Below are 57,188 nucleotides of genomic sequence, written 5' to 3'. Positions count from 1 at the left end.
GTCGCTGGACTGGTCGCGCGAGTTCGCTACCTGCGACGTCGACTATTACCACCGCCAACAGATGCTGTTCCTCGATTTCGTCGCGAAGGGGCTGGTGACGCGCAAATCCTCCAAGGTCAATTGGGACCCGGAGGACATGACGGTGCTCGCCAACGAGCAGGTCATCGAGGGGCGCGGCTGGCGCTCGGGCGCGCTGGTCGAACAGCGCGAGCTGACGCAGTGGTTCTTCAAGATCACCGACTACGCGCAGGACCTGCTGGATTCGCTGAACGGTCTCGGCGAGTGGCCGGAGAAGGTCAAGCTGATGCAGCAGAACTGGATCGGCCGCTCGGAAGGGCTGCTGATCCGCTGGCCGCTGGCAACACCCGTTGGCGATGCGCACGAACTGGAAGTCTACACGACCCGGCCCGACACCATTTTCGGCGCGTCGTTCATGGCGGTTGCCGCCGACCATCCGCTGGCCAGGAAGGCTGCCGAGACCAATGTCGAGCTGGCCAAGTTCATCGACGAGGTCCGCCATATGGGCACGTCGGTGGCCGCACTGGAGACGGCCGAGAAGAAGGGCTTCGACACCGGCATCCGCGTCGTCCATCCCTTCGACGATTCGTGGACGCTGCCGGTCTATGTCGCTAATTTCGTTTTGATGGAATACGGCACCGGCGCCATTTTCGGCTGCCCGTCGGGCGACCAGCGCGACCTCGACTTCGCCAACAAATACGGCCTGCCGGTCATCCCGGTGGTGATGCCGGAGGATGCCGATGCAAAGACCTTCCAGATCACGGAAGAGGCCTATGTCGACGATGGCGTGATGATCAATTCGCGCTTCCTCGACGGCATGAAGCCGGAGCAGGCCTTCGGCGAAGTCGCGAAGCTTTTGGAGCAGAAAAGCATCGGCGGCCGGCCGATGGCCGAGCGCAAGGTGAACTTCCGCCTGCGCGACTGGGGCATTTCGCGCCAGCGCTATTGGGGCTGCCCGATCCCGATGATCCATTGCGAGGATTGCGGCGTGGTTCCGGTGCCGAAGGCCGACCTGCCGGTCAAGCTGCCCGACGACATCGAGTTCGACCGTCCCGGCAACCCGCTCGACCGTCACCCGACCTGGCGGCATGTCAAATGCCCGCAATGCGGCAAGGATGCGCGCCGCGAGACCGACACGATGGACACGTTCGTCGATTCGTCCTGGTATTTCGCGCGCTTCACCGCGCCCTGGGCCAATGAGCCGACCGAGCCGAAGGCTGCCGATGACTGGCTGGCGGTCGACCAGTATATTGGCGGCATCGAGCACGCGATCCTGCATCTGCTCTATTCGCGCTTCTTCACCCGCGCCATGCGCGAGACCGGGCATCTGGACCTGGCCGAGCCGTTCAAGGGCCTGTTCACGCAAGGCATGGTGGTGCACGAGACCTACCGTGTCGGCGGCGCCTCGACCAATGGCCGCTGGCTGTCGCCGGCTGAGGTCAGGATCGAGGATGCCGGCGGCAAGCGCCGCGCCATCGAAATCGCCACCGGCGAAGAGGCGGCGATCGGCTCGCTCGAAAAGATGTCGAAGTCGAAGAAGAACACGGTGAGCCCGGAAGACATCACCGACGGCTACGGCGCCGACACCGCGCGCTGGTTCATGCTGTCGGACTCACCGCCCGAGCGCGACGTCGAATGGACCGACGATGGCGCCGCCGGTGCGCATCGCTTCATCCAGCGCATCTGGCGCCTGGTGTCGATCGCCGCCGAGACGCTGGACGACGTCAAGCCGCAAGCGGCGAAGGAGGGCGAGGCCGGTGTCGTTTCCAAGGCCGCGCACAAGATCCTGAAGGCCATCGGCGAGGACATCGAAAAGCTCGGCTTCAACCGCGCCATCGCCCGCATCTACGAGCTGGCCAATGCCTTGACCACGCCGCTCAACGACGTTGCCGAAGGCAAGGCCGATGCGGCGCTGAAAGGCGCCTGCCGCGAGGCGGTGGAAATCCTGGTGCATGTGGTCGCGCCGGTCATGCCGCATCTGGCGGAAGAGTGCTGGCACACGCTGGGCGGCGCCGATCTGGTCGCCGAACGGCCGTGGCCGGTCTACGATCCGGCGCTAGTCGTCGACAACGAGGTTGTGCTGCCGGTCCAGGTCAACGGCAAGATGCGCGGCTATTTGACAATTGCCCGCGACGCGGACCAAGGTGCGGTCGAAAAAGCGGTTCTGGCTCTCGACTTCGTGCAGAAAGCGCTGGAAGGTAAGGCGCCCCGCAAGGTGATCATCGTGCCGCAGAGGATCGTCAATGTCGTTACCTGATCTGGAAAAGACGACGCGTTTGCTGCGCCGCGCCGCGCTTTACAGCATGGTCGCCTCGATGGCGCTGGTTTCAGCCTGCACCGTGCGTCCGCTCTATTCGAGCGCGCCGCTGACGTCCGGCTCGACGCTCAGCGCGTCGGCGGAACTCGCCTCGATCGCGATCAAGCCGGTCAAGACCCGCTACGCCCAGCAGGTCCGCAACAATCTGATCTTTGCCTTTGGCCAGGGCGCCGGCGAGCCGCCGGCACCGGTCTACATGCTCGATCTCGGCGTCACGGAGTTGGTGGAATCAGCGGCGCAAGTGCAGATCCAGACCGACGAGGACGAGCCGACCGCAGGCACGGTGACGCTGACCGCAAACTATGTGCTGATCGACGCCAAGACCGGCGCCGTCATCGCCACCGGCAAACGTTCGATTCCGTCATCCTTCGACAAGCCGACGCAGGAGTTCGCCTCCTACCGGGCGCAGATCGACGCCGAGAACCGCGCTGCGCGCGAACTGGCTGAAATGGTGAGCCTGTCGGTCGCCCAGGATCTGGTCAAGCACGGCAAAAAGGCTGGCTAGCGCCGCTTTCGGTTCACGGGAAACGCCATCTCGATTTTAAAGCGCGTCGCGCTGAAACGGATTCATGCGACGCGCTTTAAGTCTTTGTTTGATGCATGTCGTTCTCTAAAAACCGGAACCACTTTTGAGCGACATGCATTAGAGCATTTCACCGTTTCACAGAAACGGCGAACTACTCTAACTCTTTGTTTTTTCGCAATTCCGGACGGAAAACCGCAGACACTTTTCCTGGAATTGCTTTAGTGCCCGGCCCGCTTCGCGATGGCCGAGGGTTCTTCCTTTTGACCCGACGCATGTGGATGAGAGGATGATCGTGGGATGACGATCGTCGGCTCGAATCCGACCCGCGCACCGTCGCCGTGAAAGATATATTTCGGCCGCTCCAAAAGCGCTGACGGGAAGCAACTGTTAACCACTCGCTCCCTATTGCTCAGCAGACATTTCAGAGTGAGTCTTGAGAATGGAATCCAAGCGTTTTCCTCGGGTCAATTCATTGAAGCCAGCTTCGCCCGATGGCCCCGAGGGGAAGCGTTCAAACGGCATCAGCGGCAAGGTGGATGGCCGGCATGCCGGCCCGAGCAGGGCCGGCAATCTTCCGCCACCTGTTGATCTCGGCGGCAATGAAAGCCCTGCCTGGCAGGATTATTTCTTCCTGGCGCCCAATGTGCGGTTCACGCGCACGCCGGACTATGAAGCCAGCACACGCCGCCACACCTCGCGCGAGCAGGGGGATGCCGGGCAGAACGAGCAACCGACGCAGCCGGTGCCGCAAGCAACCGCATGGTCGATCGCGCCGTCGCATCCGGCTTTGCCCGCGCCGACGAGCGATCGCAATCCTGCCCTGGACGCCGCTCGGCCACCCGCCGGCAGCGCGGCCCATGCCCATGGCAACTCAAGGCAGCCTGCCTCGCCCGGTCATCCCGGTGACAAGGCAAGGGCGGGGACGGCCGCCGCGGCACGCACATCTGCAGCGCCTGCCCAGGGAACGGCGGCATCGGTCCCCTCACAAAGCCGCGGGAATGCGCGCTGGCCCTATCTGTCGGATCACGTCTTCTTCGAACTCATGGCGCCCTACATGATCGAGAGCCCGTTGCCGGCACCGCAGGCGGTTCCGCGTCCGGCCGCACCCGTTGCCGGCCCACGGGTCGACAGCCTTGCCGTGACGGCGGCCGATCCCACCGCATTGTTCCGTGTCATTGACTGCCTTCCGGGCCTGCAGGCTCCGTCTGCTGCGCCGGAGGTCCGTCCGGCCAACTCGAACCAAGCCGCGGCTCAGCCCGCGGCGAGCAGCACGCCGCAGCGCGCCCGGGCGGCGGTCGCGGTTCCCACCGCTCCGGCGCGGGTCGCGCAAGGCGCGGAAGAGACCGTACAGGCTCCGGCCATGCGCGTGTCGGCGCCGCTGTCCATGGCGGGCAAGATCGTGCCCGCCACGGCCGATGGGGCATACGAACTCCCCCCGGAAGAGTTGCTGCAGCAGCCGCCGGAAGGGCAAGGCTTCTACATGTCGCAGGAGCGGCTCGAGCAGAATGCCGACCTCCTGGAAAGTGTGCTCGAGGATTTCGGCGTGCGCGGCGAAATCATCCATGTTCGTCCAGGTCCGGTCGTCACCCTCTATGAATTCGAGCCGGCGCCGGGCGTCAAATCGTCCCGCGTCATCGGGCTTGCCGACGATATAGCGCGTTCCATGTCGGCGGTTTCGGCACGCGTCGCCGTCGTGCCCGGCCGAAACGTCATCGGCATCGAGCTTCCGAACGAGACTCGCGAGACCGTCTATTTCCGCGAGCTGATCGAATCGCAGGGTTTTCGCAAGACCAGTTGCAAGCTGGCGCTTTGCCTCGGCAAGACGATCGGCGGCGAACCCGTCATCGCCGAACTGGCGAAAATGCCGCATCTGCTGGTCGCCGGTACCACCGGCTCCGGCAAGTCGGTCGCCATCAACACCATGATCCTGTCGCTGCTCTACCGGCTGAAGCCAGAAGAATGCCGGCTGATCATGGTCGATCCCAAGATGCTCGAGCTCTCCGTCTATGACGGCATCCCGCATCTTCTGACCCCCGTCGTCACCGACCCCAAGAAGGCGGTCACCGCGCTCAAATGGGCGGTGCGCGAGATGGAGGACCGCTATCGCAAGATGGCACGGCTCGGCGTGCGCAATATCGACGGCTACAATGAGCGCGCCGCCCAAGCCCGCGACAAGGGTGAGGCGGTCGTCATGACGGTGCAGGCGGGCTTCGAAAAGGGCACTGGGGAGCCGTTGTTCGAGCAGCAGGAAATCGACCTTGCGCCGATGCCCTACATCGTCGTCATCGTCGACGAGATGGCCGACCTGATGATGGTCGCGGGCAAGGAGATCGAAGGCGCGATCCAGCGCCTGGCACAGATGGCCCGCGCCGCCGGCATCCATCTGATCATGGCCACGCAACGTCCCTCGGTCGATGTCATCACCGGCACGATCAAGGCGAACTTCCCGACCCGCATCTCCTTCCAGGTCACGTCCAAGATCGACAGCCGCACTATTCTGGGCGAGCAGGGTGCCGAGCAACTGCTCGGCCAGGGCGACATGCTGCACATGATGGGCGGCGGGCGTATTTCGCGTGTTCACGGCCCCTTTGTCTCCGACGCGGAGGTCGAACATGTCGTGGCGCATCTGAAGGCGCAGGGCCGCCCCGAATATCTGGAAACCGTGACGGCGGACGAGGATGAGGAAGAAATCGAAGACGACGAGGGCGCGGTCTTCGACAAGGGATCCATCGCGGCCGAGGACGGCGATTCCAGTTATGACGAAGCGGTCAAGGTGGTGGTGCGCGACAAGAAGTGCTCGACATCATACATCCAGCGCCGCCTTGGCATCGGCTACAACCGCGCCGCTTCCCTGGTCGAGCGTATGGAAAAGGAAGGCCTGGTCGGCGCACCCAACCATGTCGGCAAACGCGAGATAATCATGGGGCGGCGCCCGCCGGCGGCCGCGCCTGACGATAAGGGGACGGACTGATCGGCGAAGGGGCTCCTTCTGAAGCACAACAAAAAAAGCCGGTTTCCCGGCCTTTTTTATTGATATCCAAACCCGATCTCAGCCGATCTTCTGGCCGGTCTTGGCCCAGTCGGCGGCGAACTGATCCAGACCCTTGTCGGTCAGGGGGTGCTTGACCAGCGCCTTCAGCGTTGCCGCCGGCGCGGTCACGACATCGGCGCCGATCAGGGCTGCCTGTTTGACATGGTTCACGGTGCGAACCGAAGCGACGAGGATCTCGGTGTCGAAATCATAATTGTCGTAGATCTGCCGGATCTCCTGGATCAGCTCCATGCCGTCGGCACCGGTATCGTCGACACGGCCAACGAAGGGCGAGATGAAGGAGGCGCCGGCCTTGGCTGCCAGCAGCGCCTGGTTGGCCGAGAAGCACAGCGTCACATTGACCAAGCGGTTCATCTCGGTGCGGATCGTCCGGCAGGCGCGCAGGCCGTCGAGCGTCAGCGGCACCTTGATGCAGATATTGTCGGCGATCTTGGCCAGAATCTTGGCCTCGGCCATCATGTCCTTGTACTCGGACGCGACGACCTCGGCCGAAACCGGGCCCTTGACGATGTCACAGATCTGCTTGGTGACTTCAGCGATCTTGCCGCCGGATTTCAGGATCAGCGAGGGATTGGTGGTGACGCCGTCGAGCAGCCCCAGGTCGTTCAGTTCCTTGATGTCCTTGATGTCAGCGGTGTCGACAAAAAATTTCATGGGGGGTCTCCTGAAAGATTTCCATGTGCATGCCATGCACATTCGGGGTTGCCCTTTGATCTAGACCAAAGTCGGGGCAAGGTCACGCCCGATGATCGAAGATTCGCCCTTTGTCGCAGCCGCGCCGGTGCTGGTGCCGATGCCGGCCGAACGGCCCTACACCTATGCGGTGCCCGCCGGCATGCGCGTGGTGCCGGGCTCGATCGTGCGCGTGCCGCTGGGTCCGCGCCAGGTTGCCGGCATCGTCTGGGACGGCGTGACCGAAAAGGTCGATGCCAAGAAATTGCGGCCGATCGAGCAGGTTTTCGACTGTCCGCCGATCGATCGCGGCATGCGCCGCTTCGTCGACTGGATCGCGCAATACACGCTGTCGCCGCCCGGCATGGTGGCGCGCATGCTGCTCCGCGCGCCGGAGGCGTTCGATCCCGAACCATGGATCGAGGGCCTGCAGCGAACCCTTCTCATGCCCGACCGGATGACGGATGCGAGGACACGCGTGCTGGAGACGGCCGAAGGTGGCCTCGCCTGGACGCGCTCCGGGCTGGCGCATGCTGCCGGCGTGTCGTCGACGGTGATCGAGGGGCTCAAGGCGCAAGGCGTGTTCGAGACGGTGATGATCCCGCCGCGTCCGGTGGTCGCCGCGCCCGATCCCTCCTACGCCCTGCCGGAGCTGATGCCCGACCAGGCCGATGCCGCCGCCATGCTGCGCGGCAATGTTGCGGCGGGCGCTTTCAACGTAACGCTGCTCGACGGCGTCACCGGATCGGGCAAGACGGAAGTCTATTTCGAAGCGGTGGCGGCGGCTCTCGACCAGGGCAAACAGGTGCTCATCCTTTTGCCGGAAATCGCGTTGACCCACGCTTTCCTCGAACGCTTCCAGCAGCGTTTCGGCGCCAAGCCGGCCGAATGGCATTCCGATCTGCCGCCCAGGATGCGCGAAAAGGTCTGGCGGCAAGTGGCGGAAGGCGGCATTCGCGTCGTCGCCGGCGCGCGCTCGGCGCTGTTCCTGCCGTTCCGGGAGCTCGGCCTGATCGTCGTCGACGAAGAACACGACCCCGCCTACAAGCAGGAGGACCGCGTCTTCTACAATGCGCGCGATATGGCGGTGGTGCGCGGCCATATCAGCAGCTTTCCGGTGGTGCTGGCATCGGCGACGCCATCGGTCGAAAGCCGGGTCAATGCACAACAGGGCCGTTACAGCAGGGCGGTGCTTTCGGCGCGCTTTGCCGAGGCCGCCCTTCCCGATCTGAAGACAATCGACATGCGGCGCGCACCGCCGGCGCGCGGCGGCTTCCTGTCGCCGCTGCTGATTGACCAGATGCGACGCACGCTGGAGAGACAAGAACAGTCGCTGCTGTTCCTCAACCGGCGCGGCTATGCGCCGCTGACGCTGTGCCGGGTCTGCGGCCACCGCTTTGGCTGTCCGGTCTGCTCGGCCTGGCTGGTCGAGCACCGCTTTCGCGGCCAGCTCGTCTGTCATCATTGCGGGCACAATGAGAAACGGCCGGAGGCCTGTCCGGAATGCGGCACGCTCGACCATCTGGTGGCGTGCGGGCCGGGCGTCGAGCGCATCGCCGAAGAGGTCGTGGTGCATTTCCCCGATGCCCGCACCATCGTCTTGTCATCAGACTTGATGGGTGGCGTGCGGCGGCTGCGGCTGGAGCTGGAGGCCATCGCCAATGGCGAGGCCGACATCGTCATCGGCACGCAGCTGGTGGCCAAGGGCCATAACTTCCCCAACATGACGCTGGTCGGCGTCGTCGATGCCGATCTCGGTCTCGCCAATGGCGATCCGCGCGCCGCCGAGCGCACTTTTCAGCTGCTAAGCCAGGTGACCGGGCGTGCCGGGCGCACCGGCAAGAAGAGCCTAGGCCTGCTGCAGACGTTCCAGCCGGATCATCCGGTGATGCGGGCAATCGTCTCAGGAGACGCCGAGGCGTTCTACGAGCGCGAGATCGCCGAGCGTGAGCGGGCGGCCCTGCCACCCTTCGGTCGGCTCGCCGGCGTCATCGTCAGCGCGGTGACCCGGGCCGAGGCCGAGGGCCATGCGCGCGGCCTGCGCCGCGCAGCACCCCAGGCCAGCGACCTGTTCGTGCTTGGCCCGGCCGAGGCGCCGCTGTCGCTGCTTGGCGGGCGTCACCGTTTCCGCCTGCTGATCCAGGGCGAGCGGCGGGCCGACATGCAAGGCTTCATCCGCACCATGCTGGCCGAAGGACCAAAGCAGCGCGGCTCTGTCCGCGTGCAGGTCGACATCGATCCCCAGAGCTTTTTGTAAGCTCAACGGCTAGTGCCGACGGCGGCGCCCCGAAGGCGTTTTGTCAAGAAAGCTCAGTGCCTTAGCATCCGCTAAAACGCTCGCGGCTGATGTATCCAACTCCCGTTTCGTCTGCTGACTAATCTTGATCAAAAAACTCATAAAATAAATGTTGACTCGTTTTATCATGAATTATAACTGGGCCTTTCCGCTCTGGCACTGGGGACCAGGGCATGGATGGGGGCAGCATGCGCAAATTTTACGTTTCACTTCTTTGGTCATCGGCTTTGGGTTCGTCGATCCTGGCAGGCACGGCCTTTGCCCAGGAAGCCACCGCGACAGACAAGCAGGGAGCCACCGTGCTCGACCAGATCCTGGTCACCGGCCGCAACGAACGGTCCATTTCCAGCGTTGCCCAGTCTGTCCAGGTCGTGGAACGGGAACAGGTCGAGGAAGCCGCGCAGGAGAATATCGACGCCGCGACCCTGATCAGCCGCATCGTGCCCGGCTATGCGCCGCGCAACCAGACCATTTCGGGCGCCTCGGAAACCTTCCGCGGCCGCAGCGTTCTCATCATGGTCGACGGCGTGCCGCGCAACACGCCGCTGCGTGACGTGTCACGCATCCTGTCGATGATCGACCTGAATTCGGTCGAGCGCATCGAGGTCATCAACGGCGCTTCCAGCCTCTACGGCGCCGGCGCCACCGGCGGCACGATCAACTTCATCACCAAGCGCGGCGACAGCGACAAGCCGAAGGTGACGGTGCGCACCGGCGTCACCGCTTTCACCGAGAATCCCGGCAAATCGGCCGGGCCTAGCACCAGCGTCTCGGTCGAGGGCAAGAAGGGCGACTTCGACTATTTCTTCTCCGCCTCCGGCGATCTGTCGCGCCGCACCTATGACGGCCACGGCAACGAGATGGCTTCGGACGCCATGCTTGGGCAAGGCGGCGGCGACCGCACCGGCACGGGCAATCTGTTCGGCGTGGCCGGCTACCAGTTCGATGCCAGGCGCTTCGAGGTCAGCGTCGACTGGACCTATGCCAACCAGAAGCCGGACTGGTTCACCGATTACACGACCAATCCCGTCTCCCCGGATTTCGGCGATCCCTATGAAGGCAAGCCGCTGAAGGAAGATTCGAAATACCTGACCGCCAAATACACCGACAGCGACTTCGCGCTCGGAAACCTCGAGGTCAAGGCGTTCTACAACGACATCTTCAAGCAGTCGCCCTTCACCAAATTCTCGGCCGTCAACAGCCAGGTGTATTTGCCGTTCAATCCGACGCGGCCGGTGATCCTGCCGCCGGGCAGCGACCCGACGGCAGACTTCAACCAGACGGCGCTGCAGTCGCGGCGCAGCGGCGTCAACCTGACCGTCAACACGCCGATGGACTTTATCACCCAGGGCAGCACGCTGACCTGGGGCGCCGACTATGTCTTCGACACCACCGATCAGCAACTGACCAACGGCCAGGACGCCATCTCGCCCACGACCCAAAACTCGGTCGCCTTGTTTGCGCAGGGCGAAATTCCGGTGACGGATCGTTTCCGCATCAGCGGCGGCGCGCGCTACGACCAGTTCTACCTCAATGTCGAGGACTTCACCCGGCCTGCTGCCGCGGTCCTGCTTGGCCGCAACATTATCGGCCTGCCGGCGATCCGGGTGACCGGCGGCTCGTTCGACTACGACGCCGTCACCTTCAATGCCGGCGCCGTCTACGATGTGACCGAGAGGATGCAGCTCTTCGGCAATTTCTCGCAAGGCTACAGCCTGACCGACATTGGCGGCTTCACCCGCCGTGCAGGGTTGAACTCGAACGCCGAAACCTGCGACGCCTATGGCACGGCGATCCGGCCGCTGCTGCCCTGCACCAACGCGCCGGACTATGCGATCAGCTATGCCGATATCGCGCCCGAGCCGCAGCTGGTGAACACCTGGGAGGCCGGCCTGCGCGGTGACTGGGGCGACTATCGCGGCGGCGTCAGCACCTATCTGTCGACCTCCGACAACGGCGTCAGCTACGACATTGTCAACAACCGCGTGTCGCAGCAGAAGGAACGCATCTGGGGCGTCGAAGCCAATCTCGAGGCGGACCTCAACAGCATGTTCACGCTGGGTGGGTCGGTCGGCTATGTCGAAGGCAAATACGATGCGGATCGCGACGGCCACATCGAAGCCAACGAATATCTGCCCAACAACCGCATCCCTTCGACCTACAAGGGCCTGGTCTATCTCATGACCCATTTCGAGAACGAGTTGACGCTGCGCAGCGAACTGGAGCTTTTCTCGGGGCGCGACCGCATCGCCACCCAGGAACTGGACGGTGCCGCGCTGGTCAATCTCGCGGTCTCGAAGAAGTTCGCCAATGAGAGCGTGCTGAACCTTGCCGTGCGCAATTTGTTCGACACCTACTACATCAACCCTTCCGCATCGGCGACACGCGGTGCCGACGTTCCCGGTCTGGGGCGTTCCGTCGCGCTGTCCTACCAGATCACCTTCTGAGGGGCGGCGATGACGGTGTCCCTCCAACGAAACGGTGCACTGGTCTCGCTGCTGGCGGAAGCGCCCGCCGATCCGGCGGATGGCGGCGCCTATGTCGAGGCGCTCAGCTGCCTTTCGCTGGAACAAGAGCCGTTCGTGCTGCTGGTGGATATCGGCATCGAACTCGATTTGAGCGACGCCCAGCGCAAGGCGCAAAACCTCTGGTACAAGGCGGAGCGAGAGCAGCTCGAAAAGGTCTGCCGCGCCTGCGCGCTGGTGCGCTCGGCCGTCGACGAGAACATGCAGCGCGTCTGGCAAAGCCTGTTCGGCTTTCCGGTGCTCGTCACCCGCAGCCGGGCGGAGGCCGACGCCTTCCTGAGCGGTTACGCACCGAAGGAATATGCCAAATGAGCGGCGACGCGGACCGGCCGGCGCCCGCCGGGCTTTCGCGCCTGCGGCTTTTCGTCGTCCTGGCCTGCCTTTATCTGGCGCAGGCCATCCCGAGCTATCTGTTTGCCGCGGCGATCCCGCCGATCCTGCGCGAGCAGGGTGTGTCGCGCACCGCCATCGGCATGATGGCGCTGCTGATGCTGCCGCTGGTGCTGAAATTCCTGTGGGCGCCGCTGGTCGACCGCTTCCGGCCGCTGGCCCGCGCGCATCGCGCCGGCTGGGTCATCATCACCCAGATCGGCGTCATCGCCGTCATCGCCGCCATGCTGTGGATCGAGCCGACCGATGTCGCCGGCATCTTTGCCGTCGGCCTCACCGTCAGCCTGCTGATGTCGACGCAGGATATCGCCACCGACGGCTATGCAGCCAAATATCTCGACCCGAAGGACAGACCGATCGGCAATGCGATCCAGGGTGGCGCCGTCGCGCTCGGCGTCGTTCTCGGCGGCACGCTCGGCCTGCTGGCCTATCATCATGCCGGCTGGCAGACCATGGTGGCCATGGTGGCCGCGCTGTCCGTCATCCCGCTGTTTGCCGCCTTCGCCATGCGCGAAAGCGATCCTGTCGCCAGCGGCCCGCAGGCGGCCATCGACCGCCCCTCCATCCTGCGTTTCGTGCGCCGGCCCGAGGCGCGCCAGATCCTGTGGATCGCGCTCATCTACCGCGCCAGCGAAGGGCTGGTGAAATCGATGGAAGGCTCCTATCTCGTCGATGCCGGCGTGCCGCTCGACGTCATCGGTTACCTCTCGGGTGGTGCCGCGCTTACCGTCGGGCTCGGCGGCTCGGCGCTGGCGGCATGGCTGCTGCACAAAAGGGGCGCCGCTTCGGTGCTCGGCCTGCTCGGCGCGCTGCGCACCATCTGCTTCCTGATCTTCGCGCTGCATGCTTTCGGCGCAATCGCCGGCTTCTGGCCGATCTTCGGCGCCTCGTTCCTGCAGACGCTGGTGCGCTATATGGAGATCGTGGCGCTCTACAGCCTGTTCATGGCCGTCACCTCGTCGGACCAGCCGGGCACCGATTTCACCATCCTGTCCTGCGCCCAGCTCATCGTCTACCTCGTCGGGTCCATGCTTGCCGGGCGCCTCGCCGACCTGCTCGGCTACGCCGCGCTGTTCACCCTGGCGACCGCGCTGTCGGGCATCGCCGTGGTGGCGACCTATCGCATGCTGAATGCCCATTTTGCCGATGCCGCAAAAGCCCGGCCGGGCCCTTCTATGCAGTCGCTGCCGGAGGTCGCCGAATGAGCGCGGTTTGGCTAGCGCTTCCGAACCATGGCTGCGAGACAGGCAGCGGCCAGCGCCAGCGCCGCGCAGCCGGCCAGCGGCGCAAAGGGCCAGAGCGTGAAGGCAAAACCGCCGGCCAATGCGCCGATGCTCTGGCCGAGCACATGGGTGCTGGTGAGCCAGCCGGCCGCCGCGCCCTGCTCGCCGGGTTGCAGGCGCTTCATCAGCCAGGCGGTGTAGCCGGGCGTCGCCAGCGCAATGCCGGCCGCCGCCACCACCAGGGCAGCAGCCGAGAAGACATGGCTGGCCGTGACGGCCAGCATCGTCATGCCTGCGCAGACCAGAAGGCAGCCGACGACAACGCTGTTGCGCTCAGCCAGCCGCAGGCGCGCCACGACCAATCCCTGAACCAGAACCATGACGACGGCCACCAGCACCAAAGCGAGGCCGGTCACCGTCGTCGCCTGCGTCGCCGCGAGGGCGAAGCGCTGCTGGATCATCGGACCGAGCATCATCTGCACCTGTCCGAAGCCCAGCGTCAGGCACAAGCCTATCACCAGGCAAGGCAGAGCGCGGCGGTCGAATGGCGATATTCCGCGGCCGGCATCGGCCACTTTCCCGTCGGTCTGTCCGCTGCTTTGCTCTCTACCCGGCGCCAACCACAGCAGCAGCGGGCTGAACAGGAACAGGATGGGCGGCAGCAGCGGCGACAGCACGGCGACCGCCGCCGGCAACGCGCCGGCCAGCCGTCCCATGCTGACGCCGGCGCCGAGCAGCCCCAGCGCGGCCTGGCGCCTGTCGTCGGCGACCGAGCGGCTGGCCCAGACTTGCGCCGTCGGCATGACGCCCGATGCGGCGAAGCCGTAGACGAAGCGCGAGAGCGTCAGCAGGGCGATGCCGAGCGCGGCGCTGGTCCTGGCTATCAGCAGCATGGCGAACACCGCCTGGCCGGCCAGCATGGCGAGGCCAAGCAGGCGCAACAGCCTGGCGTGACCAAGCCGCTCGCCCATGCGGCCCCACAGCGGCGAGCCGACCAGGAAGGCCGCCGCACCGATCGCGGTTGCCGCGCCGATGGCAAACGTGTCGAGCCGCAGCCGCTCTATCACCAGGGGAACGAGCGACACGAAGGCCGACTGGCCGAAGCCGATCGCGGAGACCGCGATTGCGAGGCGGCGAAGAAGGGAAGATCGATTTTTCATATTACTCATCACAACGAAAAGCCTATTTCTCGTTTTGTCTAAATAATCAATAGAAATATTTAAAGTATTAAAAGTATAATATCTTATATATACAGTATCGTATGGAATTAACGAGGACGGGTATGCAAAATGTAAAGCCAGAAACTTCCTCTGCGTTGAGTCCGTTCCTCAATGCGTTGCTGCGGGAATGGGATGGCTGGGAAATCATCGCCGGGAGCCAAGCCGGGCTGTTCCGACCGCAGGCGAATGTGCTGCGCCTGAACTTCGCTGCCTCGCACGCGGCCGTGCTCATCGAGGCGCGGCATCGCTCGAAGGTCGGCTACCACGATTTCGCGATGCCGCTGTGGCGGCTCGATGCCGATGGCGAAGCGACCGAGATCGACCTTTTCAGCCTCTTGGCGCTGATCCTGGCGGAGCCCGACATTGCCGGCAGGGCGACACCGAAAAGCCGGCTGACCTTCCTGCGCCGCAGCCTGGCCAGCATCGCCGCGATCACTGAGGTGACTGCGGCGCGCGGCTCATCGCGGCCCTTCTCCGAAAGCGATCCGGATTTCATCGAAGCCGAAAGCGCGCTGCGCTTCGGTCACGCCGTGCATCCGGCGCCGATGAGCCGCGAAGAATTCACGCAGACTGATTCCGAGCGCTTCGGGCATGAATACGGCAACGATTTCAGGCTGCGCTGGTGGGCCGTCGACCCGGCCATCCTTGCCGGCGGCAGCGTCGAACCGCTTGATATCACCGACATGGCCCGCGGGCTTGCCGCCAGCGACCGGGAGTTGCTCGCCCGTGCCGACCGGGAGCCGAGCAAGGTTCTCGTTCCGATGCATCCATGGCAGGCAGCGCGGCTGATGCTGGAAGATCGCGTCGAGAGCCTGTTCCGCGCCGGCCGCATTGTCGATCTAGGGCTCGGCGGGCCGGCGTGGCGGGCCACGACGTCGCTGCGTACGATTCATTCAGCTGAGGCCGCGTGGATGCTGAAATTCTCACTCAGCCTGCGGCTAACCAATTCCCGGCGCATCGTCGAGGAGCATGAATGCCGGCGCGGCCTTTCGGTCCATCGGCTGGTCAAGGGCAGCCTTGGCGACGCCTTGCAGAGCCGCTGTCCGACCATGACGGTGCTGGGCGAGCCGGCCTGGTTCGGCCTGCGCGACGAGGGCGGCCGGCTGATGACGGACACAATCGTCTCGTTCCGCGAAAATCCTTTCCGGGGCGCGGGCAGTCCGCGGGCTGCCGTTCTCGGCGCGCTTTGCGAGCGCCATCCCGGCCGTAGCGAGAGCCATCTGTCCGACCTGATCCGCCGCATCGCCCGCGACGAGAAAAGATCGGTCGAGGAGACGGCGCGTCTATGGTTCGAGCGTTTCCTCGCAACCGCCATCGAGCCGTTCATCATCGCCTTCTCGGAATTCGGCCTGCTGTTCGGCGCCCACCAGCAGAATCTCGTCGTCGGTCTTTCCGGAGGCTGGCCGAATGCACTCTATTTCCGCGACTGCCAGGGCACCGGCTATGTCAAGGAATTCCTGCCCAGGCTGCGCGAATTCCTGCCCGAGGCCGGTCAGGCGGGAGACCATGTCTTTCCGGCGGCGGCGGCCGCCAAGCTGTTCGGCTACTACCTGATCGTCAACGGCGCCTTCGCCGCCATCGCAGCCCTTGCCGCCGCTGGCCTCGCTGGGGAAGACGATCTGCTGGCGATATTCCGCCGCTCGCTCGAGCGGCTGGCCGCCACGCCGATGACCGACAGGTCCTGCGTCGACTATTTGCTCAACGCGCCGACGCTCTCTGCCAAGGGCAATTTCCTGATCGCACTGCGCGACATCAACGAGAACACCGAGGTGACCGACCCGCTGGCCGGTTACGTCGAGCTTCCCAACCCCCTGCATGTGAGAGAGTACGCATGAACATCGAGGCTGCGAAAAACTGGTCACCCGCCACCGCTGCCGGCAACGACGGATGGCAGCATCTTGCCTCTGCCGCGGAGCCGCTCGCCATCCGTGCCGGGGATGGGGATGTCAGCCTGGTCGGCGCTGACGGAACAGCGGTCGGACAGGCCCGCATCTCCATCGCCGATGGCCGCCTGCTTATCGATGACGTCGCCTTCGCCGCCGGTCGCCTCGACCAGCCGCAGATCCTGGCAGGTCTCGTCGATGCCGCGCTCCGACTGCATCCTTCCTTCGACCGCGCCTTCCTGCCGGCGGCCAAGGCGCTGTGGCCGGTTTCGACGCTGGCCACCGAGACGGAAGCGGGCGAGCCGGAACGCGCCATCATCCATCGCTCGGTTCTGCGCCAGCTGCCGCTGCTGTGGCGCAGCCAGGCCTCGCATGTGACCTATCCGGCGCTGACAACCGCGATCGGCCCGGAAGACCGGCTGCCGCCACTGCGGCAACCGCGGCCCTGCGGCCCGATGTACGAGCGTTGGATCCCGGAGATCGGCCTGACCGTGTCGCTGCGTCCGATCGACCGCCGGACCGATCTCGATCTCTTCCATCGCTGGATGAACGATGGCCGCGTCGCCTTCTTCTGGGAGCTTGCCCAGAGCCATGAGGAGCTCGACAAACATCTGGCCGAGCAGGAAAGCGATCCGCATATTTTCGGCGTTATCGCCAGCTTCGACGGCGAGCCGACCGGCTATTTCGAGTTCTACTGGGCCAAGGAGGATCGGCTCGGGCCTTATTACGAGCCGCTCGACTGGGACCGCGGCTGGCATGGGCTGATCGGCAATACGCGCCATCTCGGACGGCCGAAGACGCTGGCCCTGTTCCGTTCCGTCACCCACTATCTGTTCCTGGACGAGCCGCGCACGCAGCGCATCGTCGGCGAGCCGCGCGCCGCGCACCAGAAGATGCTGAGCTATTGCGTCGACGCAGCCTACGACAAGGTCAAGGAGTTCGACTTTCCGCACAAGCGCGCGGCGCTGGTCTGCTGCGAACGGGAGCGCTTCTTCCGCGAGGTTCCGCTGTGACGGTGCAGCAACCGATCGCCAAGGCGGGGACACGTTGGACCGCGATCAACCGCGAGGCGGTCGCCAAGGCCATTTCCGAGCTGACCTTCGAGGAGTGCCTGGCGCCGCGCGAGCTTTCGCCCGACCGATGGGAGCTGGCACCCGGCCCTGGCGTGACCTATTGCTTTGCCGCGACGCGGCGGCTGTGGGGCCAGATCGCCATCCGTCCGGAGACGCTGACCCGCGATGCCGGCGTCGAGCTGCCGGTCGACGATGCGGTCGCCTTCTTCGCCGACGCACGCGAGACGCTCGGCATGTCGCCGGCAACGTTCTGCACCTATGCGAAGGAACTCTACAACACGCTGATGGCCGACATGCGCATCGCCGAGGCGCGCGCCAACCGATCGGCCGCCGAACTCACTGATCTGCCCGATACCGAGTTGCAGGCATTGCTCGACGGCCATCCGAAGGCCCCAGCCAACAAAGGCCGGCTCGGCTGGGGACGGGATGACTTCGAGCGTTATGCGCCAGAATCGGCCACGGCGGTCCAGCTCTTCTGGCTTGCCGCTGCACGCGACCGTTGCCAACTGGCGCTTGACAGCGAGATTGACGAAGAGGCGCTGCTGCAGGCAGCGCTCGGCGATGAGGAGCGCGCGAGAGTCGAAGCGGCCTTCACCGCCGCCGGGGTCTCGCGGTCGACGCACAGGCTGCTGCCGGTTCACCCCTAGCAGTGGCAGGCGATGATAGCTTCACAATATGGCGGCGAGATTGCCGCCGGCCGGCTGGTGCCGCTTGGCCAGTTCGGCGACCCGTTCCTGCCCTTGCAGTCGCTGCGCACGCTTGCCAATGCGGCACGGCCCGAGGCGCTGCACGTCAAGCTGCCGCTGACCATTCTCAACACCTCGGCCTGGCGCGGCGTGCCGGGAAAATACATGGCGATCGGCGCCGATCTGTCGCGCTGGCTGGCCACGGTGGCGGCCGCGGACCCGGTGCTCAAGGACGTCAAGGTGCTGAGGGAAGTCGCCGGCGCCTTCTATCCGCATCCGCACTACACCGGCGTCGAAGGCGCGCCCTACCAGTTTTGCGAGATGCTGGGCGCCATCTGGCGCGAAAGCCCCGAAAAGGATTTGGCCCCTGGCCAACGCCCGATGATGATGGGCGCGCTGCCGCAACGCGACGCGCATGGCAGGCCGATCGCCAGCGCCCTGATCGAACAATCCGGCCTTGGTCCAGAGGCATGGCTGGACCGCCTGTTCTCCACGGTCTTCGTGCCGCTCTACCACTTCATGTGCCGCTACGGCGTCGGCTTCATCGCCCATGGCCAGAACGTCACCATCATCCTCGACGGCGCGACGCCCGTCGGCGTGGCGGTCAAGGATTTCCAGGGCGACCTCGATCTCGTCGACCAGCCGTTTCCCGAACTGGCCGGCCTCGATCCAAAAATCCTGTCGACGCTGAAGCGCCGGCCGCCGGCGCATCTTCTCCAGCATCTGCAGACCGGCCACATCGTCAGCGTCCTGCGCTTCATGTCCGAGGTGCTGGCCGCCTATGACCACTTCGACGAAAGGACTTTCTACGCCATCCTCGCCGGCGCCATCCGGCGCTACCAGGCACAGAACCCTGATCTGGCGGAACGGTTCGCGCTTTTCGATCTGTTTGCGCCGAAGATTCCACGCATTGCCATCAACAAGGTGCGGTTCGCGATCGGTTATGGCGATAGCGGCGAACGCCCTTTGCCCGACCTCGGCACACCGCTCGACAATCCGCTCAACCCGAGTCAGCCCGGCGACCTCCCATCAGCCCAGCCAGCTCCAGAAGGAGTTCGCCATGACCCACGCACTTGACCTCGCCGGCATCGGGATCGGGCCGTTCAACCTCAGCCTCGCCGCTCACCTCGATGCGGTGGACGGCGTCGAAGCGCGCTTCTTCGACCGGGCGACGCGGCTTGAATGGCACCCCGGCATGATGCTGCCGGGCGTCGAACTGCAGACGTCCTTCCTCAAGGACCTTGTCACCGCGACGCATCCGACCAGCCCATGGTCGTTCATGTCTTATCTGGTCGCGCAGAAGCGGTTCTACGAATTCCTGAACGCGGATTTCGCCGCCATCCCGCGGCCGGAATTCGCCCGCTACCTGGCATGGGTCGGGGAGAACCTGTCTTCGCTGCGCTTCGCCAGCGCCGTCGATCAGATCGACTTCGACGGGACGAATTTCAGGCTCCGCATCGGTCGTGAGGCGGTGAGCGCGCGCAATCTTGCCATTGCGGTCGGGCTGAAGCCCAACATCCCTGCCTGGGCGCGAGCGGCGGCCTCCGACCAATGCTTCCACAACGCCCAGGCGGCGAACCGTCTCGATCGCCTGACCGGGCAGCGCATTGCCGTCATCGGCGGCGGCCAGAGCGGCGCCGAAGTGCTGCTGCATCTGATCTCCTCCGACCGCTTCGCCGGCTGCGAGATCGAGTGGATCTCGATGCGGCCGAATTTCCTGCCGCTGGACGACTCGCCGTTCACCGACGAGCTGTTCACGCCGGGCTATGTGGAAAACTTCCATCGGCTGCCGCAAGGCCGGCGCGAGACCATCCTGGAACAGCAGCTGCTTGCCGGAGACGGCGCATCGACGAGCACGCTGAAGGCGATCTACCGCCAACTTTACACGCTGCGGCATCTCTCCGAGGAGACGACGGCGGTCAACATGGCGCCGCACCGCGAAGTGCTGAACGTGACGCGGGAAGGCAGCGAATACCGGCTGATCATGCGCAACGGCTTCGACGGCGCCATCGAGACGCGCACCGTCGATGCGGTGGTGCTGGCCACCGGCTATGCCTTCGCCATTCCCGATTGCATGGCGCCGCTGATGGACAGGATCGCGCTGGACGAGCGCGGCCACTACCGGCTCGACGCCAGCTTCGAGGTTGAATGGGACGGGCCCGATGACCGGCGCATCTACGCGCTCAATGCCGGCCGGCTGAGCCATGGCATAGCCGAGCCGCAGCTCAGCCTGATGGCCTGGCGCAGCGCCAAGATCGTCAATTCGCTGCTCGGGCGGGCACATTTCGATCTCGATCTGCCCGACCCACCGGTTGCCTGGAGTTCGAGGCACACGGCACAAAGCCTGCATCATCTCGGCGCTGGCGCAAGAATGACCGAATCGGGCGCGCGGTAGTCTGGGTGGTGGGCTGAAGCGCGCGGTTCGGTCCGCCTTGACATCGACCTGCAAAGCTTTTCTGTGAGAGAGATTGCTCGGTCCTGCTGGAGCCTCACCGCATGAAAACCCTTGGCCTGCTCGGTGGCATGAGCTGGGAATCAACCGCCATCTATTACCGCTTGCTCAACGAGATTGTGCGCGAGCGGTTGGGCGGGCTGCACTCGGCAAAGCTGTTGCTCCATTCCTTCGACTTCGCCGAGATCGCCGAGCGGCAGCATCACGGCGACTGGGACGGCGCGGGCGTGATTCTGGCGGATGCCGCGCGCAAGCTGGAGGCGGGTGGCGCTGAAGGGCTGCTGATCTGCACCAACACCATGCACAAGCTCGCCGACCAGGTGCAGGCAGCGGTGTCTATCCCGCTTATCCACATCGCCGACGCCACGGCGGTCGCGGTCAAGGGCGCCGGCGTCAGGCGGCCGGCGCTGCTGGCGACGCGCTTCACCATGGAGCAGGATTTTTACAAGGGCCGGCTGACGGAGAAATATGGGCTGCAGCCGGTGGTGCCGGACCAGGCCGGGCGCGACATGGTGCATCGGGTGATCTATGACGAGCTCTGCCGGGGCATCGTCAGCGCGCCGTCGAAGGCCGCCTATATCGATGAAGTCGCGCGCCTGCGGCGCGATGAAAAGATCGACGGCGTCATCATGGGCTGCACCGAGATCACCATGCTGATCGGCGCGCGCGATTTCGACATGCCGGTTTTCGACACCACGCGCATCCATGCCGAGGCAGCGGTGGAATTCATGCTGCCCTGACGCAGTTCCAGGGAAGCTTTTATCAGGGCGGCGCGGCGACGGCGACAGTTCCGCTGCCGACCACTTTCAGCTTCCATCCGTCGGCTTCCGTGCCGGCGAGATTGAGATGCCCGGTCAGGAAATAAAGGCGATCGGTGTCTGGTCCCTTGGCGGAGCAAAACCGGTCCTGCAAGAAGGACGGCGGCGTCGCCTGATAATAGAGGTTCGCCTCGACGCTGGCCGGATGCGCGCCCTTCGGCAGATCGGCAAGCGGTATCGAGTAGCTCAGTGTGTCGCTGCCGCTGCCATCGACATAGTCGGGATCGTCCTCGACGGCGGTGGTGCCGACATCGACGGCGAGCTCTTCATCCGCGCCAAGGGCCTTGGCGATCTCGAGGCGGCCTTCGAGCGGCAGGAAGCCCGCCGGCAGAATCCGGTTGTCCTTCACCTCGGTGCAGATCGACAGGAAGCTGGTCGTCAGCTCGCCTTGCGGTTTCGCGGCCGCGTCGCAGATCGGATTCGGCGTATTGGCGGGCGGTGTGGAAACCAGTTCCTGATAGATCTGAACCTGATCCTGCCGGGTGATCTTCTGGTAGTGCGGCTGGTGCGGCCGCTCGCCGGGATAGACCCGGCCGGAGCAGTCGTCCTTCCACCACAGCTCGCCATCGAGCGGCTTGCCGTCCGCGTCGGTGATCACGCCGGCGGCGTTGGTTCGGCCGGAGACCCACAGTTGCTCACCGTTCTGGTCGAGCACGCTGAAGGTGAGGAATGCACGCCGGAAACCCACGCCGGAGGGAAATTTGTGACCGGCCAGGTTTTTCACCGTCACTTTGGCATCAAGCGTATCGGCGGTCATGGCAATATCGCTGACGGCGACCGTGGCGGTTGTCTGCGACGCCATGTCCAGCATCGCCTGCTCGGTGACGACGAGAGGATCGAGAGCCTTCTTGCCCATCATCGGATCGCGCGTCCTGATGCCGAAGACGTCGGGAAACTGCTGCGCCATCTTGACCAGGAAGACATTGAGACCAACCAGCGTGTGGCGGGCAAAGCCCTCGCGGGCCACAAGGTCCGGCGCGTTGCTGGATTCTGTCTGCGGGAAATTGAGGTTCTCCTGGATGCTGGCGATCTTGCTCGTCGTTGGCGATCCGTCCTTTTCCGCCGACGGCATGTGGCAGTTCTGGCAGCTGCGCGGCGTGGCGCCGGGGCCAAGCGGCAGCGAACCGTCGGGGGTGCTACCGGTTCGATAAGCGCTGAATGCCCATTCCGGATAGGTGGTCTGCTCATAGATATGCGCCAGCGTGTCGGTGCCTTGAAGAACCGGCAAATGAACCGTGTGGCAGGTCCCGCAAACCTCGGAACTCATGATCGTGGCGTCGTGAACCGGCTTGATGCCGAGAGCGGTATGCATCGGCCCGACCTCCGGTTTCTCGAAGGGGCCGATGAGTGTATCGGGCGAACCGACCATGAAGCTGCCGGTGAAGGTCTTGGCAAAGCCGATAGCATGCGGATTGAGCAGCGCCTGACGCTCGTCGACGCAGGCGTTTTGCGACCGATCGCCGAGCGGTTCGCTGGCCTTGCTGTTGAGCACCATGCGGTGACAGGTCGTGCAGGTGATGCCGTCACGGGCAAGCATGCCGTAATTGGCATGCGCGGCGCTCGGATTGTCGGCGGGCCACGGCACCGCATCGACCATGTCGCGGGAGAACAGTTCGCATTTTCCCGTGCGCGCCTTCTCGTCGATATGAAACTGTCGCTCGCCCGCTATGCCGTGGCAGCCGAGGCAGACATCCTGCACGACGCCAGACATTTTGGGATGGAAGCTTTGCGTCTCGCTGGCCATCTGTGCGAAAAATATCGGGTCGCGGCCGCCCAGTCCCATCGGCGAGGTTCGCCAGGTCGCAAAGGGAGACAGGTTGATCAGGCCGTCGCCATGCGGGTTCGGCTTGGTCATGTCGAACTGCAACCCGGTGCTGCCGGCATCATGACAGCCGAGACACTGGCTGGAGGTCAGGAAGGTGTCGGATGGGTCAGGCCCCTTGGCCCCGACCCAGGTGTTGTCATAGGTTTCGGAAGGCATTCGCGAGACCGTGTCATAGGTCGGCATTTCGCGCACATAGGCTTGCAGCGCGGCGACGACATCGGCGTTCGGACTGTAGAGCGGTTGGCCAAGGCGTGGGCTGGCATTGACCGGCAAAACGACGGTCTGGTGCAAGGTCGGGGCCGGCTCGCTGGTGAAGAAATCCTGTGCGAGATAGTTGAGCGGCTTGCCCGGCTCTCCGGCGATGTTCTTGGGAGACGCGAAGGTCAGATTGTCGGTCGCCGAGGCATGACAGTTCATGCAGTACTGGGCAAAGCCCATGTTCGGCAGGCTGTTGTTGTCGGCCGGCAGCGCCGGCCAATCCGGAGTCCAGCCGCTCTGGCTGCCAAAGCCGTACCAACCCCAGAACCAGCCGTCATAAGAAGCGCCGGCATCGCGGATCATGATCGCAGCGCCGCTGGTAGGAAAAAGCCTGACGGGATCGACCGTCCGGCAATCGGATGCCGGTTCCGAGAACATCTCTTTCACCATGATGGCGCCGTCGGGCACCGGCGGCGGATGATCGACCTCGCCCTCGGCCGAACGATTCTTGCGAAGCCAGTCCGCCATTTCGGGCGAATACCAGATCATGACAGGCGCATGGGTTCCGAAATCCTTGCCCTGCCAGGCGCCGTTCACCAGGGTCGCGATGCGTGGTCCGGCCTGGCGCACGAATTTGTCGTGCACCCATCCGGCAGCCTCGTCGCGGTAGCAGTAGCTGCCCAGATATTGGTTGAGCTTGTTTTCGTAGTCTCCCAGGGACAGTGCCGAAGGTTTCCTGATCGTGGGCTCGAGCTGGCGGCAGATCAAGGGGTTGGCCGGAACCATGGCCGTCGGCCGTTCGGCGATGCAGTCGGCGCGCGCGCCTTGAGCGATCCCGGCAAGGGCTGCCGCGGCGACCCAGATTCTGGCCAGGTTCAAGGCCCGGAAAAGCACCGGCATGATCGTCTCCGCATCTGAGATTCTGCCTGCCGCACTCCGTCCATGCAGATTTCACAAGTCGTGAAACATGTGAAGATGCTAATATGAACAAGCGGTCGACGAAACAAATATCGATACGATAATACTTGGCTTCCCCAGCGGCAAGTCGGGTAATCTATACTGGTGAAGGAATTGCGCCGGGGATGCTTGCCTGCCTGGACTTGCTTACGCAACATAAATATCGGGCTGCGAAGACGGTCGTTCACAGGGGGCATTTTCCAGCAAGGCTTTGGTGAAACATCGATGTGCCGGCTGCGCGCTTGACTTCCGCGAGAGGTGACATTCAATTCCGCAATTGCTGCGAGGGGGGCGAGACACAATGGAATTTGCGTTTCCGTGGCCAACCAGCCAGGGCGAGTGGCTGGCGTGGTCGAGCGCCGTGGTCACCTTGGCGCTGGGCTTGCTGTTTTTCCTCATGCCCGGTCTCGCCTTCCGGATACTGCGCCTGCAGGTTCGACCGGAAAAGGCAGCGGCGATCGCCGAAGCGCGCGGCCGCATGTCGGGCTTCTATCTCGGCGTCAGCCTGTGCTGCATCCTTTTGGCGCAGCCATGGCTCTATATGGCGCTCGGCTTCTCCTGGCTGTTCACCGCTTTCGGCCGTTTGCTGTCGATGATGTCGGATGGCGCCAACACGCCTTTCAACTGGGCGTCGATTATTGTCGAGCTGGTGCTGGCCGCACTGCCGCTCGCCTTCGTCTTCGGCTTTCTGCCCTGAATCGGCGGCCGATTCGAAGGCTTTGGTTGAACTCTGCCGCCGGATGCGACAATAGTGCCCGAAAAGCATGCGGAACGACGCATTGCGGTCTTAAAATGCCTGTGCTAGACGGCAATCGACTTTCGGCCGGGGATAGCGGAAGCCGCGTCTCCGTGCTTGGAAAAACTTAGTAAGGTCAAAGATTTAGCCAGAGTTTTTGCTCGCGCCAACAATCTGCGGCCTGTCAGACAAGAGAAAAGACGGTCCGTGGCTCAATCGTCATCGCCAATCTCAGGTGTCGCAGAACGCTACGCGGGTTCGCTGTTCGAACTCGCACTGCAGTCCAATTCGGTGGCCAAGGTCGAGGCCGACCTCAACAGCTTCGCAACGATGCTGGATGGCAGCGCCGACCTGACCCGCCTCATCAACAGCCCGGTGTTCTCCAGCGAGGACCAGGCCAAGGCCATCGCGGCGATCGCTGACAAGGCCGGCATCACCGGCCTGACCGGAAATTTCCTGCGCGTCGTCGCCCGCAACCGTCGCCTGTTCGCCGTGCCCGGCATGATCAAGGCGTTCCGCCAGATCGCCGCCGAGCATCGCGGCGAGACCGCGGCCGAAGTCACCTCGGCGCATGAACTGACGGCGGCCCAGCAGACAGAACTCAAGGCCGCGCTGAAAAGCGTCGCCGGCAAGGACGTGGCCATCTCGGTCACCGTCGATCCGTCGCTGCTCGGCGGGCTGGTGGTCAAGATGGGCTCGCGCCAGATCGATACGTCGCTCAAAACCAAACTCAATTCGCTCAAGCTTGCACTGAAAGAGGTCGGCTGATGGACATCCGCGCCGCGGAAATTTCCGCAATTCTGAAAGACCAGATCAAGAATTTCGGCAAGGAGGCCGAGGTCTCCGAAGTTGGACAGGTGCTGTCCGTCGGTGACGGTATCGCCCGCGTCTACGGCCTCGACAATGTCCAGGCTGGTGAAATGGTCGAATTTCCCGGTGGCATCCGCGGCATGGCGCTCAACCTCGAAGCCGACAATGTCGGCGTCGTGATCTTCGGCGCCGACCGAGACATCAAGGAAGGCGACACCGTCAAGCGGACCGGCGCCATCGTCGATGCGCCTGTCGGCATGGGCCTGCTCGGCCGCGTCGTCGACGCGCTCGGCAACCCGATCGACGGCAAGGGCCCGATCAAGGCGACCGAACGCAAGCGCGTCGACGTCAAGGCGCCCGGCATCATCCCGCGCAAGTCGGTGAACGAGCCGATGTCGACCGGCCTCAAGGCCATCGATGCGCTGATCCCGGTCGGCCGCGGCCAGCGCGAACTGGTCATCGGCGACCGCCAGACCGGCAAGACCGCCATCATTCTCGACACGATGCTCAACCAGAAGGCGGTTCACGACAACGGACCGGAGAAGGAAAAGCTCTACTGCGTCTACGTCGCCATCGGCCAGAAGCGCTCGACCGTCGCGCAGTTCGTGAAGGTTCTCGAAGAGCGCGGCGCGCTTGAATATTCGATCATCGTCGCCGCCACCGCTTCCGATCCGGCGCCGATGCAGTTCCTGGCGCCGTTCACCGGCGCCACCATGGGCGAATATTTCCGCGACAACGGCATGCATGCGCTGATCAGCTATGACGATCTGTCGAAGCAGGCCGTCGCCTATCGCCAGATGTCGCTGCTTCTGCGCCGCCCGCCGGGCCGCGAAGCCTATCCGGGCGACGTGTTCTATCTGCACTCGCGCCTGCTCGAGCGCGCCGCCAAGCTCAATGACGATCTGGGCGGCGGTTCGCTGACGGCGCTGCCGATCATCGAGACGCAGGCCAACGACGTGTCGGCCTACATCCCGACCAACGTGATCTCGATCACCGACGGCCAGATCTTCCTCGAAACCAACCTGTTCTTCCAGGGCATCCGCCCGGCGGTCAACGTCGGCCTGTCGGTGTCGCGCGTCGGCTCGTCGGCGCAGATCAAGGCGATGAAGCAGGTTGCCGGCTCGATCAAGGGCGAGCTCGCGCAGTACCGCGAAATGGCTGCGTTCGCGCAGTTTGGCTCCGACCTCGATGCCGCCACCCAGCGCCTGCTCAACCGCGGCTCGCGCCTGACGGAACTCCTGAAGCAGCCGCAATTTTCGCCGCTCAAGGTCGAAGAGCAGGTTTCGGTGATCTTCGCCGGCGTCAACGGCTATCTCGACAAGCTGGCGATCAACCAGGTCGGCAAGTTCGAACATGGCCTGCTCAACCACATGCGCTCGGCTGGCAAGGACGTGCTGGACGGCATCCGCAAGGAAAAGGCGCTGTCGGACGATCTGCGCGCCAAGCTGAAGGCCGAGATCGACGCCTTCGCCAAGACCTTTGCTTGAGAAAAAGCCGGACGCACGGGATCAGGTTTGAAGCATGCCTTCGTTAAAAGACCTTCGTAACCGTATCGCCTCGGTCAAGGCGACGCAGAAGATCACCAAGGCGATGCAGATGGTCGCCGCGGCGAAACTGCGCCGCGCGCAGGAAGCCGCGGAAGCCGCGCGTCCCTATTCGGAGCGCATGGGGTCCGTGCTCGCCAACATCACCCAGGCGATCGGCGGCGGCGGCGATGCCCCGGCGCTGATGACCGGCACCGGCAAGGACGACGTGCATCTGCTCGTCGTCTGCACGGCCGAGCGCGGCCTGTGCGGCGGCTTCAATTCGCAGATTGCGCGTCTCGCCCGCGACCACATCCGCCGGCTTTTGGCCGATGGCAAGCAGGCCAAGATCATCTGCGTCGGCAAGAAGGGTTTCGATATCCTGCGCCGCGACTATGCTTCGATGATCCTCGAACGCGTCGATCTGCGCGAGGTCAAGACGCTCGGCTTCGTCAATGCCGACGCCATTGCCCGCAAGGTCATCCACCTCTTCAACGAGGGCGGTTTCGACATCTGCACGCTGTTTTATTCGCAGTTCAAGTCGGTGATCAGCCAGATCCCGACGACACAGCAGATCATCCCGGCCGGCATCGCTTCCGCCCCGGCCGAGGCCACCGCCGGCGGCAATGCCGTCTACGAATACGAGCCGGAGCCGGGCGAAATCCTGACCGACCTCATTCCACGCAACATCTCGGTCCAGGTCTTTCGCGCGCTGCTTGAAAACGCAGCCGGCGAGATGGGCGCCAAGATGAGCGCCATGGACAATGCCACGCGCAACGCCGGCGACATGATCAACAAGCTGTCGATCACCTACAACCGCCAGCGGCAAGCGCAGATCACCAAGGAACTGATCGAAATCATTTCGGGCGCCGAGGCGCTCTAGGCGCGACCGCCAGAGGGTTATCGACCTTCCGGTGGAGCGTGAGAAACAAAGGACGAAAAGGGTAAAGACGATGGCGAAAGCAGCGACCCCGAAGGCGGCAGCTCCCAAAGCGGCGGCAAAGGCTCCGGCAGCAGCGGCGAAGGCCGCTTCGGCCAAGACGGCGGCTGCGCCCGCCAAGGCAGCGGCCCCGGCCAAGGCTCCGGCAGCCAAGACGACGGCCGCCGTCGTCAAGAAGACCGGCGTTGTCGGCAAGGTCCGCCAGGTCATCGGCGCGGTCGTCGACGTCCAGTTCGGCGATCACCTGCCGGCCATTTTGAACGCCATCGAGACCACCAATGTCGGCAATCGCCTGGTGCTCGAAGTTGCCCAGCATCTCGGTGAAAACACCGTGCGCTGCATCGCCATGGACTCTACCGAAGGTCTGGTTCGCGGCCAGGACGTCTATGACACCGGCGCGCCGATCACCGTGCCGGTCGGCCCGGGCATGCTCGGCCGCATCATCAACGTCATCGGCGAGCCGGTCGACGAAGAAGGCCCGGTCGACGGCATCGAAATGCGCGCCATTCACCAGCCGGCGCCTTCCTATGTCGAACAGTCGACGGAAGCGCAGATCCTGATCACCGGCATCAAGGTTCTCGACCTGCTGGCGCCCTACGCCCGCGGCGGCAAGATCGGCCTGTTCGGCGGCGCCGGCGTCGGCAAGACCGTGCTGATCCAGGAACTGATCAACAACGTCGCCAAGGCGCATGGCGGCTTCTCGGTGTTCGCCGGCGTCGGCGAGCGCACCCGCGAAGGCAACGATCTCTATCACGAATTCATCGAGTCCGGCGTCAACAAGAAGGGCGGCGGCGAAGGCTCCAAGGCAGCGTTGGTCTATGGCCAGATGAACGAACCGCCGGGCGCGCGTGCCCGCGTCGGCCTGACCGGTCTGACGGTCGCTGAATATTTCCGCGACCAGGGCCAGGATGTGCTGTTCTTCGTCGACAACATCTTCCGCTTCACGCAGGCGGGTTCGGAAGTGTCGGCGCTGCTCGGCCGTATTCCTTCGGCCGTGGGTTATCAGCCGACGCTCGCCACCGACATGGGCGCGCTGCAGGAACGCATCACCACGACGACCAAGGGCTCGATCACCTCGGTGCAGGCGATCTACGTGCCCGCCGACGACTTGACCGATCCGGCGCCGGCGACCTCGTTCGCTCACCTTGACGCGACGACCGTGCTCAACCGCGCGATCTCGGAAAAGGGCATCTATCCGGCCGTCGATCCGCTCGATTCGACCTCGCGCATGCTCGACCCGATGGTTGTCGGCGAAGAGCACTATCAGGTCGCCCGCCAGGTGCAGTCGATCCTCCAGCGCTACAAGTCGCTGCAGGACATCATCGCCATCCTGGGCATGGACGAGCTGTCGGAAGAGGACAAGCAGACGGTGGCCCGCGCCCGCAAGATCGAGCGCTTCCTGTCGCAGCCGTTCTTCGTCGCTGAAGTGTTCACCGGTTCGCCGGGCAAGCTGGTCGACCTCGCCGACACCATCAAGGGCTTCAAGGGCCTCTGCAACGGCGACTACGATCACCTGCCGGAAGCTGCCTTCTACATGGTCGGCGGCATCGACGAAGCCGTCGAGAAGGCACAGCGTCTCGCGGCGGAAGCGGCATAATCAAGGCAATAGGGAGTAGTCAGTAGTCAGTAGTGAATAGCAGCTGGGTGATCGGATCGTTGTCCTCTCTCCCTACTCCCTACTCACTATTCCCTACTCGCTAAAATGATCATGGCTGAAGCTTTCCAATTCGAACTGGTCTCGCCGGAACGCCTCTTGGTTTCCGAGCAGGTCGAAGCCGTCGTCATTCCGGGCGCCGAGGGCGAGATGACCGTGATGGCGCATCACGCGCCGGTCATGACCACGATCAAGCCGGGCGTCGTCACGGTGAAGACCGCAGGCGGCAAGGAAGAGCGCTATGTGGTGTTCGGCGGCTTTGCCGATATCGTTCCGGCCGGCTGCACGCTGCTGGCCGAATCGGCGGTTGCCGTCGGCGACATTGACCGCGCCGACCTCGCCCGCCGTATCCAGGACGCAAGGGAAGACGCGGCCGACGCCAAGGACGATCAGTCCCGCAGCAAGGCCGAGCAGTTCCTCGCCCAACTCACCACGCTCGAAAGCGCACTGCTGGCAGCTTAAGCCGCGGAACGACTTGAAGACAAAGCCGGGCTCAGCCCGGCTTTTTTGTTGCGGCCTTCACCCCGGATCGCTTCGAGCACGGGCGCACGGCTGTGCCGGGACTTCAGTGCGGGCAGCACCAGCATCAGCAGCACGAACAGGCCGGTGGCCAGCTTCAGGTCGGGCGGCGGCATGCCGGCGGCCAGGCACAGCGAGATCAGTTGATAATAAGCGATGGCACCGGCGAAAGGCGCCAGCCGGAGACAATTCTTGGGTCGAGCGAAACCGCGATTTGGCTGTGGCGTTACAGTCGGGGCGGCACTTGCCTCAGGTTTTTGTTTGTTGGACAGTCCCGCTGCCTGACATTGAGGGGTGGCCGATGACGGAACAAGCAGCGCAACCGGAAACGGCCTCGCGATCCCTGTGGACGACGGCGCTGATAGCGGCGTTCGGCGGCCCGTTCGCCGGCTTCCTGTGGATCGGCGCCGGCGGCCTAGCCCTGATCAGCCTGCTGGTCATCACCGGCGCCGGCATCGCGGTCTGCTACATCGGGTTTCCGGTAATACCGGGCATGGACCTTGCTGCCGTGGGCACCTACTCAGGTTACGGCCTGATGGTCGTGTGGATAGCGATCGTTCTCCCCTTCGCAGGCCGGTTCAAGCCGGACAAATGGTACGCGGGAGGGGTTTCGGTGTTCGTGCTGGTGTTTTACGCCTCGGTCGTCGCTGCGCTCGTCACCCGCACGTTCCTGTTCCAGTCGTTTTCCATGCCGTCCGGCAGCATGGTGCCGACGCTTGTGGACGGCGACTATCTCTTTGCCTCCAAATTCGCCTATGGCTACAGCCGCTACACCGTGCCTCTTGGGCTGCTGCCTTTCGAGGGCAGGATCTTCGCCGCTGAACCCAGGCGCGGCGATATTGTGGTGTTCAAATTTCCGTCGGACCCGAGCTTTGACTACGTCAAGCGGGTTGTTGGCCTACCGGGTGAAAAAATCCAGATGGTCGATGGGGTCCTTCGCATCGACGGTGTGGCGGTCAAGCTCGAGGATGCTGGTCCATACACTTCCGAGGACTCTCCCCAAGGCGCCAGACTGCAACGTGAAACCCTCCCCAACGGCGTCTCCTATTCCGTCATCAGCCTCACGAATAATTCAGTAGCCGACAACACGCGCGTGTTCGAGGTGCCCGAAGGCCACTATTTCGTGCTTGGCGACAATAGGGACAATTCCTCCGACAGCCGGCTCAGTGTCGGCTACGTTCCCGCCGAAAATCTGGTCGGCAAAGCGGTGCGGCTGTACTGGAATTCGCAAGGGACGGAGTATTCATCGCGGCAGGTGCTGGACGATCCGGCAGGACAATAGGCTGAAGTGGCCGGAACCGGGTCAGCTGAACGCGGTCTTTCCCGGTATGCCGAGCGCGGCGAGCGCAAGCGCGATCCCGCCTTGCTGGATATGGACGCGATGGGCGGCGACCAAGTCGATCAGCGTCTGCTTCTCGAGCTTGCCGCTGGCGAAGCCGGCGAGGTCGAACACCGCCGCTACACGTTCCAGCGTTCGCCACTCTCCGAGCGCGGCCAGCGCGGCGTCGAGCGGATCGGTGAAGTGGGCTTCCGGCAGACTTTTGCCGCGCGCCTCGCAGGCTGCGATCCAGGCGGCGATGACCAGCGTCAGATGCTCCGGGACCATTCCGGCCTGGATACGCTCGATGGCGGAAGCGACAATGCGCTGCGGCAATTTCTGGCTGCCGTCATTGGCGATCTGCGCGGTGCGGTGGGCGAGCGCGGTGTTGGAGAACCGCTCTGCAAGTTCTGCCGTGTAGGCAGACGTGTCGAGCCCGGCATCCCCAGGCAAGGTGGGGATCGCCTCGGCCCAGAGCCGGTCGACGAATTCACGGATCGCGGGGGCGGCGAAGGCGCGGTCGACGGTGGCATGGCCGCTGAGCAGGCCGAGATAGGCGATGCCCGAATGGGCGCCGTTGAGCAGCCTGAGCTTCATGTCCTCGAACGGCCTGACATCCTCGACCATCGTGACGCCCAATTTTTCCCAGGCCGGTCGTCCCGCCGGAAAATGGTCCTCGATCACCCATTGCCGGAACGGTTCGGTCATCACCGGCCAGGCGTCCTCGACGCCGAGTTCGCTGGCGATGCGCGCCCGATCGGCGTCGGTGGTTGCCGGCACGATGCGGTCGACCATGCTTGATGGGAAAGCTACTTCATCGGCGATATGTCCGGCGAGCGGCGCATCACTTGAAGCGGCGGACCGGGCATCGCGCAATTTCGCGAACGCGATCAGCAGCCGGTGCAGCGTGGCGCCGTTGGCCGGCAAATTATCGCAGCAGAGCACGGTGAAGGGCGGCGTGCCGGCGGCACGGCGCTGCGCCAGCGACTCGGCCAGGAAGCCATGCGCGGTCTTTGGCGATCCGGCATTACCGAGATCGTGGACGATATCGGGATGTTTTTCGTCGAGGCTGCCGTCGGCTGCTCTCAAATAGGCCTTTTCGGTGATGGTCAGGGTCACGATGCGGGTGCGCGGATCGGTCAGCGCGGCCAGCACCGCGCCTGGATCTTCCGGCGCCACCAGCATCGACTGGATAGAGCCGATGATCTGGAGCTGTTCGCCGCCGCTATCCCTGACTGCCAGCGTGTAAAGCCCGTCCTGCGGCGCCAGCGCATCCCTGGTGTCGGGGCTGCGCAGCGACACGCCGATGATACCCCAGCCGGTCTCGCCGGCGGCCAAGCAGTCATCGACATAGGCGGCCTGATGGGCGCGGTGGAAGGCGCCGACGCCGAGATGAACGATGCCCGGCGTGATGGCGGCGCGGTCATAGGCCGGGATCGCGACCGAGGTCGGCAAGGACTGCACCGCGTCGTTGGAAAGGCGTCTGCTTGTCATGATTTTGCTTCGTCGGGCTTGGGTTGTTGGGCTCGGCTTCGGTCGGGAGGCTAGCGGCGTAACATCCGTTCTCCTGCCGCACAATGACCCGGCGTCGGCTAAAAGTCATCATACAACAATCCGATTTTTGTATGTTGACATTACTTCTTTCCAATCCTACCGATAGCGCCCTTGGGAGGATAGACGTGGCAGGATTGACCCATCCGGATCTGCTGTTTGCCGCCGAAGGCCGAGCGCTTTCGATCGCACGCGATCTCTATGCCGGGGTCAAGAACCTGCCCATCGTCAGCCCGCACGGCCATACCGATCCGCGCTGGTATGCGGAGAACGACCCGTTCCCCGACCCGGCGCAATTGCTGGTCGTGCCCGACCACTACATTTTCCGCATGCTGTTCAGCCAGGGCGTGCGGCTGGAAGATCTCGGCGTATCAGCCCTCGACGGCTCGGCTGTCGAGGCGGACGGCCGCGCCATCTGGCAGCGCTTTGCCGAGCATTATTACCTGTTTCGCGGTACGCCAACGCGGCTGTGGCTCGACCATGTGCTGGAGCATCTGTTCGGCATCGACGAGCCGCTCAACGCCACAACCGCCGACCGCCACTACGACACCATCGCCGGCCTGCTCAAACAGGACGACTATCGCCCGCGCGCCCTGTTCGAGCGCTTCAACATCGAAGTCATCGCCACGACCGAGGGCGCGCTCGACGATCTCAAATGGCACAAGGACATCCGCGACAGCGGCTGGCAGGGTCGCGTCGTCACCGCCTACCGGCCGGATGCGGTCGTCGATCCCGACTTCGAAGGATTTTCGGCCAATCTCGACCGTCTCAGCGAGATCAGCGGCTGCGACACCGGGACATGGGCCGGCTATCTCGACGCCCATCGCCAGCGGCGCGCCTTCTTCAAAAGTTTTGGCGCGACCTCGTCCGACCACGGCCATCCGACGGCCGAGACCGCCAATCTTTCCGATGCGGCGGCGGAAGAGCTGTTCAACCGCATCCGCCGCGGCTCCGACGACGAGCGCGAGCGCAAACTGTTTCGCGCCCAGATGCTGACCGAAATGGCCAAGATGAGCCGTGACGATGGGCTGGTAATGCAGATCCATCCCGGTTCCTGGCGCAACCATTCGCCCGGCATTTTCCAGAAATTCGGCCGCGACAAGGGCTTCGACATTCCGACCCGCACCGATTATGCGTCGGCGCTCAAACCTCTGCTCGACTGCGTCGGGCTGGAGCGTGACCTCTCCATCATCCTGTTCACGCTCGACGAGACGAGTTATGCGCGCGAACTCGCGCCGCTCGCCGGCGTCTATCCGGCGCTGAAGCTCGGGCCGGCTTGGTGGTTCCATGACAGCCCGGAAGGCATGCGCCGCTTCCGCGAGATGACCACCGAAACCGCCGGCTTCTACAACACCGTCGGCTTCAACGACGACACCCGTGCCTTTCCATCGATACCCGCCCGCCACGATGTGGCGCGCCGGGTCGACTGCGCGTTTCTCGCCCGCCTCGTCGCCGAGCACCGGTTGCGTGGGGACGAGGCGCATGAGCTGGCGCGGGACCTTGCCTACACGCTTGCCAGGAAGGCGTACCGGCTTTGAGCCGGGCGTCGCGAATTTTTAAAGGGAGGAAGACAGTCATGTTGCATTTTTCAAAACTGATGGCAGCCACATTCGCCTTCGGCTCGCTGATGATCGGCGCTGCCGGCGCCCAGACCGTGCTGCGCTCGGCCGACACCCATCCGGACGGCTATCCGACGGTCGAGGCGGTGAAATATATGGGCGAGCTGATCAAGGAGCGCACCGCCGGCCGCTATTCGGTCGAGGTCTATCATTCGGCGCAGCTCGGTGAGGAGAAGGACACGATCGAGCAGACGCAGACCGGCGTCATCGACCTGAACCGCGTTTCGATGGGCCCGTTCAACGGCATCGTGCCGGAAACCGCGGTGCCGTCTCTGCCTTACATGTTCCGCTCGGTCGACCAGATGCGCCATGTCATGGACGGGCCGATCGGCGACGAGATCCTGAAGGCCTTCGAGGCGCATGATCTGGTCGGTCTCGCCTTCTACGATTCCGGCGCGCGCTCCTTCTACAACACCAAGAAGGACATCACCTCGATCGCCGATCTCAAGGGCATGAAGTTCCGCGTCATCCAGTCCGACGTGTTCGTCGACATGGTCAATGCGCTCGGCGCCAACGCCACGCCGATGGCCTATGGCGAGGTCTATTCGGCGCTCGAAACCGGCGTCATCGACGGTGCCGAGAACAACTGGCCGAGCTTCGAATCCGCCAAGCACTATGAGGTCGCCAAGCACTACACCGTCGACCAGCATCAGATCGTGCCGGAAGTGCTGGTGATGGCGAAGCCGAGCTGGGACAAGCTGTCGCCGGAAGACCAGGCGATCGTCAAGCAGGCGGCCAAGGACAGCGTCGTCAAGATGCGCGAACTGTGGGACGCGCAGGAAAAGAAGTCGCGCGACATCGTCGAGAAGGCCGGCGTCAAGGTCAGCGAGATCGACAAGCAGCCGCTGATCGACGCGATGAAGCCGGTCTACGACAAGTACCTGTCGACGCCGGAACTCAAGGATCTCGCCGCGCGTATCCAGGCAACAAAGTAATCGCTTGGCGGGGCGGCAGAGCGCCGCCCGCCAATCATTTCAGGAACGGAAGGCCGGGAGGATCGGATGACTGGGGGAAATGCCAGGAGCGGCGCGCCGCCGCGCTTCAGCGCGGTGCTCTCGAAGATTTGCGATGGCGCGCTCTATCTCGCCTGTGTCGGGATGGTCGTCATGACCGCGCTCGTCGCCTACCAGGTGTTTTCCCGCTTCGTGCTCAACGCGTCGCCGAGCTGGACGGAAGTCACCGCCATCATGCTGATGAACTGGTTCATCTTCCTCGGGGCGGCGGTCGGCGTGCGCGAGAACTACCATATGGGCTTCGACGTGCTGCTCTACATCCTGCCGAAAGGCAGCAAATGGGCGCTGCGCACATTGTCCGACCTGATCGCGTTCGGCTTTGGCTTCGGCATGGTCTGGTATGGTTGCAAGCTGGTCGGGTTGACCTGGCACACCGTCATTCCGGCGCTCGAACTTCCCGGCGGTTTCGACTATCTGCCGCTGGTCGCCGGCGGCGTCCTGATCTGCCTGTTTTCGGCAGAACGCATCGTGCTGCGCTGGTCGGGCGTCGACATCGACAAGGACATCAATCTCGAAGACGTGCCGGAGATGCCGGCCGTGCAGGAGGCCTAGATGGAACTCTGGATCCTGTTCGGCGTCTTCACGCTGCTGATGTTTGCCGGCACGCCAATCGCGTTTTGCCTGGGTGCCGCATCTTTCGCCACCGTGCTTTATCTCGGCCTGCCGCCCCTGGTGGTCTTCCAGCAATTGAAATCAGGCATGTCGGCGTTCTCGCTGATGGCGATCCCGTTCTTCATCTTTGCCGGCGATCTGATGGTGCGCGGCGGCATCGCGCAGCGCATCGTCTCCTTTGCCGGCTCGCTGGTCGGCCATGTCAGGGGCGGGCTCGGCCAGGTCAACATCATCGCCGCGACATTGTTCGGCGGCATTTCCGGCTCGGCGGTGGCTGAAGCCGCTGCCGTCGGCGGGCTGATGATTCCGCAGATGAAAGCGCGCGGCTACGGCGCCGACTACGCCGTCAACGTGACGTCGATGGCGGCGCTGATCGCGCTGCTTTTGCCGCCGTCGCAGAACATGATCATCTATTCGATCGCCGGCGGCGGCAAGATTTCGATCGCCGACCTGTTCACCGCCGGCATCCTGCCCGGTCTGCTGTTCGCCGCGTCGCTGATGGTCACCGCTTATTTTGTCGCCCGCAGCCGCGGCTACCCGGTCGAGGCCTTCCCCGGCTTCTCGCGCGTCGGCCAGCTGGCTGTCATCGCCGTGCCCGGGCTGCTGCTCATCGGCATCATCTTCGGTGGCGTTCGCTCGGGCATTTTCACGGCGACGGAAAGCTCCTGCATCGCCATCATCTACGCCTTGCTGGTCACCGTCTTCGTCTATCGGTCGATGGCCTGGAGCGATTTCGTCCACGCCACCAAGGGCGCGGTGCGCACGACCTCGATGGTGCTTTTGATCATCGGCACGGCGGCTTCATTCAGCTGGCTGATGGCCTATCTCAAAGTGCCGGTGCTGCTGATTGCCGGCATGAACGCCATCTCCACCGATCCGCTGGTGGTGCTGCTTCTGCTCAACGTCCTGATGCTGCTGCTCGGCACCTTCATGGATATGGGGCCGATGATCATCATCTGCACGCCGATCTTCCTGCCGCTGGTCACGCATTACGGCGTCGACCCCGTCCATTTCGGCGTCATCACCATCCTCAATCTCGGCATAGGGCTCAACACGCCGCCGGTCGGCACCGTGCAGTTCGTCGCCTGCGCCGTGGGCAAGATCACGGTGTGGGAAGCGATGCGTTCGATCTGGCCGTTCTATGGCGCGGGTATCGTGGTCCTCGGATTGGTGACGTATATTCCGGCGATCTCGCTCTGGCTGCCGAGCGTTTTCAAATAGGGGTGCGACATGGCATCGGATAGCGCTGTTGATCTGAGGGTCGAGAGAAAACCCAAACTGTCGGAGACCGTCGTCGCGGCGATCCGCAAGCAGCTTCATGCCGGCGAGATCCTGCCCGGCCACAAACTGCCGACCGAGGGACAGTTGACCGAGACTTTCGGCGTCAGCCGCACCGTCATCCGCGAGGCGCTGGCCAAGCTTGCCGCCGACGGTCTGGTCGAGGCGCGCCAGGGCGCCGGCGTTTTCGTCACCGAACACATCTCCACAATGTTCGGGGCGCTCGCCGCCGACATGGGAGCCAAGGATTCGGTCGCGCTCAACGTGCTCGAGGTGCGCCTGGCCGTGGAAATCGAATCGGCCGGGCTCGCCGCCATCCGCCGCAACGCCGCGCAGGAGGCGGCGATCCAGGAAGCCTTCTTCGAGTTCGAACGCCTGCTGCTCAACAGCGAGCCGACCGGTCCGGCCGATCTCGCCTTCCACCGGGCGATCGCCAGCGCCACCAACAACCCGTTCTATGTCGAGATGCTGGATGTGCTGGGCCGCCGCGCCATTCCCTGCGACGTGACCTCGCCCTGGTCGACCGAACTGGTGCAGTCCGACAGCTATCAGCGCGGGCTGCAGCGCGAGCATCTGGTGATCCTCAATGCGATCACATCGGGCGACGCCGAAGCCGCGCGCGAGGCGATGCGCGCCCATCTCACCGCCAGCCAGCAGCGCTACCGCGAGCGCCTGCACGCTCGCCAGGTGTTTTATGCCGACTCGGTCAAAGCGGCGGCAACCGAATAACCATTCAGCTGGAGCAGTAATGTCTCAAAGTCACTCGCATACCGACTACACCTCGCGTTTCGCCATCGACCCGGTTGCCGCGGCGTCCATGGGCACCGACGAACTGCGTCACAATTTCCATATCGACGACCTGTTCCAGCCCGGACGCGTCAGCCTGACCTATACCCATTATGACCGCATGATCGTCGGCGGCGCCGTGCCGGAAGCGGCGGCGCTGCCGCTGGAAGCGATCAAGCCGACGGGGACCAAGAATTTTCTCGACCGCCGCGAGCTGATCATCGTCAACATTGGCGGCGCCGGTTCGGTGACGGCAAATGGCGAGACCCACCCATTGCAGGCGCGCGACATGCTCTATCTCGGTATGGGCAGCACCGATGTGTCGTTCGCTTCGGCGGACAAGGGTCTGCCGGCCAAGTTCTATCTGCTCAGCGCGCCGGCGCATCAGACCTATCCGAACCGGCTGATCCGCATCGGCGACGCCAAGCGTCTCGACCTAGGCAGCAAGGAGACCTGCAACGAGCGCTCGATCTTCCAGTTCATCCATGCCGACGGCGTCAAGACCTGCCAACTGGTCGTCGGCATGACCCAGCTGGCGCCGGGCTCGGTGTGGAACACCATCCCTTGCCATGTGCATGACCGACGCATGGAGGCCTATCTCTATTTCGATCTGCCGGAGACGGCGCGCGTCTTCCATTTCATGGGCGAGCCGGACGAAACCCGCCATGTCGTGATGGCCAATGAACAGGCGGTGCTGTCGCCGGGCTGGTCGATCCATTCCGGCGCCGGCACCTCGAACTACGCCTTCATCTGGGCGATGGCCGGCGACAATGTCGACTACACCGATGTCGACCCGGTGCCGTTGGGCGAACTGCGGTGAGCGGCCCTTCCTCGTTCAGCCTGGTCGGCAGGCGCATCCTTGTCACGGGCGCCAACACCGGCATCGGCCAGGGCATCGCGGTCTCGATCGCTCGCGCCGGCGGCACCGTCATCGGCGTCGGCCGCTCAGCGATGGACGATACGCAAAAGAAGGTCGTCGCGGTCGGCGGTCGGTTCGAGGCCGTGCACAGCGATCTTGCTGATCACGCTGCTGCCAAAGCCATGCTCGATCAGGTCTGGGAAAAGACCGGGCCGATCGACGGCCTGGTCAACAATGCCGGCATCATCCGGCGCGCCGACGCGGTCGACTTCTCGGAGGCCGACTGGGATGACGTCATCGACGTCAATCTGAAGACGCTGTTCTTTCTCAGCCAAGGTTTTGCCAGGCGCGTTCTGGCCGATCCCGGCCGGCGCGGCAAGATCGTCAACATCGCCTCAGTGCTGAGTTTCCAGGGCGGCATCCGTGTCGCGTCCTACACCGCGTCGAAACATGGCGCGCTCGGCATCACTCGCCTGCTCGCCTGCGAATGGGCTGCAAAGGGCATCAACGTCAACGCCATTGCGCCCGGTTATATCGAAACCAACAACACCGAGGCGCTGCGCGCCGATCCCGACCGCAGCGCGGCGATCCTGGCACGCATCCCGGCCGGCCGCTGGGGTGGGCCGGAAGACATAGGCGACGCCGCCGTCTTCCTGCTGGCGCCGGCGTCCGACTATATGCATGGCGCCGTGATTCCGGTGGATGGCGGCTGGCTGGCGCGATGAGGAGACGGTCATGACCGAGGCAAAGATTTTCGCTCAACCCGGCGAGAGCGCCTGGACGCCGACGCCGGACGGCAACAGGCGGCGCGTTCTCTTGCATACCGACGAGCTGATGATGGTCGAGTTCGGTTTCGACAAGGGCGGCGTCGGCGCGCTGCATTCGCACCCGCATGTCCAGGCAAGCTATGTCGCCGAAGGCCGCTTTGAGGTCACCATCGACGGCCGCACCGAGACCATCGAGACCGGCGGCAGCTTCATCGTGCCGTCCAATCTGGTGCACGGCGTCAAGGCGCTGGAGACCGGGCGCCTGGTCGACAGCTTTACGCCGCACCGGGCCGATTTCCTGGCCTGAGCCCTTTTTTGGCAATCCCAGAAACAGGAAACCCGCGCCTCCTGGGAGGCGCGGGCCTGTTGCCTGTGCGCTCGTAGCGCAGCGGTACTCGAAACATCGCCGCAGGGTTTGGACGGTGCCGCAACAAGGTGAAGATTGGTTTAACGGCACCAGCCGGTTCAATCATCGGTGGGATGTTGCTGCTGCTTGTTGTGGTCGGGCGGGGGCTGCGCTAATCGTTGCCCCATGCCGCTGCTTCGGGCGGCCGATCGAAAACATCCGTGATGCAGATATCGACGACGAGCGTTTCGGCGCACGATCCCAAACGGCGCGTCCTCAAGGACGTGTTCGGCTTCGATGATTTTCGCCCGGGACAGGCCTCGGTGATGGAGGCGCTGCTTGCCGGCCGCCACGTGCTGGCGGTCATGCCGACGGGTGCGGGCAAGTCGCTCTGCTATCAGGTCCCGGCACTGGTCAAGGGCGGGCTGACCATCGTCGTGTCGCCACTGGTGGCCCTGATGCAGGACCAGGTCGCGGCACTGCGCCTTGCCGGCGTTGCTGCCGATACGATCAACTCCTCGATCGAGCGCGACGCCAATGTCGCGGCGTGGCGCCGTGTTGCGTCGGGCCAGACGCGTCTGCTCTACCTCGCGCCGGAACGGCTGATGACCGAGCGTATGCTGGACGCGTTGGCCAGGCTCGATGTCAGCCTGATCGCCATCGACGAGGCGCATTGCATCTCGCAATGGGGGCCGGCGTTCAGGCGCGAATATGAAGATCTGTCTCAGCTGCGCGGCATCTTTCCCGATGTGCCGATCATCGCGGTGACGGCGACGGCGGACGAGACGACGCGGGCAGACATCGAGACGCGGCTGTTTGGCGGGCGTGTGGAAACGCAGGTCCTCGGCTTCGACCGGCCCAACATCAAGCTTGCCATCGAGCCCAAGCAGGACAGCAAGCGGCAGTTGCTCAACTTCATCGAGCGCCATCAGGGTCGCAGCGGCATCGTGTATTGCCTGTCGCGCAAGAAGACCGAGGAGATGGCGGCCTTCCTCGAAAAGAACGGCGTCACCGCGCTCGCCTATCATGCAGGCATGAGCAAGGAGGCGCGTGACGCCAACCAGAACGCTTTCATGACGCTTTCCGGCGTCGTCATGGTGGCGACCATCGCCTTCGGCATGGGCATCGACAAGCCCGACGTCGCCTATGTCTTCCACACCGATCTGCCGGGCAGCCTCGAGGCCTATTACCAGGAAATCGGCCGCGCCGGCCGCGACGGAAGGGCGGCGGAGGCGCATATGCTTTACGGCCTCGGCGATATCCGCATGCGCCGCATGTTCATCGACGACGAGGACGCCGCCGTCGAGCACAAGCGCCGCTCGCATGGTCGGCTCGACACGCTGATCGGCTATTGCGAGACGGCCGAGTGCCGCCGCCAGGTGCTGCTTGGCTACTTCGGTGAAGAGGCGGCCCCTTGCGGCAATTGCGACAACTGCCTGGAACAAGCGCCGCGCGCCGACGGCACGGCCGAGGCACGCCTTATCCTGTTGGCGGTCGCGCAGAGCGGTGAGCGCTTCGGCGCCGGCCATGTCATCGACATCCTGCTCGGCCATGAAACCGAAAAGGTGACGGGCAGGGGCCATCACAGGCTGGCCGCTTTTGGCAGCGGCGCCGCGCACAAAAAGGATTTTTGGCTGTCGCTGATCCGTCAGTTGGTTGCAAACGGTTTCCTGGTGCCGGATCCGGGCGGCCATGGCGGCCTGGCCATCGCTGAAAAAGGCCATGCGCTCGGCCGTGGCGAAGTAGCGTTCCAGTATCGCGTCGAGACGCGCACGCGTGCCGCGCGCCGCGCGGCTCGTGCCGGCCAGACTCCCCAGGGCGAAAATGTCGATGCGTCGCTGCTCGCCGCGCTGAAGACGCTGCGGCTGCGTCTGGCCAAGGAGCGCCAGGTGCCGGCCTATGTGGTGTTTTCAGACCGCACGCTGATCGACATGGCCGAGCGCCGCCCGCAAGACCTCGACGATTTCGCCGAAGTGAACGGTGTCGGCGCCGCCAAGCTCAAGGAGTTCGGCAAGGTGTTCCTGAGCGCGATCGCTGCGCACCAGTCGGGTGGGGCGGTCTGAAAGGCCTGCCAGTCCCGTGATTACGCGCTACGGCCCACCTGCATCCGATCGGGCAAGTGTATTTCGGCGATCAGGCCACCGCCGGGCCGGTTTTTCAGCTCTAATCTGCCCTCGATCGCGAGCGACAATTGGTAGGCGATCGCCAGGCCTAGCCCGGCGCCGCCGCTGCCGCGGTTTCGCGATTGTTCAAGCCGGAAGAACGGTTGCAGCACGGCCTCGAGCTGGTCGTGCGGAATGCCGGGGCCGCGATCGAGCACCTTTATGACGACGTGATCACCGGGCCCTTTCTCTGCCGAGACCTCCGCACTGCCGGTGAATTTCAACGCATTGTCGACGAGGTTGGTGAGGATGCGCCGCAGCGCCTGCGGGCGCGTCACCACGGCGACATCGATTTCCGCGCCGGCGGAGACGGCCTTGCCGGTGTCCTGGTAGTCATACACCAGGCTTTCGACGAAGGAGCCGAGGTCGATTCGCGAGGGTTTTTCGAGGCTGCCGCGAGCGCTGCGGGCATAGGCCACGCCCTCATGCACAAGGTTCTCGATCTCGGCCAGATCGTGCATCAGCTTCTCTTTCCCGGGCGTCTCGTCGGACAGTTCGGCACGCAGCTTCATGCGCGTGATCGGCGTCTGCAGGTCGTGGGAGATCGCGGCAAGGATCTGCATCCGCTCTTCGAGATGCTCGGCAATACGTTCGCGCATGGAATTGAAGGCGGTCGCGGCATGCGCGACTTCCAGAGGTCCTGATTCGCTCAAGCGCGGCGTCGGCTTGCCCGGATCGAGCGTGTCGGCGGCGTTGGCGAGATTGACCAGCGGACGGATCACCAGCCGGACGGCAAACCAGCTGCACAGCACAAGCAAAAGCAGCTGCGCCACCAGCACATAAGGCAGCCAGCGTGCGAGCGGCATCAGCGAGGGGTGGACATCGATGGTGAGCGGCGCACCATCGCTCAGCGTCAAATGCGCCTGAAGACGCTCTCCGTCGGCGGGAATGGATTCGACCCTCACCGGGAAACGCGGGCCGGCTGCTGCGCTTATGGTCGTGGCGATCAAGGGGCCGCGGCCGGTCAGCTTGGGCACCCCCGGCAGTCCCGGCCCCAACACGTAGCGATAGGTATTTCGGTCGAGCAGAGGCAGCCATTGCGCCCGCTCCGCCGCCGGGACGCGGTCGAGGATCGCGATCGCCGACTTCACGTCCCTGTCCAGCGTATCGGACATGATCGTCTGAGCCGAGGCGAAGCGCTCCACGATCAGGAGCACAAAGGACAGACCCTGCGCCACGATCAGGCCGGCAAGCAGGATCAGGAACAGCCGCGAACGCAAGGTGCGCGGCCAGGGCAGGAAGCGCCGGGGTGTTGCCATCGGGCTCAACCCGGTTCGCTGATTTCGACAGGCATGGACAGCACATAGCCTTCGCTGCGCACCGTCTTGATGTAGGCCGGTTCGCGCGCGTCGTCGCGCAGGCGCTGGCGCAGACGGCTGACCAGCAGGTCGATCGAGCGGTCGAATATCTCGGCTTCGCGCCCCTGCGTCAGGTTGAGCAACTGGTCGCGGTTGAGGACACGCTGCGGATGGTCGACGAAGACGCAGAGCAGCCGGTATTCGGCGCCGCTCAGCGCGACCGCCGTGCCATCCTCGTCGAGAAGATGGCGCGCGACCGTGTCGAGGCGCCACGCCCCGAATTTCAGCAGACGCCCGGTCTCCGTCACCTGGAGATTTGGCGGCAGCATGCGGGTTCGCCGTAGCACCGCGTTGATGCGAGCCAGAAGCTCGCGCGCGGCGAAGGGTTTCACCAGATAGTCGTCCGCGCCCAGTTCCAGGCCGATGATCCGATCGGTCTCGTCGTTGCGGGCGGTCAGCATCAGGATCGGCGTTGCCTTGTGCTTGCCGGCGCGCAGCTGCCGGCACAGAACGAGGCCGTCGTCGCCAGGCATCATGACGTCGAGGATGATGAGATCGACGGAATCCGTCTCGAGGAAGGCGCGCATCTGCCGGCCGTCCGGCACGGCGGTGGCGCGCAGGCCATTCTTCCTGAGATAGCCGGAGACCAGCTCGCGGATTTCGCGATCGTCATCGACGATCAGGATGTGATCGACATGATCCATCGTGGATGCTTCCTGCCTTTCTTCGCCTGACGCCACCAGTACATTTTCCCCGGGGAAAGTGCATCAGGCACCGCCAGCAGCGTATCCGCGAGACGAGATAGGCTGCCGGCGGCTATGCCGTTGTTCATTTCCAGCTGGCTAGACCAGCTCGATCGTGACGCCGATGTTACCACGCGTCGCCTTGGAGTAGGGGCAGGTCTGGTGCGCGGCGTCGACCACAGCGCGGGCCGCTTCCCGATCCACGCCGGGAAGGCTGACATTGAGACGGGCCTGCAGCAGATAGCCGCCCTCCGATGTGGCAAGATCTACTTCTGCATCGACGGCGACATCGGACGGCAAAGCGACGTTCATCTTGCGCGCCGCCAGGCCCATGGCGCCGATGAAGCAAGCCGACCAGCCGGCGGCGAACAGCTGCTCCGGATTGGTGCCGGCGCCGGTGCCGGGTGGGGAAAGCTTGATGTCGAGGTAGCTGTCCGAGCTGCGGGAGGCGCCGTCGCGGCCGCCCGTGGTGTGGGTCTTGCCGGTGTAGAGGACTTTTTCGATCGTGGTCATGGAGATAATGTCCTTAGGGGAGGATAGCGTTGAGCCGCAATGGCCTGGAAGCCAGCGACATCCGCATAAGAGGCATGCGACGTATCCCGAATGTGTGCTGATCGGCCAAAAATGTATCCCAGTGTATCCGGGTGCCGCCTCGCTACATGCGCTTTCAATTCGAACGGATGGGGACACATGGGAGATACACCCGGGCCATCCTTTCCAGCGGTATCAACTCAGTAGGAGAAACCCATGACCGACGAAATCAACCACGACCGCCGCCGCTTCTTCGGTGCGGCGGCCCTGACCCTTGCCGCTGCTGGCCTGGCCGGCGCGACCGGCGCATCGGCCAGCCCTGCAAAGGCGGCGACCCTGCCCGCGGTCAAGCCGGGGACGAACACATCTTTCGCCGCTCTGAATAAGATCAAGGCCGGCGTTCTCGAGATCGGCTATGCCGAAGCCGGTCCGGCCGATGGGCCGCCGGTCATTCTGCTGCATGGCTGGCCCTACGATATCTACGCCTTTGTCGATGTCGCACCGCTGCTGGCGTCGGCGGGCTACCGGGTGATCGTGCCCTATCTTCGCGGCTACGGCACGACGCGTTTCCTGTCCGCCGAGACGATGCGCAACGGCCAGCAATCGGTGGTCGCCCAGGACATCGTCGCGCTTATGGATGCGCTCAATATTCCGAAGGCGATCCTTGCCGGTTTCGACTGGGGCGCGCGCTGCGCCTGCATCATCTCGGCGCTGTGGCCGGAACGTGCAAAGGCGCTGGTCTCGGTGAGCGGCTATCTCGTCAGCAACATCAAGACGGGCAAGGTGCCGCTGCCGCCCAATGCCGAGCATGACTGGTGGTATCAGTTCTATTTCGCCACCGAGCGCGGCGCGGCCGGGTACGACAAGTACCGGCACGATTTCGCCAAGCTGATCTGGCAGACGGCGTCGCCGAAATGGAATTTTGACGAAGCCACGTTCGACCGCAGCGCCGTTGCCTTCGACAATCCGGACCATGTTGCCATCGTCATTCACAATTACCGCTGGCGCGGCGGGTTGGCGGCGGGCGATCCGCAATTTGACGAGCTGGAAAACCGGCTTGCCGCCGGGCCGGCCATCGGCGTGCCGACCATCACGCTCGAGGGCGACGCCAATGGCGCGCCGCATCTCAACCCGACGGCCTATCGCAACAAGTTTTCGGGCAAGTATGCGCATCGAAACATCGAGGGCGGCATCGGCCACAATCTGCCGCAGGAAGCCCCGCAGGCTTTCGCCCAGGCCGTCATCGACGTCGACGGCTATTGATCCTGCCGGCGGAAACGAAACGGGCGGCCATTGGCCGCCTGTTGTGGAAGGACGCAAAGCCCGACGCTGTCAACGACCGGATCGTCCAGTTCCTGCAAAACAGAACTGTGTGAAGGGTTTCACAGAGGCGAGCTTAGATAGGGCTAATGTGTTTGAATTCAGCGAAGGCAAGAGAGTCAGGTTCTCTATTCCGCACCAGTGTTCGCTGGGCTTCGGGGGAAGTTCTTACAGCTTGCATCAAACGAACGAGGCGCGCCGAATTTCTCGGCGCCCGCCTGGCTATGGGAGCAAGGGCATGCCGACGCGTGAGGGGATCGACGTTTCGCATTATCAGAACGAGGCCGGGGGCAGCGGCGCCAGCGCCATCAAGTGGACGCGGGTCGCCAATGCCGGGGTCAAGTTCACCTTCGTCAAGATATCCGACAAGACCAGCAAGGACGCATTCGCGGTGCGCAATGTTGCCGATGCCAAGGCAGCGGGATTGCTGGTGGGGGGCTACCACTTCCTGCGCAACACCGCTTCGGGCGCCGACCAGGCGCATGCCTTCCTCAACACGGTACCGTTCGGCAGTGGCGACCTCATTCCCTCGCTCGACATTGAACTCATTCCGACAACGCCGGCGGCGCGGGCCGCCTACGTCCAGAAGGCGAAGGATTGGGTGGCGGCGGTGCGGTCCGCGCATGGCGGCCGCTGGCCGTTCATCTATACGCGCGCCAATATCTGGCAGCAGCTGGGCAACCCGAGCGGCTTTGGCAACTGCCCGCTCTGGCTCGCCCGCTACAGTTCGAGTCCGCCGCCGATACCGCCGGGCTTCACCAATTATGCCATCTGGCAATTCAGCGACTCGGGCAGCGTCGACGGCATCACCGGCCATGTCGACCAGAACCATCTGGCAATGTCCTTCGCCGAATTTCGCTCGCGCTACAGCCTGTAGGGGACGGCGATCCGGCGGGATCACCGCTTCAGGCGGCTGCGCGTTCGCCCTGCGCAGGCAGGTTCCCGCCGGCTATATTGCCGCGGCGAGCAGCCCATGACGCGCTTGAAGGCGGTGCTGAAGGCACTTTCGGATTCGTAGCCGAGCGCCAGCGCAATGACGGATACCGGATCGCTCGAATGCATCAGCCTGTCGCCGGCCAGCATCATGCGCCAGCGCGTCAGGTAGTCGAGGGGCGAGGCCCCGACGGTCTGCTTGAATTTTAGCGCAAAGGTCGATCGCGACATGCCGGCGCACTCGGCCAGTGTCTGCAATGTCCAGCCATGCGCCGGGTTCTCGTGCATGGCGCCGATCGCGGCGCCGATCTGCCTGTCGGTCAGCGCGAACAGCCAGCCGACGCTTTCCCGCGCTCCCATATGCAGGCGCAAGGCCTCGATCAGGATCATATGGGCGAGATGCTCGACGATGAGAAAGCCGCCGGGACGCCGCTGGCGCAATTCCTGCATCATCCGTTCCACCGGCCAGCGCAGCGCCGAATGGTCGCTCTCCGCGCGAATGTGAACGATCGGCGGCAGCATCCGCAACAGGATGCCGGCATGGTCGCCGGACAGAGCGAAGCGGCTGCTGACCAGCAGGAAATCGCCGCCGCCATTGTAAGAGGTGATGCCGCCGGTGCGCGCCGGCGAGAAGATCGTGCTTGCATCGACCGTCGGCAGGCCGAGATCGCTGGCAAGACGGAAAGGCCGGCCGCGCGGCAGCAGGAAACAGTCGCCCGCGTCCAGCCGCACCGCGTCAGCGACCCCCTCGACCGACAGCCAGCATTGGCCGGAGACCACGGCGCCGCATTTGATGGCAGCCTGCTGGTCGGGGAACTGGATCGCCCAGTCGCCACCGGCTTCCAGGCCGGCGGACAGATAGTTGCGCGGTTTCAGCAGCGACAGCACGTCTGACAGCGGATCCATAAGCGTTCTCGGACGATTGCGAAGATATCTCGGATTTTACAGCATAGATCGTACGATCTCAACAACCTATCTCCTTCGGCAAGCGGGCCGCCTGTGCGGCCTTCGGCGAAAATCCAAGGAGACATCATCATGCGTGTGTTCGTTACCGGTGCCACCGGTTTTGTCGGTTCGGCCGTTGTGCGGGAATTGCTGGGGGCGGGTCATCAGGTTCTTGGCCTTGCCCGCTCGGAAGCGGGTGCGAAGTCTATCGTTGCCGCGGGCGCCGAGGCACATCTCGGCGATATCGAGGATCTGGACAGCCTGCGCAGCGGCGCCGCCCAAGCGGACGGTGTCATCCATACCGGCTTCAACCACGATTTTTCGAAATTCGCCGCCAGTTGCGCAGCCGACCAGCGGGCCATCGAAACGCTTGGCGCGGTGCTCCAAGGTTCCGAGCGGCCGCTGCTTGTCACCTCAGGACTGGCGGGCTTTGCGCAGGGAAGGCCAGCGATCGAGGACGACAAACCCGCGCCACCCTCCGCCGCCATGCCGCGCGCTTCGGAAGAAACGGCCATGGCGCTCGCCGCGCGTGGCGTGCGCGCATCGACGGTGCGGCTTGCGCCGAGCGTCCATGGCGACGGCGACCATGGCTTCATGCCGATGCTGATTGCCATTGCGCGTGAAAAGAGCGTCTCGGCCTATGTCAGCGAGGGCAAGAATCGCTGGGCTGCGGTGCACCGGTCCGACGCTGCTGCTTTGTACAGGCGGGCGCTGGAGAAGGGCACCGGCGGCGTCAGCTATCATGCGGTTGGCGAACAGGGAGTAGCGACCAGGGAGATCGCCGAGGTCATCGGCCGCCGCCTGAACCTGCCGGTCGTTTCCAAGAGCCCTGAGGAGGCGGCCGGGCATTTCGGCTTTCTCGGCCATTTCATCGGCAGGGATCTGTCGGCGTCGAGCGAGCAGACCCGAACTAAATTGGGATGGTCGCCGACCGGGCCGGGGCTCATCGCCGATCTCGACCGTGTCAGCTATTTCGAGAGCTGAAAGAGGTCAGGGCCAATTGCGTTGCATGGCATCGAGTGACAGCCAGGCGATCAGCGGCAGCGCCAGCAGGATGGCCGTCCGCAACCCCGCTGATCGCGCTCCGTCCATGTCGCCGCGCCGGAACCGCAGCCAGGCCTGCACGGCTGCGGCAAGGACGAACACGGCGTAGAGGCCGCCTGCGGCCCAGGCGAGTTGCTCGCCCGTCACTGGAACACCGGCGCGATGCAGTGCATCGCCGATGGCTGCTCCCGGTATCGCGATGAAGAAGGCGACCGTGATGCCGAACAGGAAGCCGATCATCGCGCCGGGAAACGATGCTGCCGACAGCGCGACAACCACCGCCAGCAGGACGAGCAGGATAATGAATGCGCGTTGCGACACTGTCGGAAAACTCCGCCCGGCAACTGCATAGCAGCAAAGGCTTAGAAATCCGTTCCCGCCCATTGCCGATGCACCGGCGCATCGAAAGGCAATCGGAACGACCTCAGGCTCTTAGAGGTCGCCCTTCCTGACTTTGCCGTAAACGATATTTCGGTTCGAGCCGTAATATACGTCCGCTTCGAAAGAGTTCCCGCCGAGGGCGGCATTGATGATGTCCCGCATATCGTCAGCCGAGCGTAAGATGAGCGGCCAATCCATGAAGGTCTCCATGTAACCATCCGTCGTGATCTCGTCGCTGAAATTGGCAAACAGGAATTCGCCGCCAGGCTTGACGAGTTCCATGGCTCTTTGCAGCAAGCGGACGCCGATGGCACGCGGCAGGTAATCGTAAAGGCCCGATGCGTAGACGAGGTCGAATGTGCCAAGAGCGTAGGCGCGGCGAAGAATGCCGCGCACAGAGCCGTGGATTGCCTCGACTGCCGTGCCGGCAAAGTCGTTGTTCACCGTGGCTACGCTGACGGGGTCCTGGTCCAGACCGATCCAGCGTTGCAGTTTGCGCTTGGCCAACGCGTCGGAGCGTTCGGCTTCCCTGAGGTGGCCGCAGGCAATCGCCAGTATCTCCGCCTTTTCTACACTGCCGGCCGTCTCGTCCACCGTCCTGGCCAGAATATCCCGCCGCTCGCGCCCCGCCACCGAACTGGCAGCTTCACTCGTGTACGCGTAAATTTGCCGACCAAGTAAGGTCGATGAAGCCACGGTGCCGTCGGCGGCGGGATGCTTGTAGTAAATGTCCAGCAGGCCCGCATCGCCTGAATACCCGCGCGGCTTTTCGACCGACCAACGTGTGAACGGGTCCTGGATCAAGTATTCCGCCACCCGGTGTTGCTGAGCCAAAGGGACGAGTTTCTGCCAGACCGCGGGAGCAACCTGCCGGCGGAGCTTGTGGAGTCTGCCTGCCAGGCGGTCGACGGTGAGGGCGGCCGGTTTGTGCCGCGTGAAGGCTTGATGAGCAAGATCCAGTATCAGGGCGAGTTGGGCCGTGCTGTTCCTCAACTCGTCGGCGTCGGCCGTCTCTTCAGAAGTAGCGGCATGTTTCTTCATCAGGCTGGTGGTGACGAGGCTGTATTCGTCGAGCTGCAATTTTGGGTCGATGGGCATGCCGTTTCTCCGGGTTACCCCCGCCCGGTCCACGGCAAACAGCATAGGTGCGTCGCTGCATGATGCGAACTATTTTAATAAAATTTTAATAAAACTTTAGCCAATTGAGCGTGATCCACCCTCCTGAACCGGCTAAATCCGAACCGCCTGTTTACCGTCGGTTAGCGACATCCGACTTTTCCTGCGGACAGTGGCGCCTTCATTCTCCGACGGCAGGCGACCTCGGCTATTGCATTCGCTACTGCAGATCGCGGAGGAGCGTTGCAATGCAACTGAGCGAGGACGTTGCCCAGAAGGTGGCGGCAGCGATTGCCCGTCCGCGGTGGCATTCGGCCGATCCGGAACTCCTGGCACTGTTCCTGCAGAAAGATGCCGATGAAAATCGCAGTCTCGTGCGATGGGGTATTGCGGCTGCCGTATTCAGCTATGTGGCCTATGGCCTCTTCGATTGGTTTCTTTTTCCCGATATCGCGGATCGGCTTGTTTTGACGCGCGTTACGCTTGGGATCACCTCCCTGGCGCTTGTCGAGTTTATCGCCCGACGGGGCTTCGCCCTTGCCACCTTGCACCTTGTAGCGGCGCTGGCGATTGTATCCGGTGCCCTTGGATGGCTCGTATCAGCCCTTGGAACAGAGCATCAGGATGCCCTCTCCCACTTCATGGTTTTCGGCACCGTATTCATCCTGGGTGTGAATTTGTTCTTCAACTTCCGTTTTTGGCTTTCGGCCATTGCCTCGGCGACGGTCGCCGCAAGCTTTGTGTACGCTGCAATGTTCTCCCTTCAGGCCGACATCGCGGGTCGGGTCGTGCTGTCGGCCTATTTCGTGAACTGCCTGGTGTTGTCGCTTTATCTTTCCTGGCGGCTGAGCCTGGAGCGTTATCAGACGTTCCTGCACGCACTTCGGGCACAGATTCAGGAGCAGGCTGCTATCAGGAAGGGGCAGAAGCTAACCGAAATCGCCGACACCGATCCGCTCACGGGAATGAAAAACCGCAGGGCGATCATTCGAGAATTCTCGGAGCTGCGCGAAGACTGGGCCGCGGACGACGACGAGATCGGCCTCATTCTGATCGACGTCGACTACTTCAAAAGGTTCAATGACGGACTTGGTCATCAGGCCGGCGACGATTGTCTGATCAAACTCGCCCACGTCCTTTCCGAGATGGCGGCTTCCAACAACGCCGTCGCGGCACGCTATGGCGGCGAAGAATTCGTCATTCTCTGCAAGGTCACCGGGCGGGCTCACCTTCATGAAATAACGCAGCAATTCTGTCGCGCTGTGGAGGACCTGGATATCTACCACCCTGATCGGGGTGACAAGCTCAACATTGTCACGATCAGTGCCGGAGCCTCGTTGACCCGCGCCGATCAGAGCATCGAACTTAGAGTCCTGCTGCAGGAAGCTGACCGCGCACTCTATGCGTCCAAGTTTGCGGGTCGGGCTACGTTCACAATTTACGACCCGCACGCCACCGGCCAGGATCGCTCCGGCGAAAATCTTTCAGAACTGCTGAAGCTGGCGATTTCCAACAAGCTCGTTTCTGTCGCCTACCAGCCAATTCGCGACCTGGCGTCTGGACGAGTGCTGGGCCACGAGACTCTGATGCGGGTATGTGACTTCGACGGCACCATGATCAGTCCGTCGGTATTCATACCCGTTGCCGAGCAGACCGGAGCGATCGTGGAACTGGGCACGTGGTTGATCGATCGAGCCTGCGGTGACATGGCGGAATACGGATTGGGCTCGGTCGTGACCGTGAACGTATCTGTTCTTCAGCTCAAGGTTCCCAACTTTTCACTGCGGGTCACCGAAATCCTTGCTCGGCACGGCCTTGCGCCACAGAAACTGGCCATCGAAATCACCGAAGGCAGTGACATCTTTCTGGAGGCGCAAGCGGTAAGAAACGTGGAGCGGCTGCGAAAATTGGGCGTTCAGATCTGGCTGGACGACTTCGGAACGGGATTTGCCGGCCTTACATGGCTCCGCCGGTTCAAATTCGACGTCGTCAAAATCGATCGCAGCTTCCTCCACGATTGCCAGACGTCTCGTGGCTTGAGCCTGTTGCGGGACATGGTCGGACTGCTTCGCAATCTCGGCCATGTCGTGCTCGCCGAGGGCGTTGAAACGGAAGAGCAGTACATGTTGCTGCAGCGCCTGGGGGTGCATTTGATGCAGGGCTTCCTCACCGGCCATCCGGTCCCGATCGAAGAAGTAGAGCAAATCAGGCAAGGCCTCGTCGCCTAGCAGCTGAACCGGAATTCTCGCATGGCGGGAAGAAATTTCCGCCGGGAGTTCAAGCGGAAAGCAAGATGGCGGAGAGGGAGGGATTCGAACCCCCGATGGGCTTGCACCCATGCCGCATTTCGAGTGCGGTGCATTCGACCACTCTGCCACCTCTCCGCGGTCATGGTCGGCCGTTGCCGGCGCGGCGCACTAGATAACGGCTGGGCGGGCAGGTTACAAGGCCCAATCCGCGGGGAAATTCAGCTTCCTGTGTGGGCTTTGCCGGGAGAGCTGTGTTGCGGGCGCGTCGGCAAGCGAGGCAGGCCAGCCTTCGACCGCAGGGATCGGGCGCGGCAAGGATCCGGCATGGCTAACGAATCCGGCCGTTTGCCTTGACTTCACCCAAACCTTCGGTTAGGGGAAGCGCGCAATCGGCGTGGAGGGTTCTTCCGCGCCGCTTGTTTTTTGAACCCGCAGACTGACAAAAAGACGGCCGAACCGCGTGAAGCGGTTCATCAAGGCCGACCGAACAGCGAAAGGCAAAAAATGTTCGCAGTCATTAAAACGGGCGGTAAGCAGTATCGCGTTGCCGCCAACGATCTCCTGAAGATCGAAAAGCTCGAAGCCAATGTCGGCGATATCGTCGAAATCGGCAGCGTTCTCGCGCATGGCGAGGGCGAGAATGTCACCTTCGGCGCCCCGTTCGTCGATGGCGCTCTGGTCACGGCGGAAGTCGTCGAGCAGGGCAAGAACCGCACCGTCATCGCTTTCAAGAAGCGCCGCCGGCAGAATTCGCGCCGCAAGATCGGCCACCGCCAGCTTCTGACCACCGTGCGGATCGCCGAGATCCTGCTGGGTGGCGCCAAGCCTTCCAAGAAGGCTGCCGCCAAGGTGGAAGCCAAGGCGCCGGAAGCCAAGGCTGAGGTAGCGCCCGAGGCGAAGGCCGAGGCCGCGCCTAAGGAAGCCAAGGCCAAGAAGGAAGCCAAGGCTGAGGCTGCCCCGAAGGCAGAGGCCGAGACCGCCGTCGCTGCGCCGCTGTTCAAGGCGCCGAAGGGCGAGCCGGACGATTTGACCGTGATCAAGGGCATCGGCCCGGTCGCCGCCAAGGATCTCAACGAGCAGGGCATCATCACCTTCGCGCAGCTGGCCAAGCTGACCGACAAGGATGTCGCCAAGATCGACGAGCACATGCCCTTCAGCGCCGACCAGATCAAGGACTGGCGCGAGCAGGCCAAGGAACTGGCGAAGAAGTAAAACGAACCGGCGACAAGGTCGCCGGATCGGACTTGAAACGGAACGCGAACGCGTTCATAAGACCATTCAAGCGCCCTCGAGGGCGCATCGGAGTTAGTTAGATGGCACACAAGAAAGCTGGCGGCTCGTCGCGCAACGGTCGCGACTCGCATTCCAAGCGTCTGGGCGTGAAGAAGTTCGGCGGCGAAGCCGTCATCCCGGGCAACATCATCATCCGTCAACGCGGCACCACCTGGCATCCCGGCGTCAATGTCGGCATGGGCACGGACCACACCCTTTTTGCGCTTGAGACCGGCGCAGTCACCTTCAACAAAAAAGCCAACGGCCGAACCTACGTATCGGTCAACCCGATTACCAAAGCCGCGGAGTAGCCGGTTCCGCACTACAAAACCGGCGCCCATCTCGGGAACCGGTGTCTGGCCAAACCAGTGAATGGAGCCAGGAAAAGGATCAGGGGAGATGGGTTTTCCATCTCCCCTTTTTTCTTGCCTGGAGGACGTCAAATGGTTGCCGAAGCGGAAGACACCGAAGACGAAAGTTACGCGATAGACTGCCCGGTGCTAGCCACCGAGCGGCTGCTGATGCGCGCTCCGTGCGAAGCCGATATTGCGCAACTGGTCGAGCTTGCCGACAACCGTCATGTCGCCGAAATGCTGGCCCGCATGCCGCATCCCTATGGCGAGGCCGAGGCGCGTGCCTTCCTGGCCATGACGAGATCGCGCCGCGCCGGCATCGCCTACGCCCTGACGCTGGCCGGCACCGACACATTCGTCGGCTGCGCCGGCCTCAACATGACCGATCGCGGGCTGGAGCTCGGCTACTGGATCGGCGAACCCTACTGGAAGCGCGGCTATGCGACGGAGGCCGCGCACGCGCTGGTCGACCTCGCCTTTCAGCGGACCTCGACGCAGGTGCTGCAGGCCTCGACGCGGGTGATCAATCCGGCCTCGCGCCGGGTCATCCACAAGTGCGGCTTCCAGTATGCCGGCCAAGGCATGCTGAACTCGATCGTCGCCGGCCAGGTGCCGGTCGAGCGCTATCGGCTGGACAGGAAGACCTGGATCAGCCTGCGGAATTGGGTCCATTTTTGATGGTTTGTGCCGGTCAGGCCGATGGCTGATGAGAGCAACGATATCGAAGCAATCACGATTGCGCCGATAACGCCGCGCGATGTCGAGAGTTTTCACCAGGCGCTCGACATCGTTTCGCGTGAGCGGAAGTACCTGTCTTTCCTGGAAGCGCCGCCGCTCGATCAAACCCGAACATTCATATTGGACCGCATCGGGAGAGGCGACCCAGGGTTCGTGGCCGTTGTTCGTGGTGAGGTTGTCGGTTGGTGCGATATCTCACGGCATGATCGGCAGATACATGCTCATCGCGGTGCCCTTGGAATGGGGATTGTGCCGGACTATCGAGGACGTGGCCTGGGACTGCGGCTTATCAATGCGGCCTTGGCTCAAGCACGCAAGATCGGCTTTGTCCGCATTGAGCTTTCCGTGCATTCCGACAATGCCCGCGCCATCTCGCTTTACGAGAAGGTCGGGTTTGTTACGGAGGGCGTGCAGCGCGACGCGGTCAAAATCGACGAGCAATACCTGGATACGATCATGATGGCGATCGTCGACCGCAAAAACGCCGCCGGATGAACAGTCGCCGGTCAGCCCATCTCGACCCAGACTGGCAAATGGTCCGATCCAACGGCTTTCTCGTCGACCCACAGGCGCTTCAGCGATCCGGCGAGCGAGGCCGAGGTGAAGATGTAGTCGATGCGTTTGTGGCGGCTTGTGTCCTGCGGTCGGTTGGGATCGACCCAGGTGACGATGTCCGACGCGTCGAGGCGCTGGGCGACATCGACGGCGAGATCGGCGGTCAGCGGCATGCCGAACTCGTGGTCCGGTCGGCCGACGAGTTCGACATATTCGGACGAGCCGGGCAGCATGTTGAAGTCGCCCATGACGATGAAGGCTTCGGGATAGGGCAGGTCCGGCAGGCCGATCTCGGGAATGCCGGAGAGGCCGCCGCCTTCGAGAGCATAGTTCAACAGGCGCTGGCGCAGAAAGCGGATCTGGCTGGCGCGTTCAACCGGGCTGCGATGGTCGAGATGGGTGGAATAGAAGCGGACGAAGCCGAGTGGCGTCTCGACCAGCGCCTCCAGCGCGCCGCGCTGGAAATTCATCGCCTCGAGGCTGCGCGAGCGCGGCAAGAGCAAATTGCGCGACAGATGGATAGGCGTCTTCGACAGCACCATGTTGCCGAGCTGGAATGTCGTGGTGATGGCGCGGCCGGCCTCCAGGCGCGAGCCGACATTGACCTCGAAATTGCTGCCATAAGCGGCAAAATACTCGGGCAGCGCCTCGCCGATCTCGGTCACCATGTCGCGGTTGCCGTTCCTCGGATTGTTGCGGGTCACTTCCTGCAGCGCGATCACGTCGGCGCCGCGCACCGCATCGGTGATGCGGCCGAGATCGTAGCGGCCATCGAGGCCGATGCCGTACTGGATGTTATAGGTGACTACCTTCATGCTCACATCCCCCACGCCCCGTCCCGGGAACACTGCTACCGCTTCCCCGGCAAAAGGGCATCCGGCGCTTTAGTCGCAAATCGGCCTCGCCCTTCGGTCCGCCTTGGTTTAGAGCAAGGCGCAAGGTTAGAGCAAAGCCGCAAGTCCAACAGCAGAAACTGCGTAATCCAATGAAATTTCTCGATCAGGCCAAGGTCTATATCCGCTCCGGCGACGGCGGCGCCGGTTCGGTGTCGTTCCGGCGCGAAAAGTTCATCGAGTTCGGTGGCCC

48 protein-coding genes, 1 tRNA gene and 2 pseudogenes (2 of these 51 running past the window's edge) are annotated in these 57,188 nt (G+C 63.6%); 38 read left to right on the top strand and 13 right to left on the bottom strand.

Going from position 1 to position 57,188, the window contains the following annotated elements; all coding sequences use genetic code 11:
- The 3 genes from leuS to AC1DYC_RS27185 all read left to right on the top strand — a co-directional run.
- Positions 1-2,275: the 3' portion of a leucine--tRNA ligase gene (gene leuS / locus AC1DYC_RS27195; protein ID WP_477410793.1), read on the top strand. Its footprint begins 353 nt before the window's first position; the window shows 2,275 of its 2,628 coding nt (coding positions 354-2,628); the start codon falls outside the window, past its left edge; its stop codon occupies positions 2,273-2,275.
- Complete coding sequence (gene lptE, locus AC1DYC_RS27190) at positions 2,262-2,840, top strand: LPS assembly lipoprotein LptE (RefSeq protein WP_477410792.1); 579 nt, start codon at positions 2,262-2,264, stop codon at positions 2,838-2,840. The genes leuS and lptE overlap by 14 nt, the downstream gene beginning before the upstream one ends.
- Before the next feature lie 460 nt (positions 2,841-3,300).
- Positions 3,301-5,832, top strand: a complete 2,532-nt coding sequence (locus AC1DYC_RS27185) for a DNA translocase FtsK (protein WP_477410791.1) — start codon at positions 3,301-3,303, stop codon at positions 5,830-5,832.
- A gap of 78 nt (positions 5,833-5,910) precedes the next feature.
- Here AC1DYC_RS27185 and fsa read toward each other — a convergent pair whose 3' ends face one another.
- Positions 5,911-6,567, bottom strand: coding sequence for a fructose-6-phosphate aldolase (fsa, locus tag AC1DYC_RS27180; RefSeq protein WP_477286363.1), 657 nt, complete (start codon positions 6,565-6,567; stop codon positions 5,911-5,913).
- Between the two features lie 91 nt (positions 6,568-6,658).
- Between fsa and AC1DYC_RS27175 the strand changes: the two genes are divergently transcribed.
- From AC1DYC_RS27175 to AC1DYC_RS27160, 4 genes are all read left to right on the top strand, one after another.
- Positions 6,659-8,842, top strand: a complete 2,184-nt coding sequence (locus AC1DYC_RS27175; protein WP_477410790.1) for a primosomal protein N' — start codon at positions 6,659-6,661, stop codon at positions 8,840-8,842.
- Between the two features lie 227 nt (positions 8,843-9,069).
- Positions 9,070-11,328, top strand: coding sequence for a TonB-dependent receptor (locus tag AC1DYC_RS27170; RefSeq protein ID WP_477410789.1), 2,259 nt, complete (start codon positions 9,070-9,072; stop codon positions 11,326-11,328).
- 9 nt (positions 11,329-11,337) lie between these two features.
- Positions 11,338-11,718: a hypothetical protein gene (locus AC1DYC_RS27165; RefSeq protein WP_477410788.1), complete on the top strand. Its 381-nt coding sequence runs from the start codon at positions 11,338-11,340 to the stop codon at positions 11,716-11,718.
- On the top strand, positions 11,715-13,001 hold the full coding sequence (locus AC1DYC_RS27160; protein WP_477410787.1) for a RhtX/FptX family siderophore transporter: 1,287 nt from the start codon (positions 11,715-11,717) through the stop codon (positions 12,999-13,001). Before AC1DYC_RS27165 ends, AC1DYC_RS27160 begins: the two co-directional genes overlap by 4 nt.
- Positions 13,002-13,012: 11 nt before the next feature.
- Here the strand turns inward: AC1DYC_RS27160 and AC1DYC_RS27155 are convergent, their stop codons facing one another.
- Positions 13,013-14,179 carry an MFS transporter gene (locus AC1DYC_RS27155; RefSeq protein ID WP_477410786.1) on the bottom strand — a complete coding sequence of 389 codons (1,167 nt, stop codon included), beginning with the start codon at positions 14,177-14,179 and terminating at the stop codon, positions 13,013-13,015.
- Between the two features lie 155 nt (positions 14,180-14,334).
- Here AC1DYC_RS27155 and AC1DYC_RS27150 point away from each other — a divergent pair, with 155 nt between their 5' ends.
- From AC1DYC_RS27150 to AC1DYC_RS27125, 6 genes and pseudogenes are all read left to right on the top strand, one after another.
- On the top strand, positions 14,335-16,074 hold the full coding sequence (locus AC1DYC_RS27150; RefSeq protein WP_477410785.1) for an IucA/IucC family protein: 1,740 nt from the start codon (positions 14,335-14,337) through the stop codon (positions 16,072-16,074).
- Positions 16,071-17,135 carry a GNAT family N-acetyltransferase gene (locus tag AC1DYC_RS27145; protein WP_477410784.1) on the top strand — a complete coding sequence of 355 codons (1,065 nt, stop codon included), beginning with the start codon at positions 16,071-16,073 and terminating at the stop codon, positions 17,133-17,135. Before AC1DYC_RS27150 ends, AC1DYC_RS27145 begins: the two co-directional genes overlap by 4 nt.
- Positions 17,136-17,428: 293 nt before the next feature.
- Positions 17,429-18,271, top strand: a pseudogene (locus AC1DYC_RS27140) (IucA/IucC family protein); the annotation flags it as partial.
- Positions 18,263-18,958 (top strand): IucA/IucC family C-terminal-domain containing protein, encoded by a 696-nt coding sequence (locus AC1DYC_RS27135; protein ID WP_477410867.1) that lies wholly within the window; start codon positions 18,263-18,265, stop codon positions 18,956-18,958. The pseudogene AC1DYC_RS27140 and the gene AC1DYC_RS27135, both read left to right, overlap by 9 nt.
- Entirely contained in the window at positions 18,942-20,276 is a 1,335-nt protein-coding gene (locus AC1DYC_RS27130; protein ID WP_477410783.1) for a lysine N(6)-hydroxylase/L-ornithine N(5)-oxygenase family protein, read from the top strand. The genes AC1DYC_RS27135 and AC1DYC_RS27130 overlap by 17 nt, the downstream gene beginning before the upstream one ends.
- A gap of 101 nt (positions 20,277-20,377) precedes the next feature.
- A complete protein-coding gene (locus AC1DYC_RS27125; RefSeq protein ID WP_477410782.1) occupies positions 20,378-21,073 on the top strand; it encodes an aspartate/glutamate racemase family protein in 696 nt (231 codons plus the stop codon).
- Positions 21,074-21,095: 22 nt separating this feature from the next.
- Here AC1DYC_RS27125 and AC1DYC_RS27120 read toward each other — a convergent pair whose 3' ends face one another.
- Entirely contained in the window at positions 21,096-24,074 is a 2,979-nt protein-coding gene (locus tag AC1DYC_RS27120; protein ID WP_477410781.1) for a hypothetical protein, read from the bottom strand.
- A gap of 358 nt (positions 24,075-24,432) precedes the next feature.
- Between AC1DYC_RS27120 and AC1DYC_RS27115 the strand changes: the two genes are divergently transcribed.
- From AC1DYC_RS27115 to AC1DYC_RS27090, 6 genes are all read left to right on the top strand, one after another.
- On the top strand, positions 24,433-24,828 hold the full coding sequence (locus AC1DYC_RS27115; RefSeq protein ID WP_477309784.1) for an AGROH133_08824 family phage infection protein: 396 nt from the start codon (positions 24,433-24,435) through the stop codon (positions 24,826-24,828).
- Positions 24,829-25,074: 246 nt separating this feature from the next.
- Positions 25,075-25,635 carry a F0F1 ATP synthase subunit delta gene (locus AC1DYC_RS27110; protein WP_455857505.1) on the top strand — a complete coding sequence of 187 codons (561 nt, stop codon included), beginning with the start codon at positions 25,075-25,077 and terminating at the stop codon, positions 25,633-25,635.
- Positions 25,635-27,164: a F0F1 ATP synthase subunit alpha gene (gene atpA, locus AC1DYC_RS27105; RefSeq protein ID WP_181061477.1), complete on the top strand. Its 1,530-nt coding sequence runs from the start codon at positions 25,635-25,637 to the stop codon at positions 27,162-27,164. The genes AC1DYC_RS27110 and atpA overlap by 1 nt, the downstream gene beginning before the upstream one ends.
- A 34-nt stretch (positions 27,165-27,198) precedes the next feature.
- On the top strand, positions 27,199-28,083 hold the full coding sequence (locus AC1DYC_RS27100) for a F0F1 ATP synthase subunit gamma (RefSeq protein ID WP_477410780.1): 885 nt from the start codon (positions 27,199-27,201) through the stop codon (positions 28,081-28,083).
- 70 nt (positions 28,084-28,153) lie between these two features.
- Positions 28,154-29,737, top strand: coding sequence for a F0F1 ATP synthase subunit beta (atpD, locus tag AC1DYC_RS27095; protein ID WP_477410779.1), 1,584 nt, complete (start codon positions 28,154-28,156; stop codon positions 29,735-29,737).
- Positions 29,738-29,848: 111 nt separating this feature from the next.
- A complete protein-coding gene (locus tag AC1DYC_RS27090) occupies positions 29,849-30,256 on the top strand; it encodes a F0F1 ATP synthase subunit epsilon (RefSeq protein WP_477410778.1) in 408 nt (135 codons plus the stop codon).
- Here the strand turns inward: AC1DYC_RS27090 and AC1DYC_RS27085 are convergent.
- Positions 30,253-30,492: pseudogene (locus AC1DYC_RS27085) on the bottom strand (hypothetical protein); the annotation flags it as partial. The gene AC1DYC_RS27090 and the pseudogene AC1DYC_RS27085 overlap by 4 nt on opposite strands.
- A 122-nt stretch (positions 30,493-30,614) precedes the next feature.
- On the opposite strand from AC1DYC_RS27085, the gene lepB reads away from it, so the two are divergent.
- Complete coding sequence (lepB, locus tag AC1DYC_RS27080) at positions 30,615-31,595, top strand: signal peptidase I (RefSeq protein WP_477410777.1); 981 nt, start codon at positions 30,615-30,617, stop codon at positions 31,593-31,595.
- A 21-nt stretch (positions 31,596-31,616) separates the two neighbouring features.
- On the opposite strand, the gene AC1DYC_RS27075 is transcribed toward lepB, so the two are convergent.
- Positions 31,617-33,125, bottom strand: coding sequence for a mannitol dehydrogenase family protein (locus tag AC1DYC_RS27075; protein WP_477410776.1), 1,509 nt, complete (start codon positions 33,123-33,125; stop codon positions 31,617-31,619).
- A 185-nt stretch (positions 33,126-33,310) separates the two neighbouring features.
- Between AC1DYC_RS27075 and uxaC the strand changes: the two genes are divergently transcribed.
- The 9 genes from uxaC to recQ all read left to right on the top strand — a co-directional run bounded on the left by uxaC (position 33,311) and on the right by recQ (position 42,525).
- Positions 33,311-34,720 carry a glucuronate isomerase gene (uxaC, locus tag AC1DYC_RS27070; protein WP_477410775.1) on the top strand — a complete coding sequence of 470 codons (1,410 nt, stop codon included), beginning with the start codon at positions 33,311-33,313 and terminating at the stop codon, positions 34,718-34,720.
- A gap of 38 nt (positions 34,721-34,758) precedes the next feature.
- Complete coding sequence (locus tag AC1DYC_RS27065) at positions 34,759-35,736, top strand: TRAP transporter substrate-binding protein (protein WP_436262362.1); 978 nt, start codon at positions 34,759-34,761, stop codon at positions 35,734-35,736.
- Positions 35,737-35,802: 66 nt separating this feature from the next.
- Positions 35,803-36,366: a TRAP transporter small permease gene (locus AC1DYC_RS27060; RefSeq protein WP_477410774.1), complete on the top strand. Its 564-nt coding sequence runs from the start codon at positions 35,803-35,805 to the stop codon at positions 36,364-36,366.
- Positions 36,367-37,647, top strand: a complete 1,281-nt coding sequence (locus AC1DYC_RS27055) for a TRAP transporter large permease (protein ID WP_477410773.1) — start codon at positions 36,367-36,369, stop codon at positions 37,645-37,647.
- A gap of 9 nt (positions 37,648-37,656) precedes the next feature.
- Positions 37,657-38,433: a FadR/GntR family transcriptional regulator gene (locus tag AC1DYC_RS27050; RefSeq protein WP_477410772.1), complete on the top strand. Its 777-nt coding sequence runs from the start codon at positions 37,657-37,659 to the stop codon at positions 38,431-38,433.
- Positions 38,434-38,452: 19 nt separating this feature from the next.
- Positions 38,453-39,310: a 5-dehydro-4-deoxy-D-glucuronate isomerase gene (kduI, locus tag AC1DYC_RS27045; RefSeq protein ID WP_477410771.1), complete on the top strand. Its 858-nt coding sequence runs from the start codon at positions 38,453-38,455 to the stop codon at positions 39,308-39,310.
- Positions 39,307-40,074 carry a 2-dehydro-3-deoxy-D-gluconate 5-dehydrogenase KduD gene (kduD, locus tag AC1DYC_RS27040; protein ID WP_477410770.1) on the top strand — a complete coding sequence of 256 codons (768 nt, stop codon included), beginning with the start codon at positions 39,307-39,309 and terminating at the stop codon, positions 40,072-40,074. The genes kduI and kduD overlap by 4 nt, the downstream gene beginning before the upstream one ends.
- Before the next feature lie 10 nt (positions 40,075-40,084).
- Positions 40,085-40,423 carry a cupin domain-containing protein gene (locus AC1DYC_RS27035; protein WP_477410769.1) on the top strand — a complete coding sequence of 113 codons (339 nt, stop codon included), beginning with the start codon at positions 40,085-40,087 and terminating at the stop codon, positions 40,421-40,423.
- Positions 40,424-40,686: 263 nt separating this feature from the next.
- Positions 40,687-42,525: a DNA helicase RecQ gene (gene recQ / locus AC1DYC_RS27030; RefSeq protein ID WP_477410866.1), complete on the top strand. Its 1,839-nt coding sequence runs from the start codon at positions 40,687-40,689 to the stop codon at positions 42,523-42,525.
- Positions 42,526-42,545: 20 nt separating this feature from the next.
- On the opposite strand, the gene AC1DYC_RS27025 is transcribed toward recQ, so the two are convergent.
- From AC1DYC_RS27025 to AC1DYC_RS27015, 3 genes are all read right to left on the bottom strand, one after another.
- Complete coding sequence (locus AC1DYC_RS27025) at positions 42,546-43,883, bottom strand: ATP-binding protein (RefSeq protein ID WP_477410768.1); 1,338 nt, start codon at positions 43,881-43,883, stop codon at positions 42,546-42,548.
- Between the two features lie 5 nt (positions 43,884-43,888).
- The gene (locus AC1DYC_RS27020) at positions 43,889-44,626 is read right to left on the bottom strand and encodes a response regulator (RefSeq protein WP_477410767.1); all 738 of its coding nucleotides are present in this window, start codon (positions 44,624-44,626) and stop codon (positions 43,889-43,891) included.
- Between the two features lie 138 nt (positions 44,627-44,764).
- Positions 44,765-45,178: an organic hydroperoxide resistance protein gene (locus tag AC1DYC_RS27015; RefSeq protein WP_477410766.1), complete on the bottom strand. Its 414-nt coding sequence runs from the start codon at positions 45,176-45,178 to the stop codon at positions 44,765-44,767.
- A 234-nt stretch (positions 45,179-45,412) separates the two neighbouring features.
- On the opposite strand from AC1DYC_RS27015, the gene AC1DYC_RS27010 reads away from it, so the two are divergent.
- Together AC1DYC_RS27010 and AC1DYC_RS27005 are read left to right on the top strand one after the other, a co-directional pair.
- On the top strand, positions 45,413-46,459 hold the full coding sequence (locus AC1DYC_RS27010) for an alpha/beta fold hydrolase (RefSeq protein WP_477410765.1): 1,047 nt from the start codon (positions 45,413-45,415) through the stop codon (positions 46,457-46,459).
- 295 nt (positions 46,460-46,754) lie between these two features.
- Entirely contained in the window at positions 46,755-47,393 is a 639-nt protein-coding gene (locus AC1DYC_RS27005) for a glycoside hydrolase family 25 protein (RefSeq protein WP_477410764.1), read from the top strand.
- 20 nt (positions 47,394-47,413) lie between these two features.
- On the opposite strand, the gene AC1DYC_RS27000 is transcribed toward AC1DYC_RS27005, so the two are convergent.
- The gene (locus AC1DYC_RS27000) at positions 47,414-48,355 is read right to left on the bottom strand and encodes an AraC family transcriptional regulator (protein WP_477410763.1); all 942 of its coding nucleotides are present in this window, start codon (positions 48,353-48,355) and stop codon (positions 47,414-47,416) included.
- A 129-nt stretch (positions 48,356-48,484) separates the two neighbouring features.
- Here AC1DYC_RS27000 and AC1DYC_RS26995 point away from each other — a divergent pair, with 129 nt between their 5' ends.
- A complete protein-coding gene (locus AC1DYC_RS26995; RefSeq protein ID WP_477410762.1) occupies positions 48,485-49,378 on the top strand; it encodes an SDR family oxidoreductase in 894 nt (297 codons plus the stop codon).
- Positions 49,379-49,384: 6 nt separating this feature from the next.
- Here the strand turns inward: AC1DYC_RS26995 and AC1DYC_RS26990 are convergent, their stop codons facing one another.
- Both AC1DYC_RS26990 and AC1DYC_RS26985 read right to left on the bottom strand, forming a co-directional pair.
- Positions 49,385-49,759 carry a hypothetical protein gene (locus AC1DYC_RS26990; protein WP_477410761.1) on the bottom strand — a complete coding sequence of 125 codons (375 nt, stop codon included), beginning with the start codon at positions 49,757-49,759 and terminating at the stop codon, positions 49,385-49,387.
- A gap of 111 nt (positions 49,760-49,870) precedes the next feature.
- Positions 49,871-50,917: a class I SAM-dependent methyltransferase gene (locus tag AC1DYC_RS26985; RefSeq protein ID WP_477410760.1), complete on the bottom strand. Its 1,047-nt coding sequence runs from the start codon at positions 50,915-50,917 to the stop codon at positions 49,871-49,873.
- A 266-nt stretch (positions 50,918-51,183) separates the two neighbouring features.
- On the opposite strand from AC1DYC_RS26985, the gene AC1DYC_RS26980 reads away from it, so the two are divergent.
- Positions 51,184-53,163 (top strand): putative bifunctional diguanylate cyclase/phosphodiesterase, encoded by a 1,980-nt coding sequence (locus AC1DYC_RS26980; protein WP_477410759.1) that lies wholly within the window; start codon positions 51,184-51,186, stop codon positions 53,161-53,163.
- A gap of 66 nt (positions 53,164-53,229) precedes the next feature.
- Here AC1DYC_RS26980 and AC1DYC_RS26975 read toward each other — a convergent pair.
- A tRNA-Ser gene (locus AC1DYC_RS26975) sits at positions 53,230-53,319 on the bottom strand.
- Positions 53,320-53,688: 369 nt separating this feature from the next.
- On the opposite strand from AC1DYC_RS26975, the gene AC1DYC_RS26970 reads away from it, so the two are divergent.
- The 4 genes from AC1DYC_RS26970 (at position 53,689) to AC1DYC_RS26955 (ending at position 56,042) form a co-directional block, all read left to right on the top strand.
- A complete protein-coding gene (locus tag AC1DYC_RS26970) occupies positions 53,689-54,396 on the top strand; it encodes a 50S ribosomal protein L21 (RefSeq protein WP_477410758.1) in 708 nt (235 codons plus the stop codon).
- A 101-nt stretch (positions 54,397-54,497) separates the two neighbouring features.
- A complete protein-coding gene (gene rpmA / locus AC1DYC_RS26965; protein ID WP_015315190.1) occupies positions 54,498-54,767 on the top strand; it encodes a 50S ribosomal protein L27 in 270 nt (89 codons plus the stop codon).
- A gap of 132 nt (positions 54,768-54,899) precedes the next feature.
- On the top strand, positions 54,900-55,487 hold the full coding sequence (locus tag AC1DYC_RS26960; protein WP_477410757.1) for a GNAT family N-acetyltransferase: 588 nt from the start codon (positions 54,900-54,902) through the stop codon (positions 55,485-55,487).
- Between the two features lie 21 nt (positions 55,488-55,508).
- Positions 55,509-56,042, top strand: coding sequence for an N-acetyltransferase family protein (locus AC1DYC_RS26955; protein ID WP_477410756.1), 534 nt, complete (start codon positions 55,509-55,511; stop codon positions 56,040-56,042).
- Between the two features lie 11 nt (positions 56,043-56,053).
- Here AC1DYC_RS26955 and AC1DYC_RS26950 read toward each other — a convergent pair whose 3' ends face one another.
- Positions 56,054-56,917, bottom strand: a complete 864-nt coding sequence (locus AC1DYC_RS26950; protein ID WP_477410755.1) for an endonuclease/exonuclease/phosphatase family protein — start codon at positions 56,915-56,917, stop codon at positions 56,054-56,056.
- Between the two features lie 170 nt (positions 56,918-57,087).
- On the opposite strand from AC1DYC_RS26950, the gene obgE reads away from it, so the two are divergent.
- Positions 57,088-57,188, top strand: partial view of a GTPase ObgE gene (obgE, locus tag AC1DYC_RS26945; protein ID WP_477410754.1) — the start only. Its footprint extends 931 nt past the window's final position; 101 of the gene's 1,032 nt are visible here — the first part of the coding sequence; it begins with the start codon at positions 57,088-57,090; the stop codon falls past the right edge of the window.

The sequence above is a fragment of the Mesorhizobium sp. P2_E7 genome, assembly GCF_056403855.1.
Note: the sequence above shows the minus strand (reverse complement) of the source record. Positions and strands in the feature narration are given on the sequence as shown.

Excerpts from the sequence above, each read along its gene's own strand:
- lptE (WP_477410792.1), top strand. The coding sequence starts at position 2,262 with ATGTCGTTACCTGATCTGGAAAAGACGACGCGTTTGCTGCGCCGCGCC.
- AC1DYC_RS27185 (WP_477410791.1), top strand. The coding sequence starts at position 3,301 with ATGGAATCCAAGCGTTTTCCTCGGGTCAATTCATTGAAGCCAGCTTCG.
- fsa (WP_477286363.1), bottom strand. The coding sequence starts at position 6,567 with ATGAAATTTTTTGTCGACACCGCTGACATCAAGGACATCAAGGAACTG.
- AC1DYC_RS27175 (WP_477410790.1), top strand. The coding sequence starts at position 6,659 with ATGATCGAAGATTCGCCCTTTGTCGCAGCCGCGCCGGTGCTGGTGCCG.
- AC1DYC_RS27170 (WP_477410789.1), top strand. The coding sequence starts at position 9,070 with ATGCGCAAATTTTACGTTTCACTTCTTTGGTCATCGGCTTTGGGTTCG.
- AC1DYC_RS27165 (WP_477410788.1), top strand. The coding sequence starts at position 11,338 with ATGACGGTGTCCCTCCAACGAAACGGTGCACTGGTCTCGCTGCTGGCG.
- AC1DYC_RS27160 (WP_477410787.1), top strand. The coding sequence starts at position 11,715 with ATGAGCGGCGACGCGGACCGGCCGGCGCCCGCCGGGCTTTCGCGCCTG.
- AC1DYC_RS27155 (WP_477410786.1), bottom strand. The coding sequence starts at position 14,179 with ATGAAAAATCGATCTTCCCTTCTTCGCCGCCTCGCAATCGCGGTCTCC.
- AC1DYC_RS27145 (WP_477410784.1), top strand. The coding sequence starts at position 16,071 with ATGAACATCGAGGCTGCGAAAAACTGGTCACCCGCCACCGCTGCCGGC.
- AC1DYC_RS27135 (WP_477410867.1), top strand. The coding sequence starts at position 18,263 with ATGATGATGGGCGCGCTGCCGCAACGCGACGCGCATGGCAGGCCGATC.
- AC1DYC_RS27130 (WP_477410783.1), top strand. The coding sequence starts at position 18,942 with ATGACCCACGCACTTGACCTCGCCGGCATCGGGATCGGGCCGTTCAAC.
- AC1DYC_RS27125 (WP_477410782.1), top strand. The coding sequence starts at position 20,378 with ATGAAAACCCTTGGCCTGCTCGGTGGCATGAGCTGGGAATCAACCGCC.
- AC1DYC_RS27120 (WP_477410781.1), bottom strand. The coding sequence starts at position 24,074 with ATGCCGGTGCTTTTCCGGGCCTTGAACCTGGCCAGAATCTGGGTCGCC.
- AC1DYC_RS27115 (WP_477309784.1), top strand. The coding sequence starts at position 24,433 with ATGGAATTTGCGTTTCCGTGGCCAACCAGCCAGGGCGAGTGGCTGGCG.
- atpA (WP_181061477.1), top strand. The coding sequence starts at position 25,635 with ATGGACATCCGCGCCGCGGAAATTTCCGCAATTCTGAAAGACCAGATC.
- AC1DYC_RS27100 (WP_477410780.1), top strand. The coding sequence starts at position 27,199 with ATGCCTTCGTTAAAAGACCTTCGTAACCGTATCGCCTCGGTCAAGGCG.
- atpD (WP_477410779.1), top strand. The coding sequence starts at position 28,154 with ATGGCGAAAGCAGCGACCCCGAAGGCGGCAGCTCCCAAAGCGGCGGCA.
- AC1DYC_RS27090 (WP_477410778.1), top strand. The coding sequence starts at position 29,849 with ATGGCTGAAGCTTTCCAATTCGAACTGGTCTCGCCGGAACGCCTCTTG.
- lepB (WP_477410777.1), top strand. The coding sequence starts at position 30,615 with ATGACGGAACAAGCAGCGCAACCGGAAACGGCCTCGCGATCCCTGTGG.
- AC1DYC_RS27075 (WP_477410776.1), bottom strand. The coding sequence starts at position 33,125 with ATGACAAGCAGACGCCTTTCCAACGACGCGGTGCAGTCCTTGCCGACC.
- AC1DYC_RS27065 (WP_436262362.1), top strand. The coding sequence starts at position 34,759 with ATGTTGCATTTTTCAAAACTGATGGCAGCCACATTCGCCTTCGGCTCG.
- AC1DYC_RS27060 (WP_477410774.1), top strand. The coding sequence starts at position 35,803 with ATGACTGGGGGAAATGCCAGGAGCGGCGCGCCGCCGCGCTTCAGCGCG.
- AC1DYC_RS27055 (WP_477410773.1), top strand. The coding sequence starts at position 36,367 with ATGGAACTCTGGATCCTGTTCGGCGTCTTCACGCTGCTGATGTTTGCC.
- AC1DYC_RS27050 (WP_477410772.1), top strand. The coding sequence starts at position 37,657 with ATGGCATCGGATAGCGCTGTTGATCTGAGGGTCGAGAGAAAACCCAAA.
- kduI (WP_477410771.1), top strand. The coding sequence starts at position 38,453 with ATGTCTCAAAGTCACTCGCATACCGACTACACCTCGCGTTTCGCCATC.
- AC1DYC_RS27035 (WP_477410769.1), top strand. The coding sequence starts at position 40,085 with ATGACCGAGGCAAAGATTTTCGCTCAACCCGGCGAGAGCGCCTGGACG.
- recQ (WP_477410866.1), top strand. The coding sequence starts at position 40,687 with ATGCAGATATCGACGACGAGCGTTTCGGCGCACGATCCCAAACGGCGC.
- AC1DYC_RS27025 (WP_477410768.1), bottom strand. The coding sequence starts at position 43,883 with ATGGCAACACCCCGGCGCTTCCTGCCCTGGCCGCGCACCTTGCGTTCG.
- AC1DYC_RS27020 (WP_477410767.1), bottom strand. The coding sequence starts at position 44,626 with ATGGATCATGTCGATCACATCCTGATCGTCGATGACGATCGCGAAATC.
- AC1DYC_RS27015 (WP_477410766.1), bottom strand. The coding sequence starts at position 45,178 with ATGACCACGATCGAAAAAGTCCTCTACACCGGCAAGACCCACACCACG.
- AC1DYC_RS27010 (WP_477410765.1), top strand. The coding sequence starts at position 45,413 with ATGACCGACGAAATCAACCACGACCGCCGCCGCTTCTTCGGTGCGGCG.
- AC1DYC_RS27005 (WP_477410764.1), top strand. The coding sequence starts at position 46,755 with ATGCCGACGCGTGAGGGGATCGACGTTTCGCATTATCAGAACGAGGCC.
- AC1DYC_RS27000 (WP_477410763.1), bottom strand. The coding sequence starts at position 48,355 with ATGGATCCGCTGTCAGACGTGCTGTCGCTGCTGAAACCGCGCAACTAT.
- AC1DYC_RS26995 (WP_477410762.1), top strand. The coding sequence starts at position 48,485 with ATGCGTGTGTTCGTTACCGGTGCCACCGGTTTTGTCGGTTCGGCCGTT.
- AC1DYC_RS26985 (WP_477410760.1), bottom strand. The coding sequence starts at position 50,917 with ATGCCCATCGACCCAAAATTGCAGCTCGACGAATACAGCCTCGTCACC.
- AC1DYC_RS26980 (WP_477410759.1), top strand. The coding sequence starts at position 51,184 with ATGCAACTGAGCGAGGACGTTGCCCAGAAGGTGGCGGCAGCGATTGCC.
- AC1DYC_RS26970 (WP_477410758.1), top strand. The coding sequence starts at position 53,689 with ATGTTCGCAGTCATTAAAACGGGCGGTAAGCAGTATCGCGTTGCCGCC.
- rpmA (WP_015315190.1), top strand. The coding sequence starts at position 54,498 with ATGGCACACAAGAAAGCTGGCGGCTCGTCGCGCAACGGTCGCGACTCG.
- AC1DYC_RS26960 (WP_477410757.1), top strand. The coding sequence starts at position 54,900 with ATGGTTGCCGAAGCGGAAGACACCGAAGACGAAAGTTACGCGATAGAC.
- AC1DYC_RS26955 (WP_477410756.1), top strand. The coding sequence starts at position 55,509 with ATGGCTGATGAGAGCAACGATATCGAAGCAATCACGATTGCGCCGATA.
- AC1DYC_RS26950 (WP_477410755.1), bottom strand. The coding sequence starts at position 56,917 with ATGAAGGTAGTCACCTATAACATCCAGTACGGCATCGGCCTCGATGGC.